The sequence below is a fragment of the Flavonifractor sp. An112 genome, assembly GCF_002161085.1.
Taxonomy (GTDB): Bacteria; Bacillota; Clostridia; order Oscillospirales; family Oscillospiraceae; genus Flavonifractor; species Flavonifractor avicola.
Genome location: NZ_NFLU01000001.1, coordinates 56,475 through 114,145, shown reverse-complemented (window position 1 = coordinate 114,145; position 57,671 = coordinate 56,475). Strand labels below are relative to the sequence as shown.

Annotated in this window: 50 protein-coding genes, 1 tRNA gene and 1 pseudogene (2 of these 52 cut by a window edge); 21 read left to right on the top strand and 31 right to left on the bottom strand. The window is 54.2% G+C overall.

Features of this window, described 5'->3' with window-relative positions:
• On the bottom strand, positions 1-373 hold the beginning of the coding sequence (locus B5E56_RS00555; protein ID WP_087387772.1) for a zinc ribbon domain-containing protein. 1,349 nt of this gene lie to the left of the window's left edge; 373 of the gene's 1,722 nt are visible here — the first part of the coding sequence; the start codon lies at positions 371-373; the stop codon falls past the left edge of the window.
• A 246-nt stretch (positions 374-619) separates the two neighbouring features.
• Positions 620-937 (bottom strand): hypothetical protein, encoded by a 318-nt coding sequence (locus B5E56_RS00550; protein ID WP_087187154.1) that lies wholly within the window; start codon positions 935-937, stop codon positions 620-622.
• 200 nt (positions 938-1,137) lie between these two features.
• Between B5E56_RS00550 and B5E56_RS00545 the strand changes: the two genes are divergently transcribed.
• Positions 1,138-1,923 carry a hypothetical protein gene (locus tag B5E56_RS00545; protein WP_087387769.1) on the top strand — a complete coding sequence of 262 codons (786 nt, stop codon included), beginning with the start codon at positions 1,138-1,140 and terminating at the stop codon, positions 1,921-1,923.
• Between the two features lie 62 nt (positions 1,924-1,985).
• Here B5E56_RS00545 and B5E56_RS00540 read toward each other — a convergent pair whose 3' ends face one another.
• From B5E56_RS00540 to B5E56_RS00525, 4 genes are all read right to left on the bottom strand, one after another.
• Positions 1,986-3,017 carry a threonine aldolase family protein gene (locus B5E56_RS00540; protein WP_087387766.1) on the bottom strand — a complete coding sequence of 344 codons (1,032 nt, stop codon included), beginning with the start codon at positions 3,015-3,017 and terminating at the stop codon, positions 1,986-1,988.
• Positions 3,018-3,082: 65 nt separating this feature from the next.
• Positions 3,083-4,765, bottom strand: a complete 1,683-nt coding sequence (locus B5E56_RS00535) for a glutamine--tRNA ligase/YqeY domain fusion protein (protein WP_087387763.1) — start codon at positions 4,763-4,765, stop codon at positions 3,083-3,085.
• An 87-nt stretch (positions 4,766-4,852) separates the two neighbouring features.
• A complete protein-coding gene (locus B5E56_RS00530; protein WP_087387760.1) occupies positions 4,853-6,016 on the bottom strand; it encodes a YibE/F family protein in 1,164 nt (387 codons plus the stop codon).
• Between the two features lie 95 nt (positions 6,017-6,111).
• Positions 6,112-7,674, bottom strand: a complete 1,563-nt coding sequence (locus B5E56_RS00525; protein ID WP_087387758.1) for an alkaline phosphatase — start codon at positions 7,672-7,674, stop codon at positions 6,112-6,114.
• A 191-nt stretch (positions 7,675-7,865) separates the two neighbouring features.
• Here B5E56_RS00525 and B5E56_RS00520 point away from each other — a divergent pair, with 191 nt between their 5' ends.
• From B5E56_RS00520 to lysS, 3 genes are all read left to right on the top strand, one after another.
• Positions 7,866-8,591, top strand: a complete 726-nt coding sequence (locus tag B5E56_RS00520; RefSeq protein ID WP_087387755.1) for a hypothetical protein — start codon at positions 7,866-7,868, stop codon at positions 8,589-8,591.
• Positions 8,592-8,721: 130 nt separating this feature from the next.
• Positions 8,722-9,195 (top strand): transcription elongation factor GreA, encoded by a 474-nt coding sequence (greA, locus tag B5E56_RS00515; RefSeq protein WP_087328662.1) that lies wholly within the window; start codon positions 8,722-8,724, stop codon positions 9,193-9,195.
• A gap of 12 nt (positions 9,196-9,207) precedes the next feature.
• Entirely contained in the window at positions 9,208-11,157 is a 1,950-nt protein-coding gene (lysS, locus tag B5E56_RS00510; protein WP_087387752.1) for a lysine--tRNA ligase, read from the top strand.
• Positions 11,158-11,413: 256 nt separating this feature from the next.
• Here lysS and B5E56_RS00505 read toward each other — a convergent pair whose 3' ends face one another.
• Positions 11,414-13,984, bottom strand: coding sequence for an FAD-dependent oxidoreductase (locus B5E56_RS00505; RefSeq protein ID WP_087387749.1), 2,571 nt, complete (start codon positions 13,982-13,984; stop codon positions 11,414-11,416).
• 128 nt (positions 13,985-14,112) lie between these two features.
• Here B5E56_RS00505 and B5E56_RS00500 point away from each other — a divergent pair, with 128 nt between their 5' ends.
• From B5E56_RS00500 to B5E56_RS00460, 9 genes are all read left to right on the top strand, one after another.
• The gene (locus B5E56_RS00500) at positions 14,113-14,997 is read left to right on the top strand and encodes a LysR family transcriptional regulator (RefSeq protein ID WP_158098621.1); all 885 of its coding nucleotides are present in this window, start codon (positions 14,113-14,115) and stop codon (positions 14,995-14,997) included.
• Between the two features lie 219 nt (positions 14,998-15,216).
• Entirely contained in the window at positions 15,217-15,960 is a 744-nt protein-coding gene (gene larE / locus B5E56_RS00495) for an ATP-dependent sacrificial sulfur transferase LarE (protein WP_087387743.1), read from the top strand.
• 4 nt (positions 15,961-15,964) lie between these two features.
• Positions 15,965-16,723: a nickel pincer cofactor biosynthesis protein LarB gene (gene larB / locus B5E56_RS00490; RefSeq protein WP_087387740.1), complete on the top strand. Its 759-nt coding sequence runs from the start codon at positions 15,965-15,967 to the stop codon at positions 16,721-16,723.
• Positions 16,720-18,129 (top strand): nickel pincer cofactor biosynthesis protein LarC, encoded by a 1,410-nt coding sequence (larC, locus tag B5E56_RS00485; RefSeq protein WP_087387737.1) that lies wholly within the window; start codon positions 16,720-16,722, stop codon positions 18,127-18,129. The genes larB and larC overlap by 4 nt, the downstream gene beginning before the upstream one ends.
• Before the next feature lie 16 nt (positions 18,130-18,145).
• The gene (locus tag B5E56_RS00480; RefSeq protein WP_087387734.1) at positions 18,146-19,720 is read left to right on the top strand and encodes an ABC transporter substrate-binding protein; all 1,575 of its coding nucleotides are present in this window, start codon (positions 18,146-18,148) and stop codon (positions 19,718-19,720) included.
• A 26-nt stretch (positions 19,721-19,746) separates the two neighbouring features.
• On the top strand, positions 19,747-20,739 hold the full coding sequence (locus B5E56_RS00475) for an ABC transporter permease (protein ID WP_343214213.1): 993 nt from the start codon (positions 19,747-19,749) through the stop codon (positions 20,737-20,739).
• Positions 20,736-21,560, top strand: a complete 825-nt coding sequence (locus B5E56_RS00470) for an ABC transporter permease (RefSeq protein ID WP_087387731.1) — start codon at positions 20,736-20,738, stop codon at positions 21,558-21,560. Before B5E56_RS00475 ends, B5E56_RS00470 begins: the two co-directional genes overlap by 4 nt.
• A gap of 6 nt (positions 21,561-21,566) precedes the next feature.
• Positions 21,567-22,505 carry an ABC transporter ATP-binding protein gene (locus tag B5E56_RS00465; RefSeq protein ID WP_087387728.1) on the top strand — a complete coding sequence of 313 codons (939 nt, stop codon included), beginning with the start codon at positions 21,567-21,569 and terminating at the stop codon, positions 22,503-22,505.
• The gene (locus tag B5E56_RS00460; RefSeq protein WP_087188810.1) at positions 22,502-23,107 is read left to right on the top strand and encodes an ABC transporter ATP-binding protein; all 606 of its coding nucleotides are present in this window, start codon (positions 22,502-22,504) and stop codon (positions 23,105-23,107) included. Before B5E56_RS00465 ends, B5E56_RS00460 begins: the two co-directional genes overlap by 4 nt.
• 49 nt (positions 23,108-23,156) lie before the next feature.
• On the opposite strand, the gene B5E56_RS00455 is transcribed toward B5E56_RS00460, so the two are convergent.
• From B5E56_RS00455 to infC, 5 genes are all read right to left on the bottom strand, one after another.
• The gene (locus tag B5E56_RS00455; RefSeq protein WP_087387726.1) at positions 23,157-25,388 is read right to left on the bottom strand and encodes a M56 family metallopeptidase; all 2,232 of its coding nucleotides are present in this window, start codon (positions 25,386-25,388) and stop codon (positions 23,157-23,159) included.
• A gap of 12 nt (positions 25,389-25,400) precedes the next feature.
• On the bottom strand, positions 25,401-25,751 hold the full coding sequence (locus tag B5E56_RS00450) for a BlaI/MecI/CopY family transcriptional regulator (RefSeq protein WP_087387723.1): 351 nt from the start codon (positions 25,749-25,751) through the stop codon (positions 25,401-25,403).
• Between the two features lie 125 nt (positions 25,752-25,876).
• A complete protein-coding gene (gene rplT / locus B5E56_RS00445) occupies positions 25,877-26,233 on the bottom strand; it encodes a 50S ribosomal protein L20 (protein WP_087188807.1) in 357 nt (118 codons plus the stop codon).
• Positions 26,234-26,273: 40 nt separating this feature from the next.
• A complete protein-coding gene (rpmI, locus tag B5E56_RS00440; protein ID WP_087188806.1) occupies positions 26,274-26,477 on the bottom strand; it encodes a 50S ribosomal protein L35 in 204 nt (67 codons plus the stop codon).
• A gap of 39 nt (positions 26,478-26,516) precedes the next feature.
• Positions 26,517-27,083, bottom strand: a complete 567-nt coding sequence (gene infC / locus B5E56_RS00435; protein ID WP_087188805.1) for a translation initiation factor IF-3 — start codon at positions 27,081-27,083, stop codon at positions 26,517-26,519.
• A gap of 256 nt (positions 27,084-27,339) precedes the next feature.
• Here infC and B5E56_RS00430 point away from each other — a divergent pair, with 256 nt between their 5' ends.
• A complete protein-coding gene (locus B5E56_RS00430) occupies positions 27,340-29,277 on the top strand; it encodes a bifunctional metallophosphatase/5'-nucleotidase (protein WP_087387720.1) in 1,938 nt (645 codons plus the stop codon).
• A 41-nt stretch (positions 29,278-29,318) separates the two neighbouring features.
• Here the strand turns inward: B5E56_RS00430 and trmB are convergent, their stop codons facing one another.
• Positions 29,319-29,987 carry a tRNA (guanosine(46)-N7)-methyltransferase TrmB gene (gene trmB / locus B5E56_RS00425; protein WP_087265925.1) on the bottom strand — a complete coding sequence of 223 codons (669 nt, stop codon included), beginning with the start codon at positions 29,985-29,987 and terminating at the stop codon, positions 29,319-29,321.
• 277 nt (positions 29,988-30,264) lie between these two features.
• On the opposite strand from trmB, the gene B5E56_RS00420 reads away from it, so the two are divergent.
• The 3 genes from B5E56_RS00420 (at position 30,265) to B5E56_RS00410 (ending at position 31,652) form a co-directional block, all read left to right on the top strand.
• A tRNA-Pro gene (locus B5E56_RS00420) sits at positions 30,265-30,340 on the top strand.
• Positions 30,341-30,447: 107 nt separating this feature from the next.
• A complete protein-coding gene (locus B5E56_RS00415; protein ID WP_087387717.1) occupies positions 30,448-31,020 on the top strand; it encodes a GNAT family N-acetyltransferase in 573 nt (190 codons plus the stop codon).
• A 182-nt stretch (positions 31,021-31,202) separates the two neighbouring features.
• Complete coding sequence (locus B5E56_RS00410; RefSeq protein ID WP_087387714.1) at positions 31,203-31,652, top strand: zinc ribbon domain-containing protein; 450 nt, start codon at positions 31,203-31,205, stop codon at positions 31,650-31,652.
• A 92-nt stretch (positions 31,653-31,744) separates the two neighbouring features.
• Here the strand turns inward: B5E56_RS00410 and B5E56_RS00405 are convergent, their stop codons facing one another.
• The 4 genes from B5E56_RS00405 to B5E56_RS00390 all read right to left on the bottom strand — a co-directional run bounded on the left by B5E56_RS00405 (position 31,745) and on the right by B5E56_RS00390 (position 35,454).
• On the bottom strand, positions 31,745-32,368 hold the full coding sequence (locus B5E56_RS00405; protein WP_087387711.1) for a CatB-related O-acetyltransferase: 624 nt from the start codon (positions 32,366-32,368) through the stop codon (positions 31,745-31,747).
• Positions 32,369-32,383: 15 nt separating this feature from the next.
• Complete coding sequence (locus tag B5E56_RS00400; RefSeq protein ID WP_087387708.1) at positions 32,384-33,760, bottom strand: MATE family efflux transporter; 1,377 nt, start codon at positions 33,758-33,760, stop codon at positions 32,384-32,386.
• Between the two features lie 501 nt (positions 33,761-34,261).
• The gene (locus B5E56_RS00395; protein ID WP_087387705.1) at positions 34,262-34,729 is read right to left on the bottom strand and encodes a DUF7000 family protein; all 468 of its coding nucleotides are present in this window, start codon (positions 34,727-34,729) and stop codon (positions 34,262-34,264) included.
• A gap of 71 nt (positions 34,730-34,800) precedes the next feature.
• Positions 34,801-35,454, bottom strand: a complete 654-nt coding sequence (locus B5E56_RS00390) for a vWA domain-containing protein (protein ID WP_087387702.1) — start codon at positions 35,452-35,454, stop codon at positions 34,801-34,803.
• A gap of 739 nt (positions 35,455-36,193) precedes the next feature.
• On the opposite strand from B5E56_RS00390, the gene B5E56_RS14325 reads away from it, so the two are divergent.
• The gene (locus B5E56_RS14325; protein WP_143383095.1) at positions 36,194-36,646 is read left to right on the top strand and encodes a hypothetical protein; all 453 of its coding nucleotides are present in this window, start codon (positions 36,194-36,196) and stop codon (positions 36,644-36,646) included.
• Positions 36,647-36,728: 82 nt separating this feature from the next.
• A complete protein-coding gene (locus B5E56_RS00385; RefSeq protein ID WP_087387699.1) occupies positions 36,729-38,441 on the top strand; it encodes an RNA-directed DNA polymerase in 1,713 nt (570 codons plus the stop codon).
• A gap of 240 nt (positions 38,442-38,681) precedes the next feature.
• Here B5E56_RS00385 and B5E56_RS00380 read toward each other — a convergent pair whose 3' ends face one another.
• The 7 genes and pseudogenes from B5E56_RS00380 to B5E56_RS00350 all read right to left on the bottom strand — a co-directional run bounded on the left by B5E56_RS00380 (position 38,682) and on the right by B5E56_RS00350 (position 43,654).
• Complete coding sequence (locus tag B5E56_RS00380; RefSeq protein ID WP_087387697.1) at positions 38,682-40,262, bottom strand: tyrosine-type recombinase/integrase; 1,581 nt, start codon at positions 40,260-40,262, stop codon at positions 38,682-38,684.
• Positions 40,226-41,429 (bottom strand): annotated as a pseudogene (locus B5E56_RS00375) (site-specific integrase). Before B5E56_RS00375 ends, B5E56_RS00380 begins: the two are co-directional and overlap by 37 nt.
• Positions 41,422-41,739: a hypothetical protein gene (locus B5E56_RS00370; RefSeq protein WP_087387694.1), complete on the bottom strand. Its 318-nt coding sequence runs from the start codon at positions 41,737-41,739 to the stop codon at positions 41,422-41,424. The pseudogene B5E56_RS00375 and the gene B5E56_RS00370 overlap by 8 nt, the downstream one beginning before the upstream one ends.
• A gap of 190 nt (positions 41,740-41,929) precedes the next feature.
• A complete protein-coding gene (locus B5E56_RS00365; RefSeq protein WP_087387691.1) occupies positions 41,930-42,331 on the bottom strand; it encodes a hypothetical protein in 402 nt (133 codons plus the stop codon).
• Positions 42,332-42,642: 311 nt separating this feature from the next.
• A complete protein-coding gene (locus B5E56_RS00360) occupies positions 42,643-43,008 on the bottom strand; it encodes a hypothetical protein (RefSeq protein ID WP_242958713.1) in 366 nt (121 codons plus the stop codon).
• Entirely contained in the window at positions 43,008-43,448 is a 441-nt protein-coding gene (locus tag B5E56_RS00355) for a helix-turn-helix domain-containing protein (RefSeq protein WP_087387685.1), read from the bottom strand. The genes B5E56_RS00360 and B5E56_RS00355 overlap by 1 nt, the downstream gene beginning before the upstream one ends.
• On the bottom strand, positions 43,445-43,654 hold the full coding sequence (locus B5E56_RS00350) for a helix-turn-helix domain-containing protein (protein ID WP_087387682.1): 210 nt from the start codon (positions 43,652-43,654) through the stop codon (positions 43,445-43,447). The genes B5E56_RS00355 and B5E56_RS00350 overlap by 4 nt, the downstream gene beginning before the upstream one ends.
• A gap of 123 nt (positions 43,655-43,777) precedes the next feature.
• Between B5E56_RS00350 and B5E56_RS00345 the strand changes: the two genes are divergently transcribed.
• Together B5E56_RS00345 and B5E56_RS00340 are read left to right on the top strand one after the other, a co-directional pair.
• Positions 43,778-46,855 (top strand): RNA dependent RNA polymerase, encoded by a 3,078-nt coding sequence (locus B5E56_RS00345; protein ID WP_242958695.1) that lies wholly within the window; start codon positions 43,778-43,780, stop codon positions 46,853-46,855.
• On the top strand, positions 46,845-47,714 hold the full coding sequence (locus B5E56_RS00340; protein ID WP_087387679.1) for a hypothetical protein: 870 nt from the start codon (positions 46,845-46,847) through the stop codon (positions 47,712-47,714). The genes B5E56_RS00345 and B5E56_RS00340 overlap by 11 nt, the downstream gene beginning before the upstream one ends.
• A gap of 64 nt (positions 47,715-47,778) precedes the next feature.
• Here B5E56_RS00340 and B5E56_RS00335 read toward each other — a convergent pair whose 3' ends face one another.
• The 7 genes from B5E56_RS00335 to B5E56_RS00305 all read right to left on the bottom strand — a co-directional run.
• Positions 47,779-48,417, bottom strand: a complete 639-nt coding sequence (locus tag B5E56_RS00335) for a hypothetical protein (protein ID WP_087387676.1) — start codon at positions 48,415-48,417, stop codon at positions 47,779-47,781.
• A gap of 21 nt (positions 48,418-48,438) precedes the next feature.
• Complete coding sequence (locus B5E56_RS00330) at positions 48,439-48,819, bottom strand: rhodanese-like domain-containing protein (RefSeq protein WP_087387673.1); 381 nt, start codon at positions 48,817-48,819, stop codon at positions 48,439-48,441.
• The gene (locus tag B5E56_RS00325; RefSeq protein WP_087387670.1) at positions 48,816-49,349 is read right to left on the bottom strand and encodes a GDSL-type esterase/lipase family protein; all 534 of its coding nucleotides are present in this window, start codon (positions 49,347-49,349) and stop codon (positions 48,816-48,818) included. The genes B5E56_RS00330 and B5E56_RS00325 overlap by 4 nt, the downstream gene beginning before the upstream one ends.
• A gap of 209 nt (positions 49,350-49,558) precedes the next feature.
• On the bottom strand, positions 49,559-50,542 hold the full coding sequence (locus tag B5E56_RS00320) for a helix-turn-helix transcriptional regulator (protein ID WP_087387667.1): 984 nt from the start codon (positions 50,540-50,542) through the stop codon (positions 49,559-49,561).
• 49 nt (positions 50,543-50,591) lie between these two features.
• Positions 50,592-54,788: a hypothetical protein gene (locus B5E56_RS00315; RefSeq protein WP_143383094.1), complete on the bottom strand. Its 4,197-nt coding sequence runs from the start codon at positions 54,786-54,788 to the stop codon at positions 50,592-50,594.
• Positions 54,789-54,803: 15 nt separating this feature from the next.
• Positions 54,804-55,637, bottom strand: coding sequence for a DUF4007 family protein (locus tag B5E56_RS00310; protein WP_087387661.1), 834 nt, complete (start codon positions 55,635-55,637; stop codon positions 54,804-54,806).
• Positions 55,630-57,671, bottom strand: the 3' end of a protein-coding gene (locus B5E56_RS00305; RefSeq protein WP_087387658.1) for a helicase HerA domain-containing protein. Its footprint extends 3,562 nt past the window's final position; only the last 2,042 of its 5,604 coding nucleotides appear in the window; the start codon falls outside the window, past its right edge; the stop codon is at positions 55,630-55,632. Before B5E56_RS00305 ends, B5E56_RS00310 begins: the two co-directional genes overlap by 8 nt.

The following is a 57,671-nucleotide window of genomic DNA, read 5'->3' as shown; positions in this document are numbered from 1 at the left end:
CAGCAAACAGGTCCTGCTGATAAGAGACGAATTGCTTGGACGGAGCGGAAAAGAGCCGGGGGATCACCAGAATACCCGCAGCCACCACGACTACAGCGGCAATGGCGCCGGCGATTATTTTCCCTTTGGGACGGCGGGCGGCGGGGGCAGCTTTAGCCTCAGGCTGGGGTTCCTGAGATACAGCAGATGCCTGCTCTACGGGAGTGCCGCAGTTGACGCAAAATTTTGTATCCGGGGTGAGCCGCTCGCCGCAGTTTCTGCAAAAGGCGGGGGTGTTGGCGGGGGCGGGGTCCTGAGGAACCGGGGTACCGCAGTTTTGGCAGAAGGCGGCCCCGTTGTGCAGCGGATGGCCGCAGTTGAGACAGTTTTTCATGGTTCTTCCTCCCTCGATAAGGTGGCAGCAGTTCTGCTGCGCATAACGTATATTTCCTCTGTTTGCACACACCTCGATTGTACGGGCAGTAGGAAAAGAAGTCAACAGAAAATTACAAATAGTTCCATAAAAGGCGGGATTTCTTTGCTGGTTGTCCCTGAGAAACCCTTTATGATCGCTATGTTTAGGTATGGTGCGGTATACCTAAAAACACAGCCCGCAAGATTGTACCTGCGGGCTGTGTTTTTAGATTCTGTTGTCCAGAGAATCTGCCTGGGCTTCCAGCTCATCGATGCGGGCAGCCAGACGATCCGCCTGGTCTCTCAGGCGAAGAACCAGCGCCTCCTGGGTGCTGTCACCCGCGGGCCCCTCTGTCAGCCGGGCCAGATCATCCTCCAGATTGTCCAGCTGTACCTGAAGGGTACTGATCTGCCGCTCCAGGACCCGCAGCATCTCACTGTTGTCTTGTTCCTCCTCCAGAATGGAAAAGCCGGTGGATGCCTCCAGCAGTTCGGTTTCATCCGCGTCATCCAGTTCAAAGTTGTGGTTCCAAGGTCCATTCATATTGGCTACGTCCTTCCGGTCAGAATTTATTTGATAAGCTCGACGGTATTCTCGGTTTAGTTCTATTGTAGCAGAGAGCTGTGATCATGAACAGACAGACAAAAATAAAAAATTTTATTGCCTGGTATAAAACCAGAGGCCATGCCGGTGGCTCTTACTATTGACATCGCGAGATGGACCGAATGACAGGAGGAAAGAAAATGAAAAAGAGAGTGGTTATGATTCTGATGGCGCTGAGCATTGCCTGTACGGCGACAGCCTGTTCTTCCGGTGAGGATCGGGTTATGGAATGGTGTGAAGAGTCCTTTTCCCAGACAGAAGACCAATGGTATCAGGACACTGAAGAGATTATGGCGGAAGAGGAGCATCTGGACGGCCTGCTGGAGACTGGCCCTGTGGACATAGATCAGCTGCCTTCCATCCTGGAGCCCATCCCTGGATATTACCCCTATATAATCCGTTTCTATAATCAAGAAGGAGAATTGGCGCGGGATTTGGTACCTGGCTTTTTGGTGGACGGCGGGCGCTATACCATCCAGGATGCAATAGAAGAAGATATCATCACGGGCGTGGCTGCCTATACGGCGGATGGATACCCCTGCAAGGTAAGTGAACTGGCAGAAGTGGTGGATTGGGAAACGGGAGCCCACCGGTTAACCTGGAGCGCTGTCTATGTGTTTTATGTGAAGGAAGGTCTGGACGTTGAGATCGTGCCCTACGCAGGTGATGATCTGATCATGGCAGGCAGCCTGACCAGCTTCACCATGTATTGGGGAAGGGCAATGCAGGAGAAATTTGGATACGGATGGACTTATCAGGTCTGTGCTCTGGAGCCTGAGGTGGGAAGCAGTTTGGATGGTACGGTAGGCGTGATCGAGGATCATATGGACTGGATACAGGGGCCAAGTTCTATCGATGGAGTTATCCACTACTACTGTTATTTGACGAGAGAGAACTTTGAAACCGTAGAAATGGGTGGCTGGTAAACTGTACCACCCCGTAAAAAACGCCTGTGGCCTCTTGGCCACAGGCGTTTTCAGAGCAAATTTTACTTGAGGTCGGGCAGAACGGAGAGGAACCCGTCCACATCCGCCTCGGTGGTGTGGAAGCAGCACACGAAGCGGACCACGGTGTGGTCCTCATCATAGGGGCACCAGTCCTCATACTGGCATACCTCATCCAGCACCGGCTTTTTGTCATTGGGAGCAATGACGAACACCTGGTTGGTGGGAGACTCCACCCACAGCTTCCAGCCCTTGGCCTTCAGACCTTTCTGGAGGCGGGCAGCCATCTCGTTGGCCTGACGGCCCATCTTGAAATACAGATCATCCTCAAAGAGGGCCAGGAACTGGACACCCTGGATCCAGCCCTTCTCCATCACGGCCAGCATACGCTTCTTCATCCGGAAGAAGCCCTGGGTCAGCTCGGGCCGGGTGATGACCAGAGCCTCACCAAACATGGTGCCGTTCTTGGTGCCGCCGATGTAGAAGGCGTCGCACAGGTGGGCAAACTCAGGCAGGGTCAGGTCGTTGGCGTCGGAGGACAGGGCGCAGCCCAGACGGGCGCCGTCGATGAAGAGGTACAGGCCGTGCTCACGGCAGAAGGTGTACAGGGCGGTGAGCTCTGCCTTGGTGTATACAGCGCCATTCTCGGTGGCGTTGGAGATATACACCAGACCGGGCTCGGTCAGGTGCACGTCCTGATGGAGCTTCAGCAGGGGGATCAGCTGCTCGGGGACGATCTTGCCGTCGGGAGAGGCGGGAACGGTGAGGATCTTGTGGCCGGTGGCCTCGAAAGCGCCCACCTCGTGGCCGTTCAGATGGCCGGAGTCGGGGCAGATGGCCGCCTGCCAGGGCTTGAGCAGGAAGGCGCAGGCCAGTACGTTGGCCTGGGTGCCGCCCACAACAAACTCTACCATGGCGTCGGGGCAGCCGCACACCTCACGGATGCGGTCCTTGGCCTTGGCGGTGTACTTGTCGTCGCCATAGCCGATGTTGCCCTCCAGATTGGCGGCGCACACCGCCTCCAGCACCTTGGGATGGGCGCCAAAGGAATAGTCGTTGCGGAACCAGTATTTCATGTCTATGACCTCCATACAGACGGCCCGGGGTACATCAGTCCCGCCGGGCCGTCTCAAATTACACTTTAAAATTTAAAGCTGTCTTTCAGGCTCACAGAACGGTTGAACACCAGATGGCCGGGCTTGGAGTCCTTGTTGTCGGCGCAGAAATAGCCCTGGCGCAGGAACTGGAAGGAGGCGGGAGCCTCCACATTGGCCAGACCGGCCTCCACCTTGGCGCCGGTCAGTACCTCCAGGGAGCCGGGATTGAGGCAGTCCAGGAAGTTCTTGTCGCCGGTATCGGGATCGGCATCGGTGAACAGGTTGTCGTACAGACGTACCTCGGCGTCCACCGCGGTGGCAGCGTCCACCCAGTGGATGGTGGCGCCCTTCACCTTGCGGCCGTCGGCGGGATCGCCGCCCTTGCTGTTGGGATCGTAGGTGGCAAAGATCTCGGTGACATTGCCATTTTCATCCTTGGCGCAGCCGGTGCACTTGATGAGGTAGGAGCCCTTCAGACGGCACTCGGGGCCGTCGGGATAGAGACGCTTGTACTTGGGCACCGGGGTCTCCAGAAAGTCCTCGGCCTCCACATACAGGTTGCGGGAGAAGGTGATCTCACGGCTGCCGGCGGCAGGATCGTTGGGATTGTTCTCCACGGAGAAGGTCTCGCTCTGGCCCTCGGGATAGTTGGTGATGGTGAGCTTGACGGGGCGCAGTACCGCCATCACACGCTGAGCCGTCAGATTCAGGTCCTCCCGCAGGCAGTGCTCCAGGAAGGCATACTCCACGGTGGAGGCGGCCTTGCTCACGCCGTTGCGCTCGGAGAAGTTGCGGATGGCCCGGGGGGTGTAGCCACGGCGGCGCAGACCGCACAGGGTGGGCATACGGGGATCGTCCCAGCCGGACACCCGGCCCTCCTCCACCAGCTGGCGCAGCTTGCGCTTGCTCATGACGGTGTAGTTGATGCCCAGTCGGGCGAACTCGATCTGCCGGGGCTTGGCGGGCACGTCGCAGTTGGCGATGACCCAGTCGTACAGGGGCCGGTGATCCTCAAACTCCAGGGAGCACAGGGAGTGGGTGATCCCCTCCAGGGCGTCCTCCAGAGGATGGGCAAAGTCGTACATGGGGTAGATGCACCACTTGTCCCCCTGACGGTGATGGTGCATATGGTTGATGCGGTAGATGACAGGGTCGCGCATATTGAAGTTGCCGCTGGCCAGATCGATCTTGGCGCGCAGGGTCATGCGACCGTTCTCAAACTCGCCGGCCCGCATCCGGGCAAACAGGTCCAGGGACTCCTCGATAGGACGATCCCGGTAAGGAGAGCGGGCGGGGGTGTTCACATCGCCGCGGTATTCCTTGAACTGCTCGGGGGTGAGCTCGCACACATAGGCCAGACCCTTCTTGATGAGCTCCACGGCATACTCATACATCTTGTCAAAGTAGTCGGAGGCGAAGTAGAAGCGGTCGCCCCAGTCGTAGCCCAGCCAGTGGATGTCCTCCTGGATGGCCTCCACATACTCCACGTCCTCCTTGGTGGGGTTGGTGTCATCCATGCGGAGGTTGCAAAGACCGCCGTACTTTTCGGCAGTGCCGAAGTCTACAAAAATTGCCTTGGCATGGCCGATGTGCAGGTAGCCGTTGGGCTCCGGGGGGAACCGGGTGTGGACGGTCATGCCTTGGAACTGACCACCCTGGGCGATGTCCTCGTCGATGAAATCATGGATGAAGTTCTGCGTCATGGTGGGGTTCAGCTCTTCTGGCATTTGGTTTCACTCCTTTATCTTAATACGAACCAATATTTTACCCCGGAACTGGAAAAAAAGCAAGAGCTCAACAAAAAAGGAGGCGGATTATTCCGCCTCCTCAAGGGACATCTGTTTTTTACGGCCAGCCAGCAGGAAACCGCTGGTGAGGGCGGTAAAGGGAGCCACCGTGACCAGACCAAAGGAGCCAACGATGGTGTGGACGATCTCGGAGGCCACATACTTATAGTTAAGGATGTTCCAGATGGGGGTGCCCTGGGCCATAAAGACCATCAGCAGGGCGATGTAGCCGCCGGAATAGGCCAGAAGCAGGGTGGTGGTCATGGTGCCCATGGCGGCCCGGCCCACATTCATGCCGGAGCGCACCGCCTCCCAGCGGGAGATGTCGGGCCGCTTTTCCACAACCTCGTGGACGGCGGAGGTAATATCCACGCTCAGATCCATCACCGCGCCGGAGGAGCCGATAAAGATGGAGGCCATAAAGATCTGGGTCAGGTTCAGATCCTGATATCCGGCATAGAGCAGGCTTTCCGAGTAGGCCATCACTGCGCCGTGGATCTGGAACAGGTCGGTAAACAGAATGCCCAGTACGCAGGTCACCAGCACACCCAGAAAGGCGCCGGATACAGCGGACAGACACCGGCGGTCAAAGCCGTAGACCAGAGCGATAATGAGCAGGGTAAGCACCAGGGTTACCAGCAGGCCCATAAAGATGGGATTCCAACCGTTGAGGTAGAGGGGGACCAGCACCTTCCACAGCATGAGCACCGTCAGCACGAAGGAGGCGATGGCCCGCACACCGGTGCGCCCGGCGAAGAGAATGAGAAATACCGCAAAAATGCCTGCCAGGATGGCTTCCTTGCCGATGCGGTAGTGGTCGGTCATGGTCACCGAGATGATCTCGTCCCCCTGGTAGCTTACCACCACCATGGCCTTGTCGCCGGGGGCAAAGAGCTTGTCCTGCTCCAGAGAGCCGTTGAGCATATTGACGCCGGTGGCAGTCTGGCCCTTGAAGCGACCGCCCAGCAGCTCCAGGGTGCAGCGCTGCTCACCGGAGCGGACCAGGCCGGTGTCGATGATGGCGGAGTCGTCCACCGCCGTTACCAGGGCGGTGCAGCGGTCGGCCTGCTGATATTGCAGGGCTCCCTCAAAGCCGGTGGGGATCAGGATCAGAAAGAGGATCAGAGCCAGACAGATGGCAAGGGGCGCGTAGTAGCGGCGCTTATTGGAATCCAGGAGAAGGGATGTCATGAAACGGATCGGTCCTTTCGTATGGGCAAAAAGGATGCGGCATGAGCCGCACCCTTTTTGCTGTCTGTAAACGGGGGTGGGAAGGGAAGAGAAAGTTACTGCACGTTCAGCATACCGGCCAGCTTGTTGAAGATCTCGGTGTTGTCGTAGTAGCCGTTGAACTGCTCGGCGTTGACACCGTGGGCCAGCACGGCCACGGGCAGGCCGGTGTGGCTGTAGGAGGTGAAGGACACGCCGGACTTGTTGTTCAGAATGTGGGTGATGGTAACGGTGAGGGGCTCGTAGGTGCCGTACATCACATACTCCTGCTGCTCATCCATGCCGGTGGCAGTCTCGTTGATGCTCTTCTCATAGGCGGTCTTGATCTGGGACAGCTCATAGGGGGTGAGCACCAGCTTGTCGCCCTCCTCGCCCTGGGTCTTCAGGCCAAACAGGGTCTCGATGTCGGCCAGCACGTCCTCAAAGGAGGTCTTGTTCTCCTTGTAGGCGGCAACATAGTCGCTGTCATACTTGGCGAAGGAGATCTTCTGGGACTCCAGCAGGTTCAGGTAGGTGTCGTAGTCGGTGCCGGCAAAGCCGATGGTCAGACCGCCGGTCTCGTGGTCGCCGGTGACCAGGATCAGGGTCTCCTCGGGGTGCTCGGAGGCGAAGTCGATGGCTACCTGCACCGCGTCAGCCAGAGCCTTGGTATCGTGAATGGAGGAGGCGGCGTCGTTGGCGTGGCAGGCCCAGTCGATCTTGCCGCCTTCGCACATCATGAAGAAGCCGTCCTCATCCTGCTCCAGCACCTCGATGCCCTTGGAGACGTGGTCGGCCAGGGACCACATATCGTCGGTGCGGTCCAGCTCGTAGGCCATGGCGTCGCCGTCGGCCAGATGCTCGTCAACAATGATCACAGGACCCTCGGTGACCTGCTCGGCCTCGGCCTGGGTCTTGACCACATTGTAGCCGGCCTGCTCGGCCAGGGCGTACAGGTCCTCCTGGTCCTCGTCGGCGCCGGTGGGCTTGAGGAGACCGCCGCCGGCGAAGTACTCAAAGCCGGACTCCACCAGCTCCAGGCCGATCTCGTAGTAGTCGTTGCGGCTGGCCTGATGGGCATAGAAGGCGGCGGGAGTGGCGTGGTTCAGGTTGACAGAGGAGATAACGCCCACGCTCATACCCAGCTGGTCGTGAACCTTCTCCGCGATGGTCTCATAGGGGGTGGTGCCGGTCTCATCCATGTTGATGGTACCGGAATAGGTCTTGTGGCCGGTGGAAATGGAAGTGGCGGTGGAGGCGGAGTCGGGGCAGAAGCTGTTGGAGTCGTAGGTAACAGCGGAGCCGGCGGCCTCAAAGTTCATAAAGTTCAGATAGGAGGGGCCGTCCAGAGTAGCGCCGCCGTTGTCATCCAGGCTGGGCTCGGCCTGCCAGTAGTCGGTGTCGGTCAGGGCGCCCAGGTAGTCGGCGGTAGACTGGATCTGAGGATAACTCATGCCGTCGCCGATGAACAGAAACACGTACTTGGGGGTCTTAACGGACTGGTTGGACAGGTTTTGGGCCTCTACCGTGGGGGTGGTGCTGGCTTCAGGGGTAGAGGCGGCGGGGGCGCTGCAGGCGGCCAGAGCGGTGCCGAAGGACGCTGCGGCCAGGGTAATTGCCAGGGGACGCTTCCAATTCATGTTTGATTCCTCCAAAATCGGGTTCAATCTTAATCGCTCCAGAGACATATGAATCATACCCGAAGGGGCACGGGGGCGCTATCATCCTACGGTAAAGGCGTGCAAAATCGAGGTAAGATTTTGTAAAGAGCAAGAAAAGCAGAACGGTATACCTGAGGAGCAGACGCATAGGCTGTAGGCGAGGTGACACTATGGTGGGAATCATGGAGTGGAAGGAAGAAAGAGGCCGCAGAGTCCGGATGGAGCGGGACTGGCTGCTGGGGTTGCCTTGTCAGCGAGTCACGGTGCCGGTGCGGGAGGAAATGAGGGAGCGTGTCCGGCTGCGGCGGGTAGCCAAGGGTGCCAGAGAACTGGTCCGGCGCGGGGTGCGCCGGGTGCTGACCCAGGCGGAATTTCCCTGCTGGGAGGCGCTGGAGGAGGCGGGATTGCGTTCGGTGGAGACAGAGGCCTTTTGTCAGATGCTGGCCCCTGCGCTGGCATTGGCGGCCCTGCGTTGCCAGGACCGGCGGCCGGAGCAGGCGGCGGTGCTGCTGTCCGGGACGGGGGTAAGTCCGGCCCTCTTCCGGGCGGCAGAGCAGTTATGTTCCCAAGTGCGGGATCTAGTGGTAGACGCCGGGGAGGAGGGGGAGGAACTGGCCGCCTGGCTGAGGGCGGAGTTTGGGGCCGCGGTGCGTCCTCCGGACAGGGTGGAGGCCGATGTGATCCTGTGCTTCGGCCCGTCTGCGGCGGAAGGGGAGACGGTGTTCCGACTGTACGGTCCCATACCCGATCTGGCGGGCTTTCTGCCTGCCATCAGAGGGAAAACGCTGCCTTCCGGATTGGACCGGCTCCCCCTGCTGGCCCTGCTGTGGGAAGAGGGGCGGATCAGTCAGGAGCAGCTCAACGTTCTGCCACCCAATACCAAATTATTAACTTGACAGGAGGTGGTAAACTACATATAATATCGTATTAACGTAGCGGAGTGTTTTCGTTCTGAATTTATGAGAGTCCGTATTGGCTCCATCCTGATAGAGTAAAAGCAATCAAGGAAAGGTGTGCGCGATCGACATGGCGAAAGAATTCAAACTCAGCGCTGAGCGCTTGGAGGAATTGAAACAGGAGCTGAATTATCTGAAAACCGTCCGTGAAAAAGAGGTGGCCGATCAGATCAAGGAAGCCCGCTCCTTCGGCGATCTGTCTGAGAACAGCGAGTACGACGAGGCCAAAAACGAGCAGGGCAAGCTCTACTCCCGCATTGCGGAGGTGGAGAACATCCTGGCCAACTATGTGATTATCGAGGAGCATGAGAGCGACCCCAACTCCGTCCGTTTGGGTTCCACCGTCAAGGTGCTGGACCTGGAGTTTGAGGAGGAGGAGACTTACCAGGTGGTGGGTTCCCAGGAGGCCGACCCCATGAACGGCCGCATTTCCGAGGATTCCCCCTTCGGAAAAGCCCTTCTGGGCTGCGCGGTAGGCGCGGAGATCCAGGTGGAGGCTCCCGCCGGTGTATTAAGGTATCGTATCCTAGAGATTCAAAAGTAAGGAGCAAAAGCAATGAGTACTGAAGAGAGAAGCGTCAATCAGCCCGAAGAGCAGAATCTGTCCGAACAGCGACTGATCCGCCGCGCCAAGCTCAAAGAGCTGCAGGAGGCGGGCCAGGACCCCTTCCAGATCACCAAATATGTGGTGAAGCATCACTCTGCCGATATTAAGGAGAACTTCGAGGCCCTGGAGGGCTCCGAGACCTCCATCGCCGGCCGCATCATGTCCAAGCGCGGCATGGGCAAGGCCATCTTCTGCGACCTGCAGGACGGCAAGGGCCGCATCCAGCTCTACGTCCGCATCGATGAGCTGGGCGAGGAGGCCTTCGCCAAGTTCAAAAAGATCGACATCGGCGATATCGTAGGTGTGGAAGGCGAGGTCTTCAAGACCAAGCGGGGCGAGATCTCTGTGAAGGCCCACAAGGTGACCCTTCTCTCCAAGTCCCTTCAGCCCCTGCCCGAGAAGTTCCACGGCCTCACCGACAAGGAGATGCGCTACCGCCAACGGTACGTGGATCTCATTATGAACGAGGACGTGCGCCGCACCTTCCAGATCCGCACCGCCTTCATCAAGCACGTGCGCAAGTATCTGGACGACCGGGACTACCTGGAGGTGGAGACCCCCGTCCTCAACACCATCTCCGGCGGCGCCACCGCCCGGCCCTTCATCACCCACCACAACACCCTGGACATCGATATGTATATGCGTATCGCCACCGAGCTGAACCTGAAGCGGCTCACCGTGGGCGGCTTTGAGCGGGTGTATGAGATCGGCCGTATCTTCCGCAACGAGGGCATGGATCCCAAGCACAACCCGGAGTTCACTACCATCGAGCTGTACGAGGCCTATGCCGACTTCCACGACATGATGGACATTGCCGAGGGCATTCTGTCCACCGCCGCCCAGGACATCCTGGGCTCCTACCAGGTGAACTGGCTGGGCGTGGACATCGATCTGACTCCCGGCTGGCCCCGTCTGACCATGATCGATGCGGTGAAGCAGTATGTGGGTGTGGACTTCGACGCCATCTCCGACGACGAGGAGGCCTGCAAGGCCGTGGAGGCCGTGGGCATCGATATGGAGGGCTGCGAGCGCACCTGGGGTACCGCCCTGTACGAGGCCTTTGACCAGCGGGTGGAGGAGAAGCTGGTACAGCCCACCTTCATCACCATGTACCCGGTGGAGGTCTCTCCGCTGACCAAGCGCTCCCCCAAGGATCCCCGCCTCACCGAGCGGTTTGAGCTGTTCATCAATCACTGTGAGTTTGCCAACGCTTTCTCCGAGCTCAACGATCCCATCGACCAGCGGGGCCGCTTTGAGCACGAGCTGGCCCTCCGGGACATGGGCAATGACGAGGCCGGCATGATGGACGAGGACTTCATCAACGCCCTGGAGTACGGCCTGCCCCCCACGGGCGGCATGGGCATCGGCATTGACCGCTGCGTCATGATGCTCACCAACTCCGACTCCATCCGCGACGTGATCCTGTTCCCGACCATGAAGCCCCTGGAGAAGGTGGAGGCCCCCAAGGCCGCCGCTGCTCCCGCCGCTTCTGTGGACGTGCCCCGGGCTGAGGCCGGTCCCATTGACTTCTCCAAGGTGGAGATCGAGCCCCTGTTCAAGGACGAGGTGGACTTTGACACCTTCTCCAAGTCCGACTTCCGGGCCGTCAAGGTGAAGGAGTGCACCGCGGTGCCCAAGAGCAAGAAGCTGCTGAAGTTCGTTCTGGATGACGGCACCGGCACCGACCGGGTGATCCTCAGCGGCATCCACGACACCTATGAACCTGAGGAACTGGTGGGCAAGACCCTGATTGCCATTACCAACCTGCCCGCCCGCAAGATGATGGGCATCGACTCCTGCGGCATGATCATCTCCGCCATCCACTATGAGGAGGGCCAGGAGAAGCTCCACTGCCTGATGGTGGACGACCACATCCCCGCTGGCGCCAAGCTTTATTGATTGTAAAAAATGGGCTGCTGCAAACCTGCAGCAGCCCATTTTTTTGCCTGAAACAGAAGGGCCTGTTGCAAAATGCGCAGCTCGTACAAAGACCCGTCATTCCGAGAAAAACGGCCGCCCGGTGGGCGGCCGTTTTTCGTGGGAATCCGCCCCTTTTGCCGGGGAAACGGATTGCCACGCCAGTGTGCGCACTGGCTCGCAATGACAGGCTTGTGCAAAACAGCTATTTTGCAACAGGCCCTTGTAAGAGTGGCAATTAGCAGCTGGCGCCGCCGATTACCGTCTTGTTCATGATAGTATCCTTGTCAATGGAGCCGTGGAGCAGCTTGTCCTCCACATAGTCGAAGCCCAGGCGAGCGATGGTGTCGGAGAAACGCTCACCAGTCTGACCCTCATCCCGGAAGAAGAGAATGGCCTTCTCTACCAGGGCAATGACCTCCTCCTCGCTGGTGAAGATTTTGGACAGGGGCCGGCCGGCGGCCACTTTCTTGCCCCAGCGGCCACCCAGGTAAACCTTGTAGCCGTAAGTGCTCTCGGTGTAGGCGCCGAAGGGGCATTTCTCCAGACAGCGGCCGCAGTGGTTGCAATCATTGGTGTCAATGATGGCCTTGCCGTCCTGCATGGACACGGCGTGAATAGGGCAGGCCTTCTCGACCTGGCATACCTTGCAGCCCTTACACTTGTTCAGATCGGGCTCGGGCAGGCGCTGGCCGATGATGCCCAGGTCGTTCAGGTCGGGCTTGACGCAGTTGTTGGGACAGCCGCCTACGGCAATCTTGAACTTGTGGGGGAGGGAAACATCGTGGTAACCCTTGTAGAACAGCTCGTGGAGCTTCTCGCTAAGAGCAAAGGTGTCGATCAGGCCGTACTGGCAGGTAGTACCCTTGCAGGAAACCACCGGACGTACCTTGGAGCCGGTGCCGCCCACGTCCAGACCGGCGGCGCTGAGGAACTCGATGAGGGGCTCCACATTCTCGTAGGGCACACCCTGGATCTCCAGGGTCAAACGGGTGGTCATGGTGACCTCGCCGGAGCCGAACTTCTCGGCGGCCTCGGCCACGGCGGCGTGCTCGGCACCGGTCAGCTTGCCGTTGCGGGTAATGACCCGGACATTGAAGCAGTCAGGGGTACGCTTATCCCACAGGCAGCCCAGACCCTTGAGGCGCTTGACCTCGGTGGGAGGCAGAGCAGCACCGGCGGGACGGGGGACCTTCACCTGATTGAAGGTGACGCCGCCTTCCAGAACCTTGGTGTTGGTGTAGCCATAGAACTTCAGCTTGCTCTGGAGGAAGTAGCCACGCTTGCCACGGTTGCACACCAGCAGCAGCTTTTCGTCCTTATCGATGCCTGCCAGAGGTCCGTTGACCTTGCCCAGCTCCACCCAGTGGGCGCCGGGGATCGAGGAGGTGGGCATCACGTCGATCACCTTGTAGTCCTTGGCGGCGCCGGCCAGATACTCGGCGGGGGTGAAGGACTCCAGCACGCCGGCCAGCTTGTTTTCCAGCACATAGCAGGCATGGACAAAGGGGTGGATGGCGGTGGAGAAGGGGGGCGCATAGGCCAGATCCAGATCGTTAAAGGCGTCAATGGTCAGACCGGCAGACAGACCGACAACAGCAATATCCACCATTTTGTCCACCGCGCCGGCACCCAGGACCTGGATACCCAGCAGTTTGCGGGTGTTGCGGTCGGCAATCAGCTTAGTGAGGAAGCTGGAGGCGCCGGGATAGTAGTGGGCCTTGTCGTCGCAGGCGCACACCACGGTAATGGGGTCAAAGCCCTCGGCCTTGGCCTGAGCCTCGGTGAGACCAGTGCGTCCGGCGTTGAGCTGCGGCAGCAGCTTCACCACGCCGGTGCCCAGGCAGCCGCCGTAGGGGGTGTCGCTGCCAGTGATGGTCTTGGCCAGAGCACGGGCGGTGATGTTGGCGGTGGAGCCCATGGCCGACCACTGGGGCTTGCCGGTGAGACGGTTGTACACCATGGCGCAGTCACCGGCGGCGTAGATGTCGGGCAGGTTGGTGCGCATCTCCTTGTCTACCACCACGGTACCCTTGAAGAGCTCAATACCGGTGTCCTTCAGGAAGTCGGTGGCGGGGCGCACACCGATGGCAAGCACTACCACGTCAGCAGCAATGGCGCCGCCGTCGGTGACGATGCCGGTGGCCTTGTCAACGCCGGTAACGGACTGGATGCGCTGGCCGGTAATCACGCGAATGCCGGCGTCTTTCAGCTTCCGGCGGGCAAAGTCGGCCATCTCGGGGTCAAAGGCGTTGGGCATGATCTGGTCGGCAAAATCCACCACAGTCACGTCCAGGCCCTGGGAGAGCAGGTTCTCGGCAATCTCCAGGCCGATAAAGCCTGCGCCCGCCACCACGGCCCGGCGGCAGTTGTTGGTGGCCACATAGTCCCGCAGGCCCACCGCGTCGTCGGGGGTGCGCATGGGAAACACGCCGGGCAGATTCTTGCCAGGCATATCGGGCACCACAGGAGCAGCGCCGGTGGCAACGATCAGCTTGTCGTAGTGCTCGGTAAAATTCTGGCCGTCCCGCAGACCGCTTACCGTCCTGGCGGCGGGGTCAACATGGGTGACCTCGCAGCCGGTGATCACCTGAGCGCCGGTGAGTCCGGCATATTTCTGGGGAGTGTTGACGATCAGTTCCTCACGGCTGGAGATGGCGCCGCCCACATAGTAGGGCAGGCCGCAGCCGGCGTAGGAGATGTCCTGACCTTTATTCAGAATGATGACTTCCGCGCTGCGGTCCTCCCGCTTGATTTTAGCAGCGGCCTTCGTACCGGCGGCCACGCCGCCAATGACCAGAATACGCATCTTTGTTCCCCGTCCTTATTGACAAATTTTTGTGTCACGCTTGTAATCAGTATAGCACCCCAGTATAATAAAATAAAGTTTTTAAAACTTATTGAATGATTCAAAATACTTATGGGGGGGTGATGGAAATGGTGGACTACCGTATTCGGACCTTTCTGACCCTGTACGAGACCATGAATTACCGGAAAACCGGGGAGCAGCTGTGCATGAGCCAGCCGGCGGTGAGCCAGCAGATCCGGGGGCTGGAGGAGAAATACGGCTGCAAGTTGTTTGTGTACGATGGCCGGCAGCTTCATGCCACACCCCAGGCAAAGCGGGTGGCGGAGTATGCCCGTACCGCCCTTTATAATGAGCAGCGCCTCCAGCAGGAGCTGATGGAGACGGCGGTACGGGAAGTGCGGGTGGGGATGACGAAAACCATTGGCGAATTTGTGGTGGCGGAGGCCCTGAGCCGGTATATCCGACACTCCGACGGGAATTTGAAAATCTCTGTGGATAATACCGCCGTCCTGCTGGGGCAGTTGGAGCATGAGCAGCTGGATTTTGCCCTCATCGAGGGGGCCTTCGACCGGAGCCGATTCGGCAGCCGTCTGTTCCGCCGGTCCAAATTTGTAGGTCTGTGTCGGAAAGACCATCCCTTTGCCGGGCGTACCATCCCTCTGACGGCGCTGGAGGGCCAGTGCCTGGTGGTGCGGGAGGAGGGCTCCGGAACCCGGGGTATTCTGGAGAATGTGCTGGCTGAACGAGGCTATTCCCTGGAGCTCTTTTCCCGGGTAATCTGCGCCAACCAGTTTTCTCTCATCACCCGGTTTGTGGCAGAGGGATGCGGCATCACCTTTGCCTATGAGCCGGTGGCGGCAAGCCAGCCGGAACTTGCCTTTTTCCACCTGGAATGTCTGGATGAATGTCGGGAGTTCAGCCTGGTCTATCTGAAAGGGACCCATGTATTTCCTCTGGTGCGGGAGGTGCTGGGGGATCTGGCCCCCTCCGATCTGGAAGATGGGACGGAGTGAACAAAAAATACTTGCAATGGACGCCGGGGTATGGTAAACTATAACGGTACTGGAAATTGCGGACCGAATTCCGGCAGGAAGCCGGAGCACCTGGCCAGAGCCGGGGCAGACGCGGAAAAAGTCCGGTGCATGATTTGACCTGTTGTGTAAGGATACTAGGAAGGTATCTGTTCCCCCAAGGGGAGCGGATACCTTCTTTTTTTGCAAAGGAGCGCGGATATGACGCTGGAACAGTTTTTCAAGGAGGTCCCCCGGGCGGCGCTGGCCTTTTCCGGCGGGACGGACTCGGCCCTGCTGCTGTGGGCGGCCAAGACCTACGGCTGTGATGTGCGGGCCTATTACGTCAACACCGTTTTTCAGCCAGCCTTTGAGCTGGCCGACGCCAAAAAGCTGGCGGAGGAGCTGGCGGTGCCCATGACGGTGGTGGAGGCCGACGTGCTGGCGGTGCCCGAGGCGGCGGCCAACGGACCCCGGCGGTGCTACTACTGCAAGCGGGCTCTGTTCACCACCCTGTGGCAGCGGGCGAAGGAGGACGGCTACACTGTGCTGCTGGACGGTACCAACGCCTCGGACGACGCGGGGGACCGGCCGGGGATGCAGGCTCTGCGGGAGCTGGAGGTGCGCTCTCCCCTGCGGGAGTGCGGCATCACTAAGGATCAGGTGCGGCAGATGTCCAAAGAGGTGGGGCTGTTCACCTGGGACAAGCCGGCCTATGCCTGCCTGGCCACCCGGGTGCCCACCGGTACCGCCATCACACGGGAAGCCCTGGAGAAGGTGGAGCGGGGGGAGGACGCCCTCTTCAAGCTGGGCTTCACCGACTTCCGGGTGCGGCTGCTGGGGGACGCCGCCCGCATCCAGCTGCCGGAGGCGCAGATGGAGAAGGCCGTTCAGCTGCATGATACCATTACAGAGGCGCTGGCGGCAGATTTCTCCGCCGTTTTGCTGGATCTGAAGGGGAGGTAAGCAAATGGACAACAAGCACGACATTCTGGAGCTGCTGCGGGCGGTGTCGGCTGGAAACACCAGCCCGGAGGACGCACTGCTGGAGCTGAAAACCAAGCCCTTCGAGGATCTGGGCTACGCCAAGGTGGATTTCCACCGCTCGGTGCGCCAGGGCGCGGCGGAGGTGATCTACGGCGCGGGCAAGACCCCGGAGCAGATCGCCGGGATCGCCGCCGCCATGGGAGAACGGGGCTGTAAAAACATCCTCATCACCCGCATGGGGGAGGAAGCCGCCCGCATCGTGGAGCAGTCGGTTCCCCTGGACTACCGGCCCATCCCCAAGCTGGGCATCGCCTTCCCCGGTCCCCGGCAGGAGCTGGGGCACATCGTGGTGGCCACCGGCGGCACCAGCGATATGCCGGTGGCGGAGGAGGCCGCCCTCACCGCCGAGGTGATGGGCAACAAGGTTACCCGGCTGTACGATGTGGGCGTGGCGGGGCTCCACCGGCTGCTGTCCAATCTGGACGCCATGATGAGCGCACGGTGCGTCATTGCGGTGGCGGGCATGGAGGGGGCCCTGGCCTCCGTGGTGGGTGGCCTGGTGGACTGCCCGGTGGTGGCGGTGCCCACCAGCGTGGGCTACGGCGCCAGCTTCGGCGGCCTGTCCGCCCTGCTGGCCATGCTCAACTCCTGCGCCTCCGGGTGCAGCGTGGTCAACATCGACAACGGTTTCGGCGCGGGCTATCTGGCCAGCATGATCAATCAGATGGAGGGGTTAAAATGAAAACCTTATATATTGAATGTAACATGGGCGCGGCGGGGGATATGCTCATGTCCGCCCTGTACGAACTGCTGGAGGACAAGGAGGGCTTCCTGTCCACCATGAACAGCCTGGGCCTGCCCGGCGTTCATCTGGAGGCGGCTTCCGCCGTCACCAGCGGCATCAGCGGCACCCACATGAAGGTTACCGTCCACGGCGAGGAGGAGGACGAGCACCTTCATCATCATGAGCATGGCCATGATCATGAGCACCATCACGACCATGATCATTGCCACGACCATGAGCACCATCACGACCACGACCATTGCCACGATCATGAGCATGAGCACCATCACGACCACGACCATTGCCACGACCATGATGATGAGCACCATCACGACCACGATCATTGCCACGACCATGATGATGAGCACCATCACGACCACGACCATTGCCACGATCATGAGCATGAGCACCACCACCATCACCACGCCACCCCCGGCCACATTGCCCACCTGATCGACCACCTGCCCCTGCCGGAGGAGGTCAAGACCCATGCCAAGGCGGTGTATGACGCCATCGCCCAGGCGGAGGCCAAGGCCCACGGCTGTCCGGTGGGTGAGGTCCACTACCATGAGGTGGGAGCCCTGGACGCAGTGGCCGACGTGGCCGGCGTGTGCTATGCCCTCTATCTGCTGGGGCCGGACAAGATCGTGGTGTCCCCCATCCATGTGGGCAGCGGTACCGTCCGCTGCGCTCACGGCATCATGCCGGTGCCCGCCCCCGCTACCGCCGCCCTGCTGGCTGGTGTGCCCACCTACGGCGGCGAGATCAAAGGCGAGCTGTGTACCCCCACCGGGGCGGCTCTGCTGGCCCACTTTGCCCAGTCCTTCGGCTCCATGCCGGTGCTCAATGTGGAAAAAGTGGGCTACGGCGTGGGTACCCGCCAGTTTGAGCAGGCCAACTGCGTCCGTGCCTTCTGGGGCGAGAGCCAGGAGGGCGGCAACGGCGAGATCGTGGAGCTGGTGTGCAACATCGATGATATGACCGGCGAGGCCCTGGCCTTTGCCGGGGAGCAGCTGCTGGCGGCGGGTGCCTTGGACGTGTACTCCGTCCCCGGCACCATGAAGAAGGGCCGTCCCGGCCATGTGCTTACCGTGCTGTGCGACGTGGGGAAGGAGCGGGAACTGGCCCAGGCCGTCCTGCGCCATACTACCACCAACGGCCTGCGGGTGCGCCGGTGTGAGAAGTATTTCCTCACCCCTGGCAGCAAAAATGTAGACACCCCCTGGGGGACTGTCCGGGTCAAGACGGCGGAAGGCTTCGGCATTTCTCACGCCAAACCGGAGTATGAGGACGCCGCCGCCCTGGCCCGTGCAAACGGCCTGCCCCTGGCGGTGGTGCTGGAAGAAGTAAAAAAGGGCCTGTAACGGAAAGGAGCCACCTATGAAACGAATTCTGACTCTGATTCTGAGCCTGGCCCTGACCGCCGGTATGCTGGCGGGCTGCGGCGGCGGAAACACGGCTGCCACCACCACCCCTCAGACCGGCAGCAAGGACAGCGTGGTCATTGCCATGGGTACCACCTCCGAGCCGGAGGCCGGATTTGACCCCGCCTACGGGTGGGGCGCCGGTGAGCACGTCCACGAGCCCCTGATCCAGTCCACTCTGACGGTGACCAACACCGACCTGACCATCGGATACGATCTGGCCACCGACGTCCAGGTCAGCGACGACGGCCTCACCTGGACGGTCAAGATCCGGGATGACGTGAAATTCACCGACGGGGAGTCCCTGACCGCCTCTGACGTGGCCTTTACCTACAATACCGTCAAGGCTGCCAGCTCGGTAAACGACTTTACCATGCTGGACAACGCCGAGGCGGTGGACGACACCACCGTAGTATTCCATATGGCTACCCCCTTCTCCATCTGGCCCTACACCATGGCCATTGTGGGCATTGTGCCTCAGCACGCCTACGATCCCGCCACCTACGGCTCCAATCCCATCGGTTCCGGCCGGTACATCCTGAAGCAGTGGGATAAGGGCCAGCAGGTGATTCTGGAGGCCAACCCGGACTACTACGGCGAGGCTCCTGAAATGAAGCAGGTGACCATCCTCTTCATGGAGGAGGACGCCGCCTTCCTGGCGGTCCAGGCCGGTCAGGTGGATCTGGCCTATACCTCCGCTACCTATGCGGACCAAAGCCCTACCGGGTATACGCTGGCGGCCTACGACAGTGTGGATAACCGGGGCTTCAACCTGCCGGTGATCGAAGGCACCCTCACCGGCGATGTGCTGGTGCGCCGGGCCATCAACATCGGCATCGACCGGCAGGAGATGATCGACAACGTGCTCAACGGCTACGGTACCCCCGCCTATAGCGTGTGCGACCAGATGCCCTGGTACAATCTGGCCTCCGAAGTGGCCTATGATCCCGAGGGAGCTGCCGCCCTGCTGGACCAGGCGGGCTGGATCATGGGGGCCGACGGCGTCCGGGAGAAGGACGGCGTGAAGGCCACCTTGAATCTGCTCTATCCCACCAGCGACTCGGTGCGTCAGGCCCTGTGCGCCGACTTCGCTAACCAGCTGGGAGAGCTGGGTATCTCCTGCACCATGGAAGGCGTGGGCTGGGACACCGCCTATGACCGGGCCCAGACCGAGCCTCTCATCTGGGGCTGGGGCGCCCATACTCCCATGGAGCTCTATAACATCTATCACACCATCGGGGATACCGGCACCGCTCAGTATTCCCCCTATGCCAATTCCACTGTGGATTCCTACATGGATCAGGCCCTCCAGTGCTCCGATCTGGAGGAGTCCTATGAGCTGTGGCAGAAGGCCCAGTGGGACGGTACCACCGGCGTTACTCAGGATGGTGACATCCCCTGGGTGTGGCTGGTGAATGTGAGCCACCTGTACTGGGTGAAAGACGGCCTCCAGGTGGCCGAGCAGAAGATCCACCCCCACGGCCACGGCTGGTCCATCGTCAACAACGTGGACCGGTGGAGCTGGAGCTGATATTCCACCGGAAAGAAGGAATTCCCTTGAAACACCGCCTGATGTTCACGGGCAAAAAATTGATCCGCATGGTGCTGCTGCTGTTGGGCGTCAGCCTGGCCGCCTTTCTGCTCATGTCGGCCTCTCCTCTGGATCCCCTCCAGACCAACGTGGGTCAGGCCGCTCTGGGTACCATGAGTCAGGAGCAGATTGCCAAGCTGGAGGAATACTGGGGGGTCAATACCCCGCCGGTGGAGCGGTATCTGGGCTGGCTGGGTGACTTTGTCCGAGGAGACATGGGCACCTCGCTGCTCTACCGCCAGCCGGTGAGCCAGGTCATCGGTCAGCGGCTGCAAAGTTCCCTGTGGCTCATGGCCCTTGCCTGGGTGATCTCCGGCGTGCTGGGACTGACCCTGGGCGTCATTGCCGGTGCCAACCGGGGAAAACTGGTGGATAAGCTGATCCGAGGCTACTGCTGGCTGATCTCCAGTACCCCGGCCTTTTGGCTGGCCCTGGTGCTGCTGGTGGTCTTCTCAGTGTGGCTGGGACTGTTTCCCATCGGCCTGTCGGTACCCATTGGGGCGGACGCATCCAGTGTCACTCTGGCCGACCGGCTCTACCACGCCTTCCTGCCCGCCCTTACCCTGAGCATCACCGGTGTGGCCAACATCGCCATGCACACCCGGGAGAAGATGGCGGACATTATGGAGAGCGACTATGTGCTCTTCGCACGGGCCAGAGGGGAGTCCAAGCGATCCATCGTGCTGCGCCACGGTCTGCGCAACGTGGCCCTGCCCGCCATCACCCTGCAATTTGCCTCCATCAGCGAGATCTTTGGCGGCTCGGTGCTGGTGGAGCAGGTATTCTCCTACCCCGGCCTGGGCCAGGCTGCCGTCAACGCCGGTCTGGGTTCCGACCTGCCCCTACTGCTGGGCATCACGGTGGTGAGTGCCGCCATCGTGTTCGGCGGCAATCTGATTGCCGATCTGCTTTACGGCGTGGTGGATCCCAAGATCAGAAGGGGGGTGGCCCGGAAATGAGACATTGGAACGGGCGAAAAAATGCCCTCTTTCTGTTGGTTGCCGCCGCTGTGGTGCTGTGCGCTGTGGCAGTGGCTGGAGGCCTGCTCAGCGGGCAGGCCATGGTTACCGACTTTACCCGCAAAAATCTGGCCCCCTGCGGTCAGTTCCTCTTCGGAACCGACTGGATGGGCCGGGATATGCTCTCCCGCACCCTCACCGGCCTGTCCCTCAGCATCCGCATCGGCCTGCTGACCGCGGCTGTCAGCGCTGTCATTGCCCTGGTGCTGGGTGTGGCGTCCGCCGTCCTGGGGGGCTGGGTGGATGCGGTAATCTCCTGGTGCATCGATCTGGTCATGGGCATCCCCCATATCCTGCTGGTCATGCTCATCTCCCTGGCATTCGGAAAGGGCTTCGTGGGCGTGGTGGCAGGCGTGGCCCTCAGCCACTGGCCCTCTCTGGCCCGGGTCATCCGGGGTGAGGTGCTCCAACTGCGGGGCGCGGTGTATGTCCGTACGGCGGAAAAGCTGGGGGTGTCCCGGCTGACCATTGCCCGGCGGCATCTGCTGCCCCATCTGCTGCCCCAGTTCCTCACCGGGCTGGTGCTCCAGTTCCCCCACGCCATCCTCCACGAGGCCAGCGTCACCTTCCTTGGTTTTGGGCTGTCGCCGGAGCAGCCTGCCATCGGCGTGATTTTGTCGGAGAGCATGAGCTACCTCACCACCGGCAAGTGGTGGCTGGCGGTGTTCCCCGGCCTGAGCCTGGTGCTGGTGGTAGTGCTTTTTGCCGCCATGGGGGAGCGGCTGCGCAAGCTGCTGGACCCTGCCAGCGTACATATGTGAGGAGGAATGGAGTTGGAACCGATTTTGGAAGTCAAAGACCTGTCTATCTCCTTCACCCAGTATGGACGGGGCACAAAACAGGTGCTGCTGCCGGTGATTCAGGATTTGTCCCTCACCATCCGGCCTGGCCAGGTGGTGGCGGTGGTTGGGTCCAGCGGTTCGGGTAAGAGCCTGCTGGCCCACGGAATCCTGGGTATCCTGCCTTATAACAGCCATATGGCCGGGGAGATCTCCTTCCTGGGTCAGCCCTTTACCCCCAAACGGGCGGAGAAGGTGAGGGGCAAAGAGATTGTCCTGGTGCCCCAGGGCGTGACCTACCTGGACCCGCTGATGAAGGTGGGGCCCCAGATCCGCAAGGGCCGCCGGGACCAGAGCGCCCGGGAGGCCAGTCGGGCGGTGCTGGAGCGGTACGGCCTGGGGGCGGATACCGAGGAGCGCTATCCCTTTGAGCTGTCCGGCGGCATGGCCCGGCGGGTGCTCATCGCCACCGCGGCGGCGGCCACCCCCAAGCTGGTCATCGCCGATGAGCCCACTCCCGGTCTGGATGCCCGGGCGGCGAAACGGGTACTGAGTCACTTCCGGGAGCTGGCTGACAGCGGCGCGGGGGTGCTTCTCATCACCCACGACTTGGAGCTGGCCCTCACCATTGCCGACCGGGTGGCGGTGTTCTACGCCGGTGAGACGGTGGAGGAGGCCAACGCCGCCGATTTTGAGGCGGGGAAACTACGGCATCCCTACACCAAAGCTCTGTGGAATGCCCTGCCCCAGAATGGCTTTATCCCCATCTCCGGCGCCCAGCCCGGGCCGGGCGAGGTGGGGGAGGGGTGCCCCTTTGCCTCCCGCTGCCCCAAGGGGCGGCCTGAGTGTATGGGCCCGGTAGCCTATCGGGAACTGGACGGCGGCCTGGTGCGCTGCTTATATCCGGAAGGAGGGGAACAGCCGTGAGTCTGGAGGCAAAACAACTCACTTTCGGTTATCGCCGGAAAGGAAAAGAGCCGGTGCTGGACCGCATCGACCTGACGCTGGAGCCGGGGGAGCGGCTTGGGCTGCTGGGCCCCAGCGGACGGGGTAAGACAACCTTATGTAAACTTCTGGCGGGCTATGAGAAGCCGGACAGCGGCACGGTGCTGGTGGACGGCAAGCCTTTGAAGGAGTACCGGGGGATCTGCCCGGTACAGATGATCTGGCAGCACCCGGAGACGGCAGTGGACCCGCTGATGAAGCTGGGGGATACGCTAAAAGAAGGTGGGCCCGTGGAGGAGGGACTGCTGGAGGCCCTTCACATCCAGCCCGCCTGGCTGGAGCGGTATCCCACGGAACTGTCTGGCGGTGAGCTTCAGCGGTTCTGCATTGCCCGTGCCCTGCGGCCCGGGGTGCGCTATCTGCTGTGCGACGAGGTCAGCGCCATGCTGGACCTCATCACCCAGGCCCAGATCTGGACCTTTCTGCTGGACCAGGCGGAGAAGCGGAACTTGGGGCTGGTGATCGTCAGCCATAACAGCCCCCTGATGGAGAAGCTGTGTACACGGGTACAGAATTTGGCATAAGAGAACGGCCTGCAAGTGAGTAAAATCACTTGCAGGCCGTTTTCTGCCCCTAGTTGGGGCCCTGATTCTCATATGTGAGGATGGAGTCCTCCAGCATCAACAGGCCGGACTGATCGGGTTCCCGGCCTTCATACGGCGTCCTGTCCACATACAGCAGGGCGCTGTCCGGGTCAAACCGAAGGGCATAGTCATAGTTCATCCGGTCCTCCAGCTCATAGGTGCGGCCGTTGGTGTAGTCACAGACCGCGATCCGGGTATCTACGATGCCGGACCCCATGCTGAGGGTGGCGCACAGCTCCGGCAGGCCGTCGCCGTTCAGGTCGCAGAAATAGGCGTTCCAGATGGGCATACCGGAAATCAGCTGGACCGGTGTTTCCTCTCGCTTTTGCTGTGCCGTGATCTCCTCTGGCGTATAGCGGAAGGTCACATCGGGGAAGGCCGTGTGGGTGATGGTCAGTTCCCCATCCCAATCCATTTCGCTGGGGGCGGTGGTATAGTCAAACCATTTGGTGGCGGTGGCCGCCGGAACGGGGATTTGGCTGTTTTTGGAGAAGACCGCCCCATCGGCCACCTTCACATAGATGAAATTAGTGGAACCATTTGCCTGGAAGATCAGATCGTTTCCCTCCATGCGGAAGTGGTTGACCTTGGGGACGCCGGTCTCATCCTCCAGGGTGAGAATATCACCAGATACAGACCACTTGCCTGCACCGATATAGCTGCTTAACCCCCCTTCATAGTAGGTGAAGGAGCCATCAGCCCGGAGGGTGATGGTAAAATCACCGCCGAACCCATCCCCCTCATAGAGGTAGAGACCGGCGGGGGAAAGCTGACTCCCGGATATTTCATAGCCCTCTTTCGTATACTGAACCTGGTTGCATATAATGTCGATCATCAAAGTATCTTGGGCGGCCATGCAGGCATCTTTGGACACATAGAAGGTAAACTTGGCGTCGGGGCCGTAACCGCGCAGGCTAAGGGCGTCTGGGTAGGTGGTGGTCCCGTCTTTGAGGATCTTGCTTCTCAAAAGGATCTGGGGGCTGATGGACGAATCTTCTGTGGCCTGCAGTGGGGTGACAAAACTGCCGTAGTTGGAGAAACGGTAGGAGCAGTCGAAGGTCATATACAGCAGCTCATCGCTCTCGTTGGAGAGCATTACATCGTGGAGATAGATGGTGATGGCGTTATCCTGCCACACCACCACCTGGCCGTCAGCAAAGGTGTGGCCCTCCCCGGTAAAGCAGTCGTCTGTCAGAGCAGACTTGGGTACGGTCAGGGTCAGATCCACCTGCTTTTGACTCAGAACCTCATAGCCGTCCTGAGTTAAGACATCGTAAACGGTGGGCTCCTTGGGGCTGGTCAGAAAGCACAGGGCGGCAATGACACAGGCAGCGAGGGCGATGACCACCACCCAGAAGGCGGGCTTCTTGTAGTGCATCACCGCCTTCACCCGGCTCTTTACCCCCGCTTCTCCAAAGGCCAGGGGGCAGGGCGCCACGGGCCGGCGGCGGATGCTGCAATTCAGCAGGGCGGTGGAATAACCCCGCCGCTCCTCCTGGTTCAAAGCCCGGACGGCCTTCTCGTCGCAGGCTCCCTCCAGATCCCGGCAGAACAGCAGATAGGCCACCCACATCAGGGGATTAAACCAGTAGATTGCAAGCAGTACAAAGCCCAGTAGTTTCCACCAGTGATCCAGACGGCGGATATGGGCCCGTTCGTGGGTCAGTACATAGGTCAGGTCTTGCTCCGGAATGTGGTAAGGCAGATAGATGACCGGGCGGAACAGCCCCAGTACAAAGGGGGAACCCACCTGCTCGCTCTGCCGGATGTTGTCCTCCAGCAGGGTGGCGGTGGCCAGCCGCCGCTTCAACAGCAGCCAGCTGATCAGCGCATAGAGCAGCAGAACCACCATTCCCGCCAGCCAGATCCGGGACAACAGGAAGGACCAGACCTGGGTGGGATTGACGCTGGCTCCTGCAGCCGGCGCCAGGGCTTCTTGCAGGATGGGATTAACAGCGCTGTTGACGGCGGGGATGCCGCTTTGGATCTGAGGCGTGGCGGTGTGGAGAATCTCCCGGGGCAGAGGCTGGGTACTGGGGACCAGACTGAAAGGGCTTTCCAGGGAAAAGGGAAACATCAGGCGAAGGGCCACCAGGCCCCAGAGCAGGCAGAAGCTCCACCTGGGAGCTTTCCGCAGGATCAGTCTCAGCACCAGAACAGCCAGTACCAGCCAGCTGGCGGTGAGACTGAGATTGACCAGGGTCAGGAACAGCTCTTCCATGGCAGGACCTCCTTATTTTTCGATGATGCGGCGGATTTCCTCTACCTCTTTCTCAGTCAGAGACTGCCTGCGGGCGAAGGCAGACAGAAAGGCGGGAAGGGAGCCCTGGAACTTCTTCTCCATCAGTTCGTCCAGCTCGGACACCTGGGCGTCCTCCCTGGAGATCAGGGCGATCACCAGCCCGTCCTGATTTTTCAGCACGCCCCGTTCCCCCAACCGCTTGATGACGGTGTAGGTGGTGGTGCGCTTCCAGCCCAGCTGGGCCTGACACAGCTTTACCAGTTCTGTGGTTGTTACCGGTTCGTGCTCCCAGAGAATGAGACAGAACCGGTATTCGCTTTCAAAGATTTTGGGCGTCTCCATAGGAACCTCCTTTGTCTAATGGGATAGACTTCTTGCTTGTAGTCTATCTTATTAGACAGGCTTTGTCAAGGACATAAAAAAATTCCTGTGTTCCGAAGAGGAACACAGGAATTTTGGATTCAAACTCAGGCCAGCTGAGCCTTCGCCATCTCGGTCAGAGCGGTGAAAGCGGCCTTGTCGTTGACAGCCAGCTCGGCCAGCATCTTGCGGTTGATCTCCACGCCAGCCTTCTTCAGGCCGTTCATAAAGGTGGAGTAGTTCATGCCGTTCATCTTGCAGGCGGCGGAGATACGGGTGATCCACAGAGAGCGGAAGTCACGCTTCTTCAGCCGACGGCCGGTGTAGGCGTAGGTCAGGGACTTCATGACCTGCTCGTTGGCCATCTTGAAGTGCTTGCTCTTGGCGCCCCAGTAGCCCTTGGCCAGCTTGAGGATCTTATTTCTTCTCTTGCGCGTCATCATCGCGCCTTTAACTCTAGCCATTGTAAAAAGCCTCCTATGTTAAGGTAAAATCGGAATTATCTTATTTGTAGGGGATCATGCGCTTGATGGCGGGCTCGTTGGTCTTGTCCGCATAAGCGCCGGCGCGGAGGCCTCTCTTACGCTTGGTGTCCTTGCCGTGGCCGTTGAGCAGGTGGGACTTGAACGCATGGGCGCGCTTGACCTTGCCGGACTTGGTCAGGCTGAATCTCTTCTTCGCACCGGAGTGAGTTTTCAGTTTAGGCATGGTGGTTAACTCCTTTGTCTTTGGATTTCAGGGGATTGCTCAGGATTTCTTGCCGTCCTTGGCAACCTTGGGAGAGAGGAACATGGACATATGCCGTCCGTCCAGCTTGGGGTCCTTATCCAACGCGGCCACCTCGCTGCACTGTTCCGCAAACTTGAGCAGCAGGCCCTTGCCGATATCGGTGTGGGCCATTTCGCGGCCGCGGAAGCGGACGGTGACCTTCACCCGATTGCCCTGGCTCAGGAACTTCTGGGCGTTACGGAGCTTGACGTTAAAATCGTTCACGTCAATGCCCGGCGACATACGGACTTCCTTGATCTCCACGACGTGCTGATTTTTCCGGGCCTCTTTTTCCCGCTTGGTCTGCTCGAACTTGTACTTGCCATAGTCCATGAGCTTGCACACGGGGGGCACGGCGTTGGGAGAGATCTTCACCAGGTCCAGGTTCTGCTCGATGGCGCGCTCCAGCGCCTCACGGGCGGACATGATACCCAGCTGCTCGCCGCTGTCGGAAACGAGCCGGACTTCTTTGTCGCGGATCTCTTCGTTGATCTGATGACCCTGTTTGCTGATACGAAAGCACCTCCAATTCTTTGCTGCATACAAAAACGCGGTTACCGCATTCCGGTACCCGCGCCACAACAGAACAGCCACGCCGAATATATGGCGCGCCGCTGACCATGTTGACCTCTTTGCTGATGCTGGAGGTGAGGACGGAGGTACCTTCCTGCTTTATTGTGCTCAAACAGTATATCAAAGGAATAGCACAATGTCAAGTAGAAAACAGAAGAAAAAATCCAGGCTATTTTTTGCTTTCCTTTTCATTGGAATTATGGCAGAATGGGGACAAGGAGGGAGTATTATGGTGCATCATGGCCTGAAACGGCTTTTTTTGACAGTTCTAACCCTTATTTTGTTGATCTTCATCTGCCCGGCCTGGGGAGCGGCGGAGAACAGCCACGACGCCGTGATTCTGTTCACCCACGATACCCATGATCATTTTTATCCTGCGCCCTCGGAAGATGGCGGGGAATATGGTGGCTATACCCGCCTGGCGACCCTTCTTGCGCTGGAACGGGTGAAGTATCCCGATGCCATCACGGTGGATGGCGGCGACTTCTCCATGGGAACGCTGTTTCAGACCATCTATGCCACCCAGGCGCCGGAGCTGAAGGCACTGGGGGCTATGGGGTATGATGTTACCACTTTGGGCAACCATGAGTTTGACTACCGGGCCTCGGGCCTGGCCCAGATGCTGGAGACGGCAGCCGCCAGCGGCAGCCGGGTGCCCGCCATTGTGCAGTCCAACGGCACGGTGCTGGATGGGGAGGGGAGCCAGGAACTGATCCAGGCCATGGAGGACTACGGTGTACAGGATCATATAATCCTTACCCGAGGCGGGATTAACTACGGTATTTTTGGCCTGATGGGGGAGGATGCGGATGCCTGCGCTCCCATGTCTGGTATGGAATTTGAGCCTGTGGCCGATGCTGCCCGGCGAGAGGTGGCGGCCCTGGAGGAGGAACTGGCCCAGCTGGAAGGTCCCTCTGTGATTGTGTGTCTCTCCCACACCGGCACCGATGGTGGAAAAGGGGAGGACTATGAGTTGGCTAAGGCGGTGGACGGCATCGACGTGATTATCTCCGGCCACACCCACTCTACCTTGGATGAGCCGATTCAGGTCAATGATACCCTGATTGTTTCCTGCGGAGAGTATACCACCAATCTGGGTGTGCTGGCTCTGGAGCTGGACGATGCCGGTACTGTCACGGACTATGATTACCGGCTGGTGCCGGTGGACGAGACAGTAACAGCTAATACTGAGATGGAGCGGTTGGCCCAGTCCTTCCAGCCCATCATCGAGGAGGAGTACCTCTCCCAGTTCGGACTGACCTTCGATCAGGTGCTGGCCCGGTCGGAGTTTGACTTCACCCCAATCTCCCAGTTTGGCAAGGAGCATAAGGAGGATACTTTGGGCAATCTCATTGCCGACTCCTACATCTATGCCGTGCAGCAGGCGGAGGGGGAGGACTATGTGCCGGTGGATTTTGCTGTGGTGGCAGCGGGCGTGATCCGGGAGTCCTTCTCTGCGGGAGAGATCACCACATCGGATGTGTTTAACGTTTCCTCTCTGGGTTCCGGTGCCGACGGAACCCCAGGCTATCCGCTGATTTCGGTTTGGATCACCGGCCGGGAACTGCGGGATGCCTTTGAGGTGGACGCTTCTGTGACTGGCTTGATGCCCGCCGCCCAGATCTATGGTTCGGGAATGACCTGGACCTGGAACCCCTATCGGATCATCCTCAATCGGGTAAATGACTATGCTCAGGTGCTGCCTGACAGTACTACCGTGCCGCTGGAGGATGACAAGCTCTACCGAGTGGTGACCGGATTGTATACCGGACAGATGCTGGGTACCGTCAATGACCAGTCCTTTGGTATTCTGACCATAACGCCCAAGGATGCCCAAGGTAACCCGGTGACCAATTTTGAGGACCAGATCATTTATACCCCAAATGGCTCGGAATTGAAGGAGTGGTATGCGCTGGCCACTTACCTCCAGTCCATGGGTACGGTGGACCAGCGTTATGCCGCACCAGAGGGACGGAAGGTGGAGGAGGCGTCCCTGAATCCGGTGAGCCTGCTGAAAGGGCTGAACCTGGTAGGCTGGATCGCTCTTGTAGTCTGCCTTGTAGTGCTGGCTCTGATCGTATTTATTGTCTACCGGATTGCCACCAGAGGACGCCGCCGCCGTTATGGAGGACAAAAGGGACGTGGTTACCACCGCTATCGTGGATAAAGGAATCAGGGCCTGCCGCAACAAGCGGCAGGCCCTGATGGTTATGACTCTGCATTTTTGTGGGAGACAGGCAGGGGAGCGATGGAACCTACGCACCGATTGATGGGGGTGCCCAGGTTGTGGAATTTTTCCTCATAGTCGGTCATAACGCCGCAGATACCATTGGCATGGAGATCGCGGGTGACCTGAGAGAGTTGGAACCCGGCCTTGGGGAACTGGAACAGAGACCACTCAAACAGATCGTGGTTATCTGTCTTAAAGTGGATCTCACCCTTCCGGGAAAGAATTTGACGGTAGCGCAGCAGAAAATCAGGGTGAGTCAGGCGGCGCTTGGCGTGCCGGTTGCCGGGCCAGGGATCACAGAAATTGATGTAGATGCGATCCACCTCGCTGGGGGCAAAGAGTTCAGTTAGGTCGGCGGCATCGCCGTCGATAAAGAAGACATTGTGCAGATCCATGGCGCATACCCGCTCCATGGCGATGACCATAGCGTCAGGCACCCGTTCCACCGCAATGTAGAGGGCCTGAGGATTTTGTGCGGCGGTCTCTGCAGTAAAACGGCCCTTACCGCAGCCCAGTTCCAGATAAAGAACGCTTGCCTGGGGCATCAGGCTCATCCAACGGCCCCGCAGGGCGGCAGGATCAGAGATCAGAACACGGGCACACCGCTCCATCCGGGGGGCCAGGTTGGGCTTTTTTCTCATTCGCATCGATTTATTCACCTCACAAAGAGCATCATAACATATTTGATTGGATACTTGCAATCCTTGGCGGCATATATTATAATGATACCTGTTGTGCAGGTAAACCACATATCCGGGTGTAGCGAAGGTGGTATCGCGCTTGATTTGGGAGCGTGAGGCCCAGGTTCGGGCCGTAGCCATTGGAAACCCCGGAAAGCCTTGGGACAGTTGGGCTGACGGTACTTTCCCCCTCGCCGGTAACTGGTCAAAAAACGGCGTTGACCACAATTGGAAAATTTCATAACCGGGTGTAGCGCAGTTGGTAGCGCGCTTGCTTTGGGAGCAAGATGCCGGGAGTTCGAGTCTCCCCACTCGGACCAAAATCCGTCAAAATCTTGTGATTTTGACGGATTTTTCTTAACTTTTACAACAAAACTATTCTATTAGATTTCACTATCCATTTTTACTTTTCTTGAGGTGCCGAAATATGGTGATCGAGACAAAACGGCTGATCCTGCGCCCCTTTCTGGAGACGGATGCGGCGGATGTTTACGAATATCTGAAAGAGCCTGCGGTCAACTGCTTTGCCGGCATGAAACTGCACTCTCTGGATGAGGCCAGAGAAGAGATGAAAAAGCGTCTCGGCGAGACGGAGTACTATTTCTCCATCACTCTGAAGGATAGCGGCAAGGTGATCGGAGAGATTGATGCCTACCCGGAGGCGGGCGAGCCCCACGGGGACGAAAATGCCGTGCGGGATACCTTCAGCCCCTGCTGGATGCTGAACGAGGCTTACCAGGGCAAGGGGTACGCCTTCGAGGCGGCCCGGGCCTTCTTCGACTATCTCTTCTCCCAAAAGGGCGCAAGGCGAATTTACGCCTACACCGAAGACTATAATCTTTCCAGCCAGCACCTGTGCGAGAAGCTGGGTATGCGCCGGGAGGGAATGTTCCTGGAATTCATCTCCTTCGTGAATAATCCCGACGGTACGCCCCGGTATGAAAACACCGTGCAGTATGCCATCCTGAAAAAAGAGTGGGACCTAAAGCAGTCCGATTGATAATATTCAGAGCAGCATACCACCCCCTGAAATCCGTGGATGTTCAGCTGGCGGTATTCTTTGATTATAGCTTGTTAAATACTGATACGCCTAATGCGAGAGCAAAGCAGAATTGGGGCAACAGCCAGTTGCTTTGCTTTTTGCTCCCGCTGTGGTACAATCCGGGCAAGGTGGTGATCAACATGGATACCAAAGAAATCCTTCTGGAACTGCGCACCAAGCGGGGACTCTCCCAGGAGCAGCTGGCGGAACAAGTGCATGTGACCCGGCAGGCGGTTTCCCGCTGGGAGACCGGCGAAACAGTGCCCAACACAGAAACCTTGAAACTGCTCTCCAGGCTGTTTGATGTCTCCATCAATACCCTGCTGGGTTCCCCAAGGCAGCTGATCTGCCAGTGCTGTGGTATGCCTCTGGAGGATGCTAATATCAGCCGGGAGCCGGACGGCACCTTCAACGAGGAATATTGCAAGTGGTGCTATACTGACGGGAAATTCGTCTACACAAGCCTTGAGAAACTGCTGAATTTTCTGGAAAGTCATATGTCCAATGAAGCCTGGCCCCCGGAGCAGGTCAGAGCCTACTTTGAAGCTCAGCTGCCAAAGCTGAACCACTGGAAACAGCCCGAGACATGAATACATCCCTCTGGAATCTGTGGTTTCCAGAGGGATGTATTTTTTATTGTGTCATTCGGATAGGGACAGCCCGAACTTTACGACAAAACAGGTCATCTGATTTGATCCAGTTGTCCTGATTGAATGGCATCCAAATTGGCCTGGATCCGTTTCTCCGGCCAGTCCCACCACCGCAGTTCCAACAGCGCGGCAATTGTGTCCTCGGAAAACCGATTTCGGATCGGCTTAGCCGGGATACCGCCCACAATGGTATAGGGCGGGACATCCTTCGTCACAACTGCCCGGGCACCGATGATGGCTCCGTCACCAACAGTCACCCCCGCTAAGATGATCGCCTCGTAGCCAATCCACACATCGTTTCCGATGACAATATCACCCTTGTTGTCCCAGGCTCTGGCCACCTGACTCCGATCCAGTCCCCACTCCTCAAAGAAGATGGGAAAGGGATAGGTAGAGAGGGATTGCAGGCTGTGGTTGGCGCTGTTGAAGAGGAACTTTGCGCCGCAGGCGATGGAGCAGAACTTGCCGATCACCAGACGGTCGTGGTTGACGGGATAGTGATACAGCACATTGTTCTTCTCAAAGTCAACGGGGTCATGGACAAAGTCGTTATACATGGTGTAGTCCCCCGCAAGGATGCTGGGATCCGTCACGACTTGGTTGAGATAGACGGTCTGCGTATCTCCTGTTCGGGGATAGATGCTGGATGGATTCATATTCTTTTCCTCCTCTTATTTGTTTCGGCTACCCTCTATCGAAGGCTCACGCACCAACGTTTTTCTTTCCCAGACTCTGCTTTTGAAATAGATGAACCCCACCAGGGTGGGCAGGATGGGCGAAAGGGCCTGGCCCAGATAGATTCCGGGAAAACCCATGGAAAGGGAAAAGGCCAGCAGCCACCCCACCGGCAGACGCACCACCACCGCGTCCAGAAGGGCATTGATCATGGCCACATGGGCTGCACCCACACCGATGGTAAAAGAATCCAGCGTGTACATGGCGGCATAGACCAGGCTGTTGACACCGCAGCACAGGCGCAGATACAGCACACCAACCCGGATCACCTCCGGGCTGGTGCTGTCAAACAAGCGGATGAGCGGTTCCGCCAGAAACTGAACCGTCACCACTACCACCGCTGTGACGGCGAGGTTCAGCAGCAAACCGGACCGCACTACCTTACGTGCCCGCCGGATCTGGCCGGCTCCCATGCACTGGCCCACCATGGCGGTAATTGCCTGCCCGATGGCCCAGCAGTGCATCCCGGCAAAGGTGTTGATCTTCAGTCCTACGCCGGAGGCGGCGGCCACCGCGGTGCCGAAAGGGTTGAGCATTCCTGTCACCAGCAGATAGGCCGTGTTCACCACCACCATCTGGGTGGCAGTGGGCAGGCCTATTTTCAAGATGGCCAGCAGGATTTCCCGGCGAAACTCAATCTTTCTGAGGGAAACACTCCGCTGGTGCCGCCGCAGATAGGCCAGCGAGCCCACAAAGGAAACGCCCTGAGCAGTGATTGTGGCCCAGGCCGCGCCGGCGGTACCCATAGAACACGGCCCTACCAGCAGTACATCCAGCAAGACGTTGAGAATCGTGGCGGCACCCACGAAAAAAAGCGGCGTTTTGGAGTCGCCCAGGCCTTTCAAAATGGAGCAGACCGTGTTGTAGCCAAAGACGAATACTGTTCCCCAGCAGATGATCTCCATATAGCCGCAGGCGTCCGGATAGGCCTCCGCCGGAACATCCAGTGCCCAGAACAGAGGCTCATAGACGGCAAGACCGAGCGTGGTAACTACAACGGAGGCCGCCAATGATAGGAGAAACAGCATTCCGATGGTGTCACGCTGTCCCTTTTGGTCGCCCGCCCCCTTGTACTGGGCCACCAGAACGCTCCCGCCCATGGTCAGGCCGATACAGAGGGAGTTGATGATAAAGCACAGCATGGAGGCGTTGCTGATGGCGGCCAGGCCGATCTCGCCCACAATTTTCCCCACCACCAGCATATCCACCACATTGTAGAGGGCCTGCAGCAGGTTGGCCAGAAACAGTGGAAAGGCAAACCGGATCAGTTTTTTCGGCACGCTCCCGGTCAATAAATCTTGTTCTTGTGTCATGTAATATCTTCCTTTCAAAACGAAAGAGGGCAGCACAATGCTGTGCGCCCTCTGTTCCATCGCCCCTAAAATGGGCAACAAAAGGCCGCGGACAAAACATCGTCCGCGGCCCAAAATATACTTATCTTGCCCTGTCAGTCTGCAAAAAAGGTGCAACAACCTAAGGCAGCAATTTTCTGCCCTGGCCTCCCGGTTTTACAGATTGACAGTCCGAAAAGGCTCCGCACAATGTTTTGTGGTATCTACTTGTACGGAGCCGAAATCAATACAGAATTTTCCGAACAACATCGTGCTCACCTCACTTTGCTATTGTAAATACTATACCATGTACCGCTGCCTGTCAATGCCTGTCTGGCGGCCGGCCATTAAAGGGTCAGAGTGATAGCACAACACCCATCCATCACGCTGGTGACAACAGCCATATTTGTTCGTAACATCGATAATGACATACATAGAACAGAAAGCGATCCGGGAAAATTCTCACAACCTGAACTATTTCACTCAAGGAAGAAGTTGCAGCAGTTGGACTGCCGCCTCTTTGACCGCAGCAACCGTTTTCTCCCCATCGGACAGATCTGTTTCCACCGACAGGCGCACCACAAAGTCGGTGTGATTGGGTTGCTGAGTAAGTTCCATGGGCGGAGGACAGGCTCTCCATTGCTCGGCCCATCGGCACTGGGCGATCCGGTTGGCTCCGGAGAGCCACACCTCCAGCCGGAAGTTCTTGTGTTCGAAAGCCACCACCAGTTTCAGGTCCTTTTCTTTCAAAGCGGGATTGGTGAAGGAAAAGTAGGTATAGTCCATGGCGTTTTCCGTAACGCTTCTCTGAAAACGGAAGTCCGGCAACTGCCGTTCCAGTTCGTTTCTCAGAAAGCGGAACAGGCGAACGAACTCCTGATAGGCCTTCTGCAGGTCAGTAGTCTGCAAAAGGGCGCGGTATGTTTCCAAAAGGGCTGGGTCGAAGTTCATTGGAATGCCTCCTTCCGTGCTGCATCTCTGCTTTCGAGTATATCACATCCGACGGCAAAGGAAAACTCCTGTCAGCGCCGCTTCTGCCGCTTGCGGAAGTCCTCCTCAATGGCGTCTTTCCAGTGTTCATCCAGGGGCGCGCTGCACCGGACGGCGGCCACGGCCTGACCCACCACCTCGTAGTTGAGGCGGGTACCCTCACTGTCGCAGTGGTAGTTCACCGCCCGGTCGGGGGCAATGCCAAGGTTGCCCGCCGTCTCCACCGCGTCGATGTTGGCCCCCAGGAAGAGAAACTCCCAGCCGTACTGTTCCTTCTGCCGCTGGATCATCTCCTTCACCCGCTGAGCGGAGTAGCGGCGGCTGGCGTTCTCCATGCCGTCGGTGGTGATGACGAAGAGGGTGTGTTCCGGCACATCCTCAGGCCGGGCATATTTATGGATGTTCCCGATATGGTGGATGGCCCCGCCGATGGCGTCCAGCAGAGCGGTGCAGCCCCGGACATAGTACTCCTTTTCCGTGATGGCCTGCACCTCGTTCACCTTTACCCGGTCATGGAGCACCTCGCTTCGGTCGTCAAAGAGGGCGGTGGAGACAAAGGCCTCGTCGGGCTCCTTTTTCTGCTTTTCGATCATAGCGTTGAAGCCGCCGATGGTGTCGCCCTCCAGCCCCTGCATGGAGCCGCTGCGGTCCAGGATGAACACCAGTTCTGTCAAGTTCTTCTTCATAAGAACTCCCCCTATTCTGTGTTGTTTGGTTTACAAGCACAGTATAGGGGGAATTTGATGCGGATGGGTCGCTTGGCGGGCGACAAATCCGTTCAGCAAGCTTTGATCGAATGTGGGCAAAGCCTCGTTGATCTCAAAGGTGCTGTAGTTCCGGTGGGCGATAAAATACTCCACATACCGCCTGGCAATCAAGCAAAGGATGGGGACCGGTTTCCTGGATGCCCAGCATCTTCTGGGTTATCTCAAAGTGCTTGGCCACCGTATGCCAGGTCACCCTCGCTCCCCTAGCGATGACACTGTAATTGCTCTCGTTCGGGTGGAGCCGCATGTACTCCCAGATCTGCCACTGTTTCTTTGTGAGTTTATCCGGCGGCGTGATTTTCAGCAGCCAGTCCAGTAGGTACTTATATTCCGCATATTTGGAATGGATGGTTCGAGTTAACACTATAAATTTGGAAAACGCAGGAGGCCTTGGACAACTGAAGTGACGAAACTTTTCCTCTTATAAATTTTTCGCAAAAAATTGGCATTGACAATATTTTGACGAATCATTAGGAAACTCGATAACCAGGTATGACTCAACTGGTAGCATACTTGCTTTGGAAACAGAATATATACTGTCGTTGCATTTATTGTCGAAAACCGATATAATTAGATAACGGTAGGCTTTGTCCCTGCAATACCAGCCGTACAGTTGCCACTGTATGGCTGTTTTATTTTTACATATGGGGTGAACAGGATGTCAGTGTTTGATGATTTTGATATGATATTAAATTGTGCACATATGTGGAATTGGGCACCGGATTGGTATTTAGTTAAAAGTATTTATGAGAAGTTTCCCGAATCTTACTCCCTTCTCACCCCATTTGCTTATTCCTATTTGGAAGAAATAATTCGTACAACAACACCGGATTACAGATTGCCCCTATTTGATCGTGACAGACAGCCTGTGAAGGTTAATGTTGGTATGGGTCTAATCGCATTAGCAATTAAAGAAAACCAAAACAACCCAGACTATGTTGCTTTATTGGAACAAACAAAACGCCACTTTAAGTATACGCAGTTATCCAGTGACGAAAATGGGCGAAATAGTGTTATGCACGGAAGAATTCATCCCCGTTTTTGGACCAAGGAGTCATTTGAGCAACTCATCCATGATATCGCAGAACTCTCCAAATATTCGCGGTTCTGATTTGTTTCGAAAATGCTGACAAGATTACTTATAAGAACATTTTCCTGGGTATGACAACTATTCTGGCAAGGAGGACACATTTATGTTTAATACAGAGAATTTACTCCGAAACGAAGTATTTCCCGCTGAATTACCGCCTTGTTTTAGTACTGATGATTTAGCAACAAATGCATCTTTTGCCATTGCAACATCAAATTCATTTGGCCAGAATCATTCAATCCCACTTACATATAGCGGTTATAAATCAGAATCTTCACGCAGAAAATTTGCCTTGCCAAATCCGTATCATTATTGCAAGGCTGTTGATTTTATTGTAAATAATGAGTCTCAAATAAAAGCAATATTCGAGAAAAGCAAATATTCGTTGACCGCCCCAATTGATCGTCAGCCCAGACAGGAACAAGCATATGCCAAACGTTCAAATACTGTCCTGGATACTAAACGTGAAATTGAGTGTTTATTCCAAGAAAATCGATATGAGATACGTTTAGATATTAATGCCTTCTTTGATAACATATATACTCATTGCATCCCTTGGGCTATCCATGGTATCACAGTCGCAAAAAAACACCGCAACGACATGACATTACTTGGCAATCAGTTGGATAAATTAATGCGAGCATTGAACTACGACCAAACAAATGGAATTCTTGTGGGGAATGCTGTTTCTCGCATCGTTTCCGAGATTATCTTATGTACCATAGATGAGCAGATAAGTAAAAAGTTTCCTGAAATTTCTTGTTGTCGCTTTGTCGACGATTACTATATTTATATATCGAATAGTTCTCAGATTCAAGAAATCATTTCATATATTAGGACTTGTCTTACACAATATGAACTAAGCTTTAATGAAAACAAAATTAGAATTACCGAAGGCCCCTTTTTATACGGAAACCCATGGGTCGAAGAGATTAAGCAGTATATACACCTCCAGCCTGATGTATTTCTAACTAAATTGATTATCGAATATAATAAAAGCAAGGACTTAGCAATTCTAAAGTATGGGCTCAAAGTGATCTCTTGTTATCATTACACGAAAAATAATTGGCCCGCAATGCAATCCCGATTGATAAACCTATGGACTCATTTTCCATCTCTATCTGACCGAATTATAGATATTTTTTTGAATAACAAAGATTTATTAAAGATTAATGCGCTAAAACGAGCAATCTATAGTGTTATCGATGAAAGCATACTTCTGAATAAAGAGCAAGAGTTGATTTGGGCTGTTTGGTTTGTTAAGATATTTAATATTTCTATTTCTCAAGTGTATATTACTAAAGTCCTAAAGACTACGAATGAGCTTGCAATTATCATAATGTTAGATATTGTCCACTCCTCCAATCTGGAGAATGTCGCTTCCATTCTCCAGCAACGTAGAAACCTCCACAATTATCTTAAAAGCGAGGACACAAACGAAAAAGGAATTCCAAACTCACTGATGTGGACGGCTCATTGGTTACTTGCATACGAATCAACTAAAAATCAGTGGCTTAAACTCCCTGGAATACCTTTTGAATATGCCAAGAAGAATCAATTCTTTAATGAACTTTTGAACCGAAATGTAAAGTTTTACGACCCTAATTTTTCGTATCCTAATTCCTCAAGCAAATTCCACAATCATGAATTTGCTACGCGTTCTGAATTATATAATGCTTTGCGTAAAATGAAAAAATCAATTCTTGAAAATTTAAAAGGCACCGATGTGGAAACATCGTCTTCATTCACACCGTTAGAGGAAGACCTTTTCAGAAAGTTTATTGAAGCACTGCAGGCAGACGAAACAATTTATTAATTTCCGATTCTTGCCCGTAAACTATAGCAATAAAAAATAACGCCCTGGATGCCAACTACTTAGCACCCAGGGCTGCCTGCATATCCCCAATAATATAGGTATAAATATATCAAGGCAAGAGCAGTAGTTGCTGATACATGGCTAGTAAGGTGAAGAAAGATTTTGAGCCCACTCTGTTTTCCGGGGATGGAGTGATGTACAATGTGGTTGGTATAGTATTTGAATATCCACCATACTTTACTAATATTTACGACTCACGATTTTTCTTATCATTTCATACCATTTGGCCACCGTGTGCCGGGTCACCTTTGCGCCCTTGGCGATGGCACTGTAATTTGTCTCATCGGGACAGAGTCTCATGTACTCCCAGATCTGCCGCTGCTTCTTGGTGAGTTTCTCAGGCGATGGGATCCCTCGCAGCCGGTCCTGGATGGCCTTCCGCTCGGCGTTCAGCTGCTGGATGAGCACCTTCAGCTTCTCCTCACACTCTTCACGGGTTTGGGCGTAGACGCATTTGGAATGCTTGGTGCCGTCCGGCCAGGAGGGTGAGTAGCGGCCCTCGAAAAGGTGGTCATTGATCTGGGAGATGCAGCCAGTTCCAGGCTTTCTGGTGCGCCTCATGACTGGTTGAAAATCGGTGAGCGGATTCTGTGCTGCTTCAGAAGAGTCTTCCGCCACTTCATTGCCCAGGCCCCGGTCGATCTTGGCGGCGGCTTCGCTGAGCATATCGCCGGTGATGTGGGTGTAGATGTCCAGGGTTGTGGCTGCCGACACATGGCCCAGCATGGCAGAGAGAGTCTTGATGTCCATGCCATTTTCTAATGCCATAGTGGCAAAGGTGTGGCGCAGATCGTGAAATCTGATTTGCTTGCACCCGGCCCGCTCCAGAATGCTATGGAGCCGCCGGAGCATGGAGCCAGGTGTGAGCGGCATATCCAAATTCTTCGGAGAGGGGAACAGCCACCGGGACTTTGCTGTCTTTCGGTACTCCCGGAACACCTCTACCACGGCAGGCGGCAGCACCAACTTGCGGATAGAGGCTTTTGTCTTTGGGACACTCAGCTGCATCTTTCCATTTACCTCGTAGACCTGTTTGGTTACGGACAGCGTTCCGGTATCCAGATCCAGATCGGACCATTGGAGGGCCAGCAGTTCGCCTCGGCGAAGGCCGGTGGATAAGTCCAGCAGGAACAGTTCAAAGTAGCCGTCCGCCTTTGCCTGAATGAGAAACCGCTGGAGCTCCTGGCGGGACAGCACCTGCATCTCCCGGCTCCGCTTGGGCGGAAGCTTGCATCCTACCGCCGGATTGGTTCGGATCAGTTTTTCCTGCACCGCCTGATCCAGAGCCGCCCGGCATTTGGCGTGAGTCATCCGCACCATGCGGTCGGAGAGCCCCTTTCCATGTTGTTCTGTGCGAACCAGCCGTCCACCCTTTTTCAGGTGAGCGTAGAACTGCTGGAGGTCCTTCTGGGTCAGCTGGCACAGTGGAGTCTTGCCCAGGTACGGGATGATGTGGTGGTAGATGATGTTCTCATAGTTTGTCTGGGTGTTGGGGCGGAGACCGGGCTTGATGTAGGTCTGGTACCAGAAGTCCATCCACTCGCCGAAAGGCATATCGGCGCAGATTTTTTCGGACTTGGTGCTGCCCACCTCTTCCATCAGCCGGGTCAGCTTTTCCTGGCACTCCCGCTTGGTTTTGGCCAGCACATTTTTCGTTTTGGGGAGGCCCTTGTCATCGTAGCCCACCGCGGCCCGGCCTTCCCAGCGGCCGTCCTTGCGCTGCCTTATGGTGCCGGTTCCACTTTTTCGTTTCCTTGCCATGGGTTCAACTCCTCTCCCAGTAGATTTTTCAGAAAGCCGCCCACCACATCACTGGCGGCTCTCTGTATGTCCGTGGTCACATGGGTGTAGGTGTCCAGAGTGAAGGATGCGTTGGTGTGGCCCAGGATGCCGGAGAGGGTCTTGGCATCCACACCGCTGGCCAGGGCGTGGGTGGCGAAGGTGTGCCGCAAATCATGGAACCTGATGTGAGGTAGTCCCGCCTCGTTCAGCAGTACCTTCATCCAGTAGTAGGCGGCGCTGGGCCGCACCGGTTTCTCCGGGGAGAGCGGCTCTGGGAAGATCCACTGACTGACCGCGTGTTTCTTCCGCTCCTTCAATCGCTGGACGGTGCTGGGGGGGCAGACGGATGGTGCGCCGGCCCTGGGCGGTCTTGGTTTCGCCGATCTCCAGTTCGCCCCGCTGGGGCACGTTCACCGACCGATTGATTTTCAGCGTCCCGGCGTGCTCGTCGAAATCCTTCCACATAAGGCCGCAGATCTCGCCCCGGCGCAGGCCGGTGGTCAACTCCGTGTAGAAGAAGTCTCGCCAGATCTCGTTCCTGTCCACCGCCGCCAAGAAGGCGTCCATCTGCTCTCGGTCGAGAACCTGCTTTGGTTTGTAGTTGCTCTTGGGCAGCTTAACGCCGTCCGTTGGGTTGTAGGGAACGATGTGGTCCCGTTCCGCGTCCTTGAGACAGCGGTGGAGCATGGCGTGGATGCGGAGCACCATGGTGTCCGACAATTCGTAGCCATACTCCGGGTGGTCGTGGACCCGGCCCTCTTTTTTCAGCTTCCGGTACAGCTTTTGCATGTCCAGCCGTGTGATGCGGGAGACGATCTTGCCGCCCAGATAGGGCTTCACATAGCACCGGATGTACTGCTCGTAGCTGCGCAGGGTGTTGGGCCGCAGGGTGACGGAACCGTACTCCTCCATCCAGTGGTCCAGATACTCACCCAGCGTCATGCGGCTGTCCTCGGTGAGCTGCGCGTCCTGATAGATGTCCATGTCCCGGTGGAGTTTGGCCAACAGTTCCTTCTGGGTTTTGGCCAGCACATATCGGAAGATGGGCTCGCCATTTTCCTTGTGGCCCACCACGATGCGGCCCTCCCAGCGGCCGTCCTCCCGCTTGCGCACCATGCCGTCACCGGATGGTCTGCGCTTACTCATAGGATCCATCCTCCTTTCCGATTTGGCGGCAGGCCCGGTCTGTCTCCTCCTCATCGAAGGAGTACAGACCGTCCGCCTCCAGTTCCTTGCTCAGTCCCCAGGCCAGTTTGAACCCGGCGGTGAAACTGGCCAGGGAGATTTCTTCTTTCAACAGATTCTGACTGTCCACCAGATGCATGAGCCTGCGCCGCTGCATCTGATTGAGGCAGTCCCGCACCTCCTGTCGGGTGTTCTCGATATCCTCTTCCAGCGCTGACACATCCGGCTCCTGGAAGAACCGCTGGTGCAGTGCCCGCATGTAGTCGTTCATGTGTGTCGCCTCCTGTCAGCAACACACAATACCCGAACCTCTTTCCAATATCCAGCCTTACTTTGAAACTTTTCAGAAAGATTTTTGGACGGTGCAGAGGTTTTTATCTTTGTTTTGGCATTTCAGATTTTAATACGCCTACACCGGCTTTGCGCATCCGAATCACTTGTGTACGGAGCACGACGCACACTTACTGCTGGATCCTGAGGATGTCATCGAAGTTCAATCCGCCATCTGTTTTCCTCACAGTTTGGATAGCCCACTTGCGCAGGTGCTCCAGTTCAGAGAATGTGAGACTCTCATCCATCGCCAGCAGGCGCATCATCATGGACTCCTCCACCGCCATTTTGAACAACAGTTTTCCAATGCGATCACCCAGCGCACCCAATCGTGTTTCCAGCACACCGGAGATCGCGTCGATGAGGTAGCGTTCGTTGCGATCGGCTTTGCGGCAGCCGGTATAAAAACGGATTGCTTTTTCGATATACTCATTCTGCGTGGAGCAGCCATCCGCTTTATATTCCCCGCCGACCATGTTCCACGCCTCGTCCGTCAGCCACACGGTATGGCGGTTCTTACCGTTCTCAATCATATCGAATTCCTCCTTCATTTTCCGAAAAGCGTCAAGCGAAAGCCTTGCGGCACTAAGGGACAGGCCGGATTTTGGGCAAAAAAGGGGGCACGGCGCTTTGAAAATTTCAGGAACGACGCCTAAGAAAAACCCGTGAAATGCCCGCACTGCGGGCATTTGTGGGTGGACCGGCGGCAGAACGACGCCGGTCCTTTCTGCCTGCCTTTTTTTCGTCCACACCCCTACCCCCAAAAATCCGGCCCAAATCCGCCCTCAAAGCCCTCGGTGGGGCAGGGGACTCTGCCTTGCCCCGAAAGAGGGCACACAGCGCCTCACAGGCCGTTACAGGGCGTAATTATCCCGTGCTCCGGGATACCGCCTGCCGGCAGGAAGATCCGGCTGTATTCCGCCGGGCCGGGCACCAGTTTCTGGCGCATCATTTCGTTGCAATGGAACACTCGATATATCGCGTTTTGATGACTGCGTTCTATCTCCGCACAGCGCTCCTTTGCAAAGGCTTTTTGTTCCTCTGTGAGATTTCCGCGGTTCGCGTCACACAGAAACAACGCCACGGCGTCTTCATCGATGGGTTCCGCATAAGTACAGCACCAAGTGTCCATGATGTACTTTCGCTTGTCCGTGGTAATCATTGCATACAGAATTGGATCCTGCCTGATTATATTACTGAGTTCCTGCATCAGCACTCCGATACACCTTCCTTTCTCTCCAGCGCATCCATGCGCTGCTTTGCTCTCTGCCGTTCCAATGCCAGGTCAGCCATATCCATCTGGCGCTCGTAGTACTGGTTGATGGACATCTGGATCGGCAGGATGTAGTAACGCAGACGGCCATTTTGCTTGCGGCCATCCTTGTTGGTGACAGTGGTGCGCTCCGTGCGGATGAGTGACCGCTCTTCCAACTCCGCAACATATTTTCGCACTGTCGTTACACACATCCCCACGCTCTCCCTGATCTCCCGATAACTGAGCAGACACTGATAGGTTCTGCGGTCCTCCCGTCGCAGCAGATAACTGTAGACGGCAATGGCGCCGTGGGACAATTTCAGATCATAGATCTCGTTCGGCAGCGGGAAATAATTTTTGATGGGATCCCTCTTGGTCCAACTCTGCTTTCTCATTTCGCACCTCCTGACTGTTCCTCCGCCCACTGCATGAACTTTTCTTTTGGTACCACCATGCGGCTGCCCACACGCAGGGTCGGGAAACCGGGTTCGTGCATCACCTCGTAGGCGGTGGAGATGGACACGCCCAACACCTGCGCCACCAGTTTTGCATTGAGAAACAGCGGCAGGTCGGCATAGGACCGAATGTTTGAGACTTTCATTTCTTCTTTTCCTCCTTCTTTATCCAAAACAAAACGCTCCCACAAAATTTGTGGGAGCAGTGTCTATATAGCGTTTTTTGCCTTCGATCTGTGATAGAATAGAAGGAACCGGGAGGTGAGAAGATGCCCCAGAACAAATACCATGTTTTTGAATTGTCCGCCCGAGCGGTGATGAGTTACGCCACGCAGGAAAACGGACGGTGGAACTTTGCCCTTGACCGGGCGGCGACCGAAAAGTGCAAGTGCTTTTCCGCCCTTCACGAGCAGGACAGCAACGCACTGTTCTTCCAGATCATGTGCGTTCTGCAGGGAGACGACTTTTCCGAACCCACAGATGACCGGCTCATTGACGGCCTGTCCGATGTGATCTTCTACATGGACTTCTCCGGAATCTTTGACCGCAGCAGTACATTGCCACGGCAGTTGATCCGCCAGGAGAAGGCACGGGACATGTTTCGCCCGGAGGGTGTGTGTTTAGATCTGGGAGCTGGGGTGCGCCGCTATCTCGCCTTCGAGCGATCCAACAGCATGAGCCGCCAGAGCAAACTGTCTTTTCTCCGGGAGGATGTGTACTACCAGGTGCGCCGCCGCATCCAGATGGACATGACCATCGGCGACTGTCAACTCAGCAAACTCTACGCCTACAATGGGCTGATGCTCTCCAGCGGTGTGCGGCTGGACGGGATCAATATCGATAAGCCCCACCGTGTCATTGTGGTGGACAATCCGGTGGTGACAGCCAGGGATGTCCCGGTCATCACCGTGGAGGATGACGGCACGCAGGACAGCACCCGGAAGTATCACCGGGTGGAGCGGCGGATGGATGTACCCATCACCTGTTTTGACGGGGAGGGCCTCATTTCCAAACGATACGCAAAGGTGGTAGACCGGGCATTTTGCGGCAGCACTGTCCACACCTCTTTTCAGATCCGCCTGCCCTATATCAAGGGAATGGTGCATCAGGTAAACTTCCACTGGATTCTGGATCTCTGCGGACAGAAAACCATCACCGATATCTGGGGACATGAACATAAGATCAAGGATGTGGACATCATCCTCACCAAGAGTATGTTCAAGGGCTTTGGCTGGCTGAAAGACAGCGGGATGACTTGGGAGGACTACTGGGACGCCTTCCGGCGCTACCGCCACGCTCTGTACATCACCAATGTCAGCAAGGTGAAACCAGAAACGCACACCGAACTGAACTATCAGTTTTTGAATACCATTTCAATCCGAGAGGATGAATTCCGCCCCAGAGATCTTCCCGATGGCTGGGATCACAGTCCGGAAGAGGACGGTCGGAATTGGCTCACCAAACAGACTGAGGTGGCCTACTACAACTTCCGGGCCAATAGGGACTTCCAGCAGGAGTACTTTCTGAAACGTATGAACCGCTGGGGCATTCTGCCTTTCCGCAAAAATCGGGATCACCTGCTGGGAGAAATTCTGCGCAAGAATCCTCGGATGATCGGCGAACCCATCTATCAACAGGAGTTGGATGCCAGGGCAGAACAGATTTTGAAAAACTATGCTCTGGGCCGGCTGATTGTGGCCGGTGACAACCGCTTTCTCTCTGGGGATCTATTGGATTTCGTTAGTTTTCTGCTGGAATCGGTGCCCAAGAAGAAAGGAGACAAAGCATATTACGAAATAACAAAAAGTTTCCGTTTTGCTGTCAGTGCTTTCTATGCGCCTGGCGCGGCATATTCTCATGGAGAAACCTGTACCCTGCTGCGCAACCCGCACATTGCCAGAAACGAGGAACTACAACTCTCTTTCTACGATGCGAAAAAAGAGAAGAGGCAGTATCGTCACATGTTCTTTCACCATCTGGCGGATCTTGTTATGGTGGACTCCACCATGCTGGCGGCGGAACGGCTGGGCGGTGCGGACTATGACGGGGATATGATCAAGACCATCGCTGACCCCATTCTGAATGAGTGTGTCCGCCGGAACTATGAGGCATCTCGTCACACTGCGGATGACGCACTTTCCAACGAAGCAAATATCCCGCTGCTGATGATCCCTTCAGCGGAGCCCCTAATTCGAAACGCGGACGACTGGGAGGCTCGGTTTGAGGTGGTACGGGGCACCTTCTCCTCCCGGGTGGGACAGATCTGCAACGCCGCTCTGGATCGCAGCATCATTGCCTACAATGAAAACTCCGACGCAGAGGAGCGCAGACGTTTCCGGGAGGAGACAGAGGTACTGGCCATCCTGACTGGGCTGGAGATTGATTCTGCTAAGAGTGGAATCCGCCCGGACCTGGACGAGTACCTGAAGGAGCGGCGGGTGGAGCGGACCCCCTTCCTGCAGTATAAAAATCTGGTGGAGAAATCGGAGGAGACACGTCGGGCTTGGTATGAGCCCACCCACCAGCAGCGTATGAAAGCCTTCTTTGAAAGAATCGACTGGGATACGGTGGACTCCAATCTGGAGCGGCTTCCCTATCTGGCCCTGCAGTTGGGAAAGCACACGCCGGCCATCAAATCCAAACCGGCAAAGAGCAGCGAACTTTTCACCTTTGCCCAGGAGCCGGATTGGAAGGAGCATCTCGACCAAGGGATTTTGGAGCGGGTCTCCGCACTGCTGACTGACTATGAAGCCTGCCTGTCCCGCATCCGGGCCTGCCGGGTGGAGCCTAAGGAAAAGAAACGAAAGAGCGATATTGAACGAATTCTCTTTGCCCGAGGGCAGGAGGAGTTTTGGGACACGGACGAACTGTACGCCCAACTTGGAAAGCTGCCTCCGGAACGAGTGGAGGAAATCTGGGCAGCGTTGGATAATGCCAAGTGGCAGTTTCTGACAGAAGAGCAGAGAATGCAGTTCCTTCTCACCTGGCTGCCGGAGTTTGAACCACTGTTTGACCTGTTTTCCGATTTCCGCAGCGGTGGATACCGTATTCTGAGCGATTTGCTTTGTGATATTCTGCAGGAGAATGAGCAGCAGCAGAAACGGCAGCTACACCGTCCTGGGGACTCAACGGTATTTAACGATTTGATGGAGGCGTATCTTAGCAAGCGCAATTCCCAACACTACCGGGAGGCGGTATCTATCCGGTGCAGGGAACTGCTGAATGAGATCGTGCGTCCACAGATGGCTGTACGCTACGTGGAGGCCCTGGGCAAGCGGAACCTGCTGTGGGATCTGCTGCTGGACGCGCTGGAGCCCAATATACTGGAGGTGTCCCATGCTGAATGAATGGCAGGAATTTTTAGATTATACGGAGCAGGTAGAGTACCGGGCGTCTGGTAAAAAGGACACCACCTGGCTGGGGCGGTTTACCTTCGAGGCCCTGCGAGACTTCAGCGGCATGAACCGTATTTTAACCATCCTGGCACGGGGCTTTTTGTTTCACGCTTCGGATGGTACGCTGTTGTCAGGTGATCCGAGAGAACGAATCGGTTTTGCTTACGATGGTCTGTGCGCCTGGTGTAGCATTCCGGAGGGAGGCGGGAAGCTGAAAGAAGATTGGCAGCACCGCACCGATTTTGCGTCACTCCACGAACAGTTTCCAAAACTAGTGGACAAGGATAGCTGGGGCTGGTTCAGTCGCCACTTCCATCAGGCTATGCGGTTTGCCACCGAGCATCCGAAATTGATCCGTAAAAACTATGCGGAATCTGCCGGCGAGCTAAGCAAGCGGTTTGACCGAGTGTGGCGCATCAAGGTGCTCCAATACCAAACCAAGGCTCTTTCCGCCTCTACGGAAGGTGCGTGGACGATCCGCTTTGATGATATGATTGCCGATGCCCTGGAATTGGGTCCTCTGCGCCGCACAGAACCTGAACTGCCGTCGGAACTAACAAAGAGACTTGAGCAGATTCGCCCTGAGAAAATGCCTTCCAATGTCCTGCCTACTCTGGTGGCTTATTACCTGGCCAACCGCCCGGAGGACGGCGACTGGGTAGTACTCCCTGTGACCAATTTTGACTGTTACTTCGGCGATACCAACTTTGGCCGGAAGTATCTGAACCAACTCCCCCGGGAGGTCATAGAGCGGAGCAATAGTTTCGGTATTAGCCGATATCGAGTAAAAGCGGATTATCTGCCCAAATAAACGGCGGGACTGGCCAACCGGCCAGTCCCGTATTCTTTGTATAGGCGACGTAGATTTATACTCCTTACAGGTTTCCGTCTCCCTTGTTGCCGCCGAATTCACAGCCGTATTGATGGCCTTTTCCGTAGTACCATCGCCCATAGCGATACCCGTAGTGGGGCGGGCAGTTGGCGCAGTCGCCGTCACAATGCCCGTCGTGTTTCTTCCTGACTTGGCCAGCCAGAGGGGAACCCGCTGCGAAAGCGGCCAACGCAGTAAAGAGCCCCACTTTTTTCTTTTTCGGGAGGATGTACTGGACCTGCTCCGGCTGTTCATAGGCAGCCGGCTCGTCATCGAACACGTTGATCTTCGCCCGCCGGGAGATCCGCTGGAAGGAGGCGTCGTCGATCATCATGTAGATCTCTTCCAGCTGTTCTCGATCAAAGGGCACATCTGTCCGCTCCGCAGTTTTTCTCAGGACAGACTCCTCCACCGTACCCATCATCTCCAGCACCTGATCCGGCGTAAAGCGGACGCCGGCGGCCAGCGCCTTTTCCAGAAACTTTGTGGCAAAGGCTTCATCTTGAAAGGCCAGTTCCTGTGCCACTTCCCACACCTCGCCCGCCGACCCGTAATCGGACAGGCGGTAGGTATAGTTCTTCTGGGTGCTGGGTGACCAGTCGTAGAAGCCTCCGTAATAATCATCCCAGGTCATCTGTTTCATGGCTGATACCTCATGCGGCTCTTACGACTCCGTCTCATAGGGCCAGGTGTTGATGCCGCCGAATTCGTAGATGTTGGTGTACCCTAAGTCCGCCAGCGCAGAGGAGGCGGTCTTGCTGCGGTTTCCGCTGCGGCAGTAGACTAGCACTGTGGAGTCCTTCTCAGGGATCACCTCGGCGGCGGTGGTTTCATCGATAGTACCCACCGGCAGCAGCACGGCACCGGGGATATGGCCGCTGTCGTACTCGTCCTGTTCCCGCACATCCAGGACAATGACCTCTTGGGTATCCATCATCTCTTTAGCCTCTTCCTGGGTAATCTGCTGGTAGGAGCCGGCGGCGGTGTTCCCACTGCATCCGGTGAGCAGCAGTAGAGAGAGCAACAGGGGGATCATTCGTTTCATTTGAGTTCCTCCAGAAGTCTGGCGGCAAAGGCTTTGTGCCCTTGCTCCGTGAAGTGTACGCCGTCATAGGCCAGAGAGATGTCCCACTTTCCAGCGTCGGCAAAGCGAACGCCCAACTGCTCCGCCAGGGTCTGACAGAGTCGGACGAAGGTATGAGAGTAATCAATAACCTGCGGGCTGAGCACCCATGCTCCCAGAGTCACCGGCGGCGGTGCGATCAGCAAGATCTTGCTTCGATCCAGGGAAATGCCAGAGAGAAATCGCTCCAGCCTCTCGATGGTTTGCTCCGGACTCCTGCTTTGGAGCAGATCGTTAGTACCCAACATAACGATCAGCAAGTCTGTATCAGCTGGGAAGTCAAAAACAGCAAGAGGGATCTCTCGTCCATTCTCTCCCATATTGTAGATTGTCCAGCCGGTTTCTGTAGCCAGAATATCTACCCATCGACCATCCGCATCATAACATCCGCCGAAATAGCCTCGGGGGTCATAGCCGTAGGTGTTGGAGTCACCAAAACAGATGACTTTCATCTTACTTTTCCTCTTCTCTGTGTCATATTAGTCTATTAGTTGTTGGAAACTCCTGTCAGCAGAATATGTTGCATATGTGTTGTCTCATTGCCTCTCAGCTGTCCAAACCTAAGTAGAAAAATACTGCACAGTTCAAAATCCTGGTTTCCTTTTTGCACCTACCTACCGGAATGTTTCTCACAGCACAGGCTGTACGAATATAGTCCTCATTACTCCTCCAAGTTGGCTTGTGCCGAAGAAACCATCATTGCGTATTCATCTCTGATCTGCTTTGGTCCAAGAATCTGCACCTTTCCACCGAAACCAAAAATCCAACCATAAAAAGTAGGACTGGCAGATACTTCAATCTTTAAACGAAATGAAGTCATATCATATGCGAGTACAGTCACGTCTTCACCAAAGCGATCTATAATTACTTTCATAAGGGAATTATCGCACTTTAGGTCAACAAGAACAGACTTCCCGTCATACATTGAAAAAACTTCTTTTGTATATTTTGCTAAATCAAAATCGCTTGGAACAGGATCAGCAACTATATTTAATATTTTGGGTGTGGTCGCAATTCTATCAACTCGAAAAGAAACAATTTTGCTGTGTTTATTGGAAAAGCCTATAACATAATAAAAATCTCCGTTCCAAACGAGATGATAGGGACTAATACTGTATACTTCTCCATTATTTCTTAGCACTTTTTTCTTCAGACCTGTATACTCGTAATACTGAAAAGATATTTTTTGCGATCGATTAATTGCTTCGTTTATTGCATCTACAATGTAATAAATTTGCTCATTTTCGGGCTTGATACGATTCGTTACATACATATTCCGCTTAAGTGTCTGAGCTTTATACTCGCTGGTAAGTTCCTTGATTTTAGAAATGAGGACTTCACTTTTTTCTGCTGTAATAAACTTTGATGCCTCAATAGCATCGATTAGTAACTTGAGCTCAGGCTCCTCAAATTTTCGTTTTCCAACATAATACTTTGTTTGTGTAGATGTTATTATAATAATATCTACACCGTATGATTGAAGAATAGAAATGTCTTTCGGCACAGTAGTACGATGAACTGTTATTCCATATAGATCCTCAAGCTTTTGAATAATTTGACTTGTAGACAAGGGATGATCCTCATCAGAAAACCTATTGAGGATCTCCATCAGATATAATATTCTAATTTTTGCACTGTTCTCCATAGCATCCTCCTTACCGGCCACAGCATATGCTGTGGCCGGTAATTTTCGATCAACGAGTTAAAAGTAGTTTTTTAAATGTTTGTTTTTCACTTTCTGATAACTTGTCATACATTGTCAATAACCCTTCAATTCGACAGCTATGTAATTGTGATTCAACAAGTTCTCTTATCTTAATCAATCTCTCGACAATGGATGCTTGGAGGTATGTTGGATGAGATGCGGTTTTATCAAGCCAATTTTGACACTCTATGGCTGACATACCCTTATAACTACGTTCTGCTTCCTCAACATATCGCTTTACCCAAATAGTTTGTTTTTGAATTAAATCTGTCTGTAATGTGTTTGCTCCGTGTTTTATTGCATTCAAGCACCTATGCTGTATGTGATTTAACGAATCGATGTACTGATTCAAATTATCAAGATTATGTGGCAGTGTCTCAATTTGATGAATTGCATCATCTATGTCAGATTGCACTTTAAGGAGCATTTGTTCAGAATCTGAGCCAAGCTGCATTTGCATTAACATTGAAATTTTTAAGGTGCTCTGGCGAAGCTGTATAACAGTTTTGGCTGTAGAAGCATTATCAATTACAGTTACATATTCATTCAACAGTTCTTCTTTCTTATGGCGTAGCTCGTATTTTGCGTTCTTTATGCGTGTGTTGAGGGGGGCAATAATATCGTTTGGCAATTCATTAGTTTTAGTAAAAAATTCAACCCATCCATCCAATTTAGCTTCCATCTCTTCGCAATCTGCGAATTTGAAGAGATTCTTACTCTGAGTAAGATCTTTTTCACATTCTACAAAGGAACTTTCATATTTTTGCTTTGCTCGAAGAGACTCTTCAATTTCGATCAAACGCTTTTCTGTGGCATCTGCATAGTCACCATAATTATGCTCTCTTAGAATCTCTGCTGCACGTCTATACCTCTTTTGATTCTCAGAGAGCTCCTCAAGTTTAAAATCCAGAGCATTCAGCGTAGGAAGATAAAATTTAGTAAGCATCTGATCTATCACGGCTTGACATTTAAGCACATCATTTTTTTGTTTTTCAGTATAGACATACCCCAATCCTTCCTCGATAGGATCAGAAATCTCCGGTATCAAATCAAATATCTTGATAAGAGGTATAATTCTAAATTGTTTCTTCAGGATGTCGATATGTTTTTGAACTTTTACAAACTGGTCAGTAAAATTCTTTTCAAGCCGTATTCCCGCATCCAAATATGTAATAGCTTGGCCAATTTTGTACTGATTAGACTCCGTTTCGCCTTCTTGGGCCACAAGAATAGTAAGATTATTTTTTAAATTAGCACAATTAGAAACATCCGTATTACTCATTATTTTATCACATAATTCCGCTACAACGTCTATGTTTGCATTTGCATTCTTTTGTATAATAATCTTCTTGAATTCAGGAACCTTTAATTTCCCTTTATCTGTGCTCCAATGTTTTGGCATTAATCTTTCCATGCCATAATAATAGAAGTATCGATTTTCTTGGAATGCAATGAAATACGATACCAACAATGAGATAGAGTTTTCATTCATTCCATAGGGAGCCTGTACAAATTTATAAAATAGTTGATATACAGAATGACGTTCTCCGTCATCAAGTACGCTAACAACATCTGAAATAATCTCTACAATGACTGGATTGCCGGGCTCAACAAGCTGGCATCGATTATCATAAACTTTCCAGGCAAACGGCGCTGATACAGATAATACTGAATTTACACGATTTTTATCTTTTGATGCCAGTGCGTTGTACCCTTGTTGGTTCATCAAAAGTCGATTGTACAAGTAACAACATACTTGCGCAAGTGTAGTTTTCGCCTGAGTCTTCGATTTGTTCTCAAATCCATCAAAAACAAACGGAACTGCTTTTGTGTAGAGCATATCAAACTTTTTCGAGCATAATGCATTAATGCGCATGGAATACTTTTCCAGCCCGTTTATGCCAATCATATTTCTCTGTGAAACACAATTTGTGAATTTTCGACAAAGTTTAGTATTCTGTGTACGCAACTGATCGGAAATATGTTTGCGGAATCTTTCTTTATCCGTAGCAGAAAATTTCTGCAACGACTTTTTTATAGTCAAGGCTATAAGCATTTCCTTATCATGGTCATCCAAAAACAAAATAATAATTGGAAAATTCGCCAAATCAAGTTCCCGATAAAGCCGACTTAACCGGTTAATCTCTGAAGTAATATTTTCTGAACAATAGGCATAAATCAGTAAGCCTCTTGCTTTTTCACCATCGCAATTTTCAGTGATGTTCCGAATTGCATTTCGCAAATAATTTTCACTAATCTCACGACAGTCAAGCAGTTGTTTGTTAAACATCCATTCTGTTGATGAGATATGGTGTTCCTGTGCAAATGATGTTTCTACAGGAGTATCTAATGCCATGAGTTTTATCGCGGGCTCATCAATGTCATCAATAGATGTCTTTACTCCAATACGATATCTTGCAAAGATACGTTTGAATTCATTGAATCCATTGGCCTCTGCAATCAAGTCATATGTTTTTGCATGGTCATCAAATGCAACAACACCGTGCATTTCTTCAAGCGATTTCAGCGCATGCTGTACTTCATCTTCTTTGCAATTGGAACACAGTTGAATTGCTTTTAAAGCATCAACTTTATCGTAGAATGCCATCCTTCCTATATTGACAACAAGCACAGATTTTAGAACTATCTTTTCAAGTTCTGAAAGCTTATCACCAACCTTTACGAGGATGTCTCGATAAAGCATACAATATTGACTTGATACTAAACCCTTCTCTTCAGAGTTGAGCATTTCGCCAAAGATTCCCGAATCAACGATTTGATACGGATAAACATATGGCAAAAATGCACTATCTATTTCTGCTTCAGCTACTGCATCAAACATCTCTGACGCAAATGCCAGTGTTGATCGTTGCTGCATCCATTGATGCGAACTGGATAAGAGCCAAACAGTAATAGGATGTAGCGGATAACACCCGTTTAAGATAACATTTTTGTAGACTTCGTCAGTTATCCATACACTCTTTTTAGTCGATGTACGATCCCATCTTGTAAGGGCATGTTTGATCTTTAGGTGATAGTTTTCATACCTACCTACCGATCCGCCGACCACTCTGTTAAACTCCGGGTTTGATTTTTTCAAAACATTAGCAAGTATCGTTTCAAAGTTTGAAGATAAAAAAAGATTTTCGCTTGCTGTCCGATATCGAGCAATATAGCGAGTGATATTCGATGTTTTTTCAATTCTTGCAAGATACGCTTCTAACTCACTTTGAATAAATCCAACGAATACAATATTTCCATTTGCCGACTGAACTGCTTCAAATATCTGCTGAAGCGCTGCTTCACCTGCAATTGCTGGATTTGCAGCAGTGTATTCAATGTATCGTCCAAACTCGTCGAATAACAAGAGCACCTTATTGAATGGCTTTCCATCTCCACACAATTCCTTTTGAAGAGTTAACAAAACATCTCCCGCAGATAATCCACGGTCCCATGCAATGCTGTCTCCGTTCACTTCTTTATAAACATTATTGATTGTGGTAAGTACTTGGCTATCATTTTCCACTCGGGATACAAAATAGTCCTTCAGTGCTTGTCCACTGATGTTTATGCCGACCTTAAGAGCCCATTCTTCAAATTGGTTTTGATATATAGAAAAAGTCCGATTGACAAAATGGCGAGCAACGTCATAAGATTTTGTTAATTTTTTTAACAGTTCATCGCTAATCCCGTTTTGTGAAAGTGATAGCCTTGCACAACGCAAAATTTCAGCGTCCAGGTTAAAGTTGTTCATTCCATTAAGAACGATAACAAGGTTTTTCTTCACATTGTTCTGTCTGATATAAGTACCAATCTCTTCATCGGCAGATGCTATATTGGATACTATAGATTCTGCGAGTGCACCTGTACTGGAAAATAAAGTTCCAAGACACACTGCAAGATGTGATTTACCGGTACCGTATCCTGCAATAGTCATCACAAAACTGTTCCCAGGGGTAGGGGAGTAGAGTTTGTGCGCAATGGTTTGAGCAAAGGAGGCAGTATCCATCAGGCGATGTTCTCCTGCCTTAACATCTGAAGCAGATACACCATAGTATTTAGGTCCATGGAAAACATAACTTTCCGCAACGGTTTTTGCTTTTTGTGCATCGTAAAACCATTCGGTTTGAACAGCACCGTTGAAGAACGTTTCCTTACTAAAGCTGACTAAATCTTTAACCTTCATACTGCCTCCTCTATCTCACAACAAACGGCTATACAACAAGGGAATTACACTTTCCACATTAGCGGTTCGAATAATTGTTGCTGGATATAACTGTCGGTTTACTGTGAGTAAGCCTTCGTCACTTAGCGAGTCGATAACATAATTGCATTCATCCTCATTGAAACCAAATATTTTTCCAAAACCAATACCGTCTTTCAGATCAAAGTCGGTAATTTCTCGTTTGCCTGGATATAAGCGATCCCAACTGTCAAGCAGTGCAAAAGAATATACATATGTTAAATCCATCTTTTCAGTCTGCTCAATGAAGGAGATTAAACTACCCCATTCAATAAGTCCTAAACGAGAAAAAATCCCGTCTGTATAGCTGCCTCTAACAACAGAAAATACTTTCTTGTTCAAACTTGATACAGCAATTCCACACCAATTATTGGCCAAATTAAATAATCGATCCTGGCTAAGAGATTCTCCAATGCCTGGGTGTGCTTCCTGTATTAAATACGACCATTGTGGAGCACCGAAATTTTTTCTTGTCATACAATAGTGGCAAATCCAGAGCGTGAGGTCTTCGTGCAGGTACGGATCCTGCACGAAGACTTCTTCGCCCAAAGGCGTTAGTGATAAGGCGTAAATACCTTTGTCACATGAGAAGTTAATTAACCCCATAAAACTAGCATACTTAATGTGCGGTTCCACTTTTCCTTTTTGTTCACCGGTAGGGATTCCACTAATATCGCTGATTTCATACTTTGTGCCAGAATACTTTTCTGATGCTAGTTTGAGTATTTTTGAGATATAAGGTATTTCTGGCTTAAAGGTCTCGTGAAACTCCAAGGAAGATTTGTTAGTCATGGTTTAATCTCTCCTGAAAACTTGTAACCTTCACAATTTTGGGTTCGTACTTAGCCCATTTACCGTTTCTAACCATATTCCCACAGGTAACACATTCACCCTTCTTCAGAGTTTTAAGTTTTGGCGCCCATTCTTTTGCTCCCTGAGCATCGATGTCAATGTTCTTGGCAACTGTCATTACACCGTCATCAGGAGGGCAGAAATAGAGTTTTTGTCCTGCTTGCTGAAGTCTCTGGATTTCATCATCTGAAAGCTGCGGCTTCATAAACTGCGTTGCATACCATGCAGAGATACCAAACTTTCGGCCCTCTGTTAGGAACTTAGCACTTGGAGATTCAGCATCATGACTAAGATTCTGTGCCTCATCAAGCACAATTACAAAAGGATGTTCCTCATTTCCGTTTTGTACACAGTAATTCCAAATATCCCACAACAATAATTCTGTCAAAAGCAACTGTGTGGGGCGGTCAAAACCATCAAGCTGCATAATATAGACCATTCCGTTACTATCTCGAATCGATCCCCAGGTAAACGTTTCATCCTCCGCAAAAGGCTCCAAATCAAGGAATGGCTGAATTTTACTCAAAACAGTCTCAGCTTGCTTTGCGCTTACATCATTCAACTCGTCCTCAAGATAAGAAAAAGACATTGCTTCCCCATGATGCTGGAGACCATTTTTGATTGCCTTGTAGAGAGCACTTTTCTGCTGCCCGCCGAATCCGTATACTGTAGTAAATACATTTGCAATTCTTGTTGCAATAGAAACATCCTTTTCAAGACCTTCTGATCCGCCAACCTTTACGATTTGACGAGCAAACGGATTAACAGGAATCTTATCAAGATAAACAACCCGTTGCTGTACTTTTTCACCAAGTTCCTGAATAAACAATGGATCCAGTTTATCCGGAGTGAAACCACTCGTATAGTCAAATACGACTCCGGATACGCCAGCACGAACCATTTCCATAAGCAGTGTCTGGATACAATAGGTTTTACCACAGCCAGAATTACCGTTAATAAGAAGATGGCGGTTGTTGAGGCTTTTATTGCCAAACTCCCAATAGTATTTTTCTTTGGTTCTTAAATCCTCGCCGATAAGGAATCTTACATCAGACAGCAAGGGCTTTGACGACTGAGCCGATGTATCCTCTGCGATAATGGGTTCCTCTTCAGTTGTGGTATTGTCATTGAAATCGCATACCTCGTTGTCATCAATGCGATTGTCCGATTCAGTGCTTTTGAGATTTTCCCTATATACTACAATTGCAGTCTCAAAAGACCGATCGTTGAGAAGAGATTCAGCAACTTCTGAAAAGTTATACCCTACTTCAGTTAAATGGAAAGAGCCCTTCTCACTGTTCGCTAAAAGTCCCTGTTTTCTGAAAAATGTTATAGTTGCATCGAGAACAGTTTCCCATTTGCGGTGTCCGTTGTCATAGGTGAGCCTTTGGTCATCCAGCGAAATACCAAAAGTAGAAGAAAACCATTGTAACGATTCGTGCCTCGTATGGTCTTTCCTGTCACTCAGATAATTTAAGAAAGGAAGATATACTTTCGCTGTACTCGGAATGGTTTCCCCTGTAGCAACTATTACGGTTTGGGACGTTATCTCATCGTTGATATCTAATTCCTCTTCATCCGACTCCATATCTACTTCGGGATAAATAATCTCATTGTGAGTAAAAATGGAGGTACGCTCTTCAGGTGGAAGGAGCATTTTCTGAATATACATCTGGCCACAATTATGGCAAAACATTTCATTCAAAGTAATTCCAGCCATAGATAGTTCATCAGAAAGTGGTGATTCGATTTCCCATTCTTCAGGCGTCTCCGAATGGGAATCCAGCCAAAATGCGAAAATATCTCCACTCCATTCGATCTGGTATTTACCGCTTAGGATGCCATAGATTTTATTTCGGATGGTCTCGTACTGATCAGAAGTATTCTCCAGATTGAGTGGAGAGAAAATAATTGCGCGGTATAATTGATTCAACCAATATCGGTGCATGATACTTTGGTTATTAGGGTTCCAAT

What these genes read in the sequence shown, in the direction of transcription:
- B5E56_RS00550 (WP_087187154.1), bottom strand. Translation starts at nt 937, where the DNA reads ATGAATGGACCTTGGAACCACAACTTTGAACTGGATGACGCGGATGAA.
- B5E56_RS00545 (WP_087387769.1), top strand. Translation starts at nt 1,138, where the DNA reads ATGAAAAAGAGAGTGGTTATGATTCTGATGGCGCTGAGCATTGCCTGT.
- B5E56_RS00540 (WP_087387766.1), bottom strand. Translation starts at nt 3,017, where the DNA reads ATGAAATACTGGTTCCGCAACGACTATTCCTTTGGCGCCCATCCCAAG.
- B5E56_RS00535 (WP_087387763.1), bottom strand. Translation starts at nt 4,765, where the DNA reads ATGCCAGAAGAGCTGAACCCCACCATGACGCAGAACTTCATCCATGAT.
- B5E56_RS00530 (WP_087387760.1), bottom strand. Translation starts at nt 6,016, where the DNA reads ATGACATCCCTTCTCCTGGATTCCAATAAGCGCCGCTACTACGCGCCC.
- B5E56_RS00525 (WP_087387758.1), bottom strand. Translation starts at nt 7,674, where the DNA reads ATGAATTGGAAGCGTCCCCTGGCAATTACCCTGGCCGCAGCGTCCTTC.
- B5E56_RS00520 (WP_087387755.1), top strand. Translation starts at nt 7,866, where the DNA reads ATGGTGGGAATCATGGAGTGGAAGGAAGAAAGAGGCCGCAGAGTCCGG.
- greA (WP_087328662.1), top strand. Translation starts at nt 8,722, where the DNA reads ATGGCGAAAGAATTCAAACTCAGCGCTGAGCGCTTGGAGGAATTGAAA.
- lysS (WP_087387752.1), top strand. Translation starts at nt 9,208, where the DNA reads ATGAGTACTGAAGAGAGAAGCGTCAATCAGCCCGAAGAGCAGAATCTG.
- B5E56_RS00505 (WP_087387749.1), bottom strand. Translation starts at nt 13,984, where the DNA reads ATGCGTATTCTGGTCATTGGCGGCGTGGCCGCCGGTACGAAGGCCGCT.
- B5E56_RS00500 (WP_158098621.1), top strand. Translation starts at nt 14,113, where the DNA reads ATGGTGGACTACCGTATTCGGACCTTTCTGACCCTGTACGAGACCATG.
- larE (WP_087387743.1), top strand. Translation starts at nt 15,217, where the DNA reads ATGACGCTGGAACAGTTTTTCAAGGAGGTCCCCCGGGCGGCGCTGGCC.
- larB (WP_087387740.1), top strand. Translation starts at nt 15,965, where the DNA reads ATGGACAACAAGCACGACATTCTGGAGCTGCTGCGGGCGGTGTCGGCT.
- larC (WP_087387737.1), top strand. Translation starts at nt 16,720, where the DNA reads ATGAAAACCTTATATATTGAATGTAACATGGGCGCGGCGGGGGATATG.
- B5E56_RS00480 (WP_087387734.1), top strand. Translation starts at nt 18,146, where the DNA reads ATGAAACGAATTCTGACTCTGATTCTGAGCCTGGCCCTGACCGCCGGT.
- B5E56_RS00470 (WP_087387731.1), top strand. Translation starts at nt 20,736, where the DNA reads ATGAGACATTGGAACGGGCGAAAAAATGCCCTCTTTCTGTTGGTTGCC.
- B5E56_RS00465 (WP_087387728.1), top strand. Translation starts at nt 21,567, where the DNA reads ATGGAGTTGGAACCGATTTTGGAAGTCAAAGACCTGTCTATCTCCTTC.
- B5E56_RS00455 (WP_087387726.1), bottom strand. Translation starts at nt 25,388, where the DNA reads ATGGAAGAGCTGTTCCTGACCCTGGTCAATCTCAGTCTCACCGCCAGC.
- B5E56_RS00450 (WP_087387723.1), bottom strand. Translation starts at nt 25,751, where the DNA reads ATGGAGACGCCCAAAATCTTTGAAAGCGAATACCGGTTCTGTCTCATT.
- rplT (WP_087188807.1), bottom strand. Translation starts at nt 26,233, where the DNA reads ATGGCTAGAGTTAAAGGCGCGATGATGACGCGCAAGAGAAGAAATAAG.
- rpmI (WP_087188806.1), bottom strand. Translation starts at nt 26,477, where the DNA reads ATGCCTAAACTGAAAACTCACTCCGGTGCGAAGAAGAGATTCAGCCTG.
- B5E56_RS00430 (WP_087387720.1), top strand. Translation starts at nt 27,340, where the DNA reads ATGGTGCATCATGGCCTGAAACGGCTTTTTTTGACAGTTCTAACCCTT.
- trmB (WP_087265925.1), bottom strand. Translation starts at nt 29,987, where the DNA reads ATGCGAATGAGAAAAAAGCCCAACCTGGCCCCCCGGATGGAGCGGTGT.
- B5E56_RS00415 (WP_087387717.1), top strand. Translation starts at nt 30,448, where the DNA reads ATGGTGATCGAGACAAAACGGCTGATCCTGCGCCCCTTTCTGGAGACG.
- B5E56_RS00410 (WP_087387714.1), top strand. Translation starts at nt 31,203, where the DNA reads ATGGATACCAAAGAAATCCTTCTGGAACTGCGCACCAAGCGGGGACTC.
- B5E56_RS00405 (WP_087387711.1), bottom strand. Translation starts at nt 32,368, where the DNA reads ATGAATCCATCCAGCATCTATCCCCGAACAGGAGATACGCAGACCGTC.
- B5E56_RS00400 (WP_087387708.1), bottom strand. Translation starts at nt 33,760, where the DNA reads ATGACACAAGAACAAGATTTATTGACCGGGAGCGTGCCGAAAAAACTG.
- B5E56_RS00395 (WP_087387705.1), bottom strand. Translation starts at nt 34,729, where the DNA reads ATGAACTTCGACCCAGCCCTTTTGGAAACATACCGCGCCCTTTTGCAG.
- B5E56_RS00390 (WP_087387702.1), bottom strand. Translation starts at nt 35,454, where the DNA reads ATGAAGAAGAACTTGACAGAACTGGTGTTCATCCTGGACCGCAGCGGC.
- B5E56_RS14325 (WP_143383095.1), top strand. Translation starts at nt 36,194, where the DNA reads ATGTCAGTGTTTGATGATTTTGATATGATATTAAATTGTGCACATATG.
- B5E56_RS00385 (WP_087387699.1), top strand. Translation starts at nt 36,729, where the DNA reads ATGTTTAATACAGAGAATTTACTCCGAAACGAAGTATTTCCCGCTGAA.
- B5E56_RS00380 (WP_087387697.1), bottom strand. Translation starts at nt 40,262, where the DNA reads ATGGCAAGGAAACGAAAAAGTGGAACCGGCACCATAAGGCAGCGCAAG.
- B5E56_RS00370 (WP_087387694.1), bottom strand. Translation starts at nt 41,739, where the DNA reads ATGAACGACTACATGCGGGCACTGCACCAGCGGTTCTTCCAGGAGCCG.
- B5E56_RS00365 (WP_087387691.1), bottom strand. Translation starts at nt 42,331, where the DNA reads ATGATTGAGAACGGTAAGAACCGCCATACCGTGTGGCTGACGGACGAG.
- B5E56_RS00360 (WP_242958713.1), bottom strand. Translation starts at nt 43,008, where the DNA reads ATGCAGGAACTCAGTAATATAATCAGGCAGGATCCAATTCTGTATGCA.
- B5E56_RS00355 (WP_087387685.1), bottom strand. Translation starts at nt 43,448, where the DNA reads ATGAGAAAGCAGAGTTGGACCAAGAGGGATCCCATCAAAAATTATTTC.
- B5E56_RS00350 (WP_087387682.1), bottom strand. Translation starts at nt 43,654, where the DNA reads ATGAAAGTCTCAAACATTCGGTCCTATGCCGACCTGCCGCTGTTTCTC.
- B5E56_RS00345 (WP_242958695.1), top strand. Translation starts at nt 43,778, where the DNA reads ATGCCCCAGAACAAATACCATGTTTTTGAATTGTCCGCCCGAGCGGTG.
- B5E56_RS00340 (WP_087387679.1), top strand. Translation starts at nt 46,845, where the DNA reads ATGCTGAATGAATGGCAGGAATTTTTAGATTATACGGAGCAGGTAGAG.
- B5E56_RS00335 (WP_087387676.1), bottom strand. Translation starts at nt 48,417, where the DNA reads ATGAAACAGATGACCTGGGATGATTATTACGGAGGCTTCTACGACTGG.
- B5E56_RS00330 (WP_087387673.1), bottom strand. Translation starts at nt 48,819, where the DNA reads ATGAAACGAATGATCCCCCTGTTGCTCTCTCTACTGCTGCTCACCGGA.
- B5E56_RS00325 (WP_087387670.1), bottom strand. Translation starts at nt 49,349, where the DNA reads ATGAAAGTCATCTGTTTTGGTGACTCCAACACCTACGGCTATGACCCC.
- B5E56_RS00320 (WP_087387667.1), bottom strand. Translation starts at nt 50,542, where the DNA reads ATGGAGAACAGTGCAAAAATTAGAATATTATATCTGATGGAGATCCTC.
- B5E56_RS00315 (WP_143383094.1), bottom strand. Translation starts at nt 54,788, where the DNA reads ATGAAGGTTAAAGATTTAGTCAGCTTTAGTAAGGAAACGTTCTTCAAC.
- B5E56_RS00310 (WP_087387661.1), bottom strand. Translation starts at nt 55,637, where the DNA reads ATGACTAACAAATCTTCCTTGGAGTTTCACGAGACCTTTAAGCCAGAA.